The organism is Vreelandella sulfidaeris Esulfide1 (assembly GCF_054072535.1).
The window spans coordinates 1,434,123-1,490,631 of the sequence record NZ_CM133364.1; the positions used below are offsets into that span (position 1 = coordinate 1,434,123).

General features: G+C 54.5%; 53 protein-coding genes (1 of these 53 running past the window's edge). 23 read left to right on the plus strand and 30 right to left on the minus strand.

The window, feature by feature from the left end; translation table 11 throughout:
• A protein-coding gene (locus tag ACW44H_RS06565; protein WP_457507898.1) for a MurR/RpiR family transcriptional regulator crosses the window boundary here: on the minus strand, positions 1 to 707 show its 5' portion. Its footprint begins 157 nt before the window's first position; only the first 707 of its 864 coding nucleotides appear in the window; it begins with the start codon at positions 705 to 707; the stop codon falls past the left edge of the window.
• A 124-nt stretch (positions 708 to 831) separates the two neighbouring features.
• Between ACW44H_RS06565 and ACW44H_RS06570 the strand changes: the two genes are divergently transcribed.
• Complete coding sequence (locus ACW44H_RS06570) at positions 832 to 2,040, plus strand: amino acid deaminase (RefSeq protein ID WP_457507900.1); 1,209 nt, start codon at positions 832 to 834, stop codon at positions 2,038 to 2,040.
• Between the two features lie 52 nt (positions 2,041 to 2,092).
• On the opposite strand, the gene ACW44H_RS06575 is transcribed toward ACW44H_RS06570, so the two are convergent.
• The 10 genes from ACW44H_RS06575 to ACW44H_RS06620 all read right to left on the minus strand — a co-directional run bounded on the left by ACW44H_RS06575 (position 2,093) and on the right by ACW44H_RS06620 (position 11,465).
• On the minus strand, positions 2,093 to 2,887 hold the full coding sequence (locus ACW44H_RS06575) for an IclR family transcriptional regulator (protein ID WP_457507902.1): 795 nt from the start codon (positions 2,885 to 2,887) through the stop codon (positions 2,093 to 2,095).
• A 61-nt stretch (positions 2,888 to 2,948) separates the two neighbouring features.
• Positions 2,949 to 3,701 carry a 2-dehydro-3-deoxy-D-gluconate 5-dehydrogenase KduD gene (gene kduD, locus ACW44H_RS06580; RefSeq protein ID WP_457507904.1) on the minus strand — a complete coding sequence of 251 codons (753 nt, stop codon included), beginning with the start codon at positions 3,699 to 3,701 and terminating at the stop codon, positions 2,949 to 2,951.
• Between the two features lie 24 nt (positions 3,702 to 3,725).
• On the minus strand, positions 3,726 to 4,556 hold the full coding sequence (gene kduI, locus ACW44H_RS06585) for a 5-dehydro-4-deoxy-D-glucuronate isomerase (protein WP_457507906.1): 831 nt from the start codon (positions 4,554 to 4,556) through the stop codon (positions 3,726 to 3,728).
• 33 nt (positions 4,557 to 4,589) lie between these two features.
• Complete coding sequence (locus ACW44H_RS06590) at positions 4,590 to 5,864, minus strand: TRAP transporter large permease (RefSeq protein ID WP_457507908.1); 1,275 nt, start codon at positions 5,862 to 5,864, stop codon at positions 4,590 to 4,592.
• Positions 5,861 to 6,403 (minus strand): TRAP transporter small permease, encoded by a 543-nt coding sequence (locus tag ACW44H_RS06595; protein WP_457507910.1) that lies wholly within the window; start codon positions 6,401 to 6,403, stop codon positions 5,861 to 5,863. The genes ACW44H_RS06590 and ACW44H_RS06595 overlap by 4 nt, the downstream gene beginning before the upstream one ends.
• Entirely contained in the window at positions 6,403 to 7,401 is a 999-nt protein-coding gene (locus tag ACW44H_RS06600; RefSeq protein ID WP_457507912.1) for a TRAP transporter substrate-binding protein, read from the minus strand. Before ACW44H_RS06600 ends, ACW44H_RS06595 begins: the two co-directional genes overlap by 1 nt.
• A 300-nt stretch (positions 7,402 to 7,701) precedes the next feature.
• Positions 7,702 to 8,382 (minus strand): HAD family hydrolase, encoded by a 681-nt coding sequence (locus tag ACW44H_RS06605; protein ID WP_457507914.1) that lies wholly within the window; start codon positions 8,380 to 8,382, stop codon positions 7,702 to 7,704.
• A complete protein-coding gene (locus ACW44H_RS06610) occupies positions 8,379 to 9,353 on the minus strand; it encodes a 2-hydroxyacid dehydrogenase (RefSeq protein WP_457507916.1) in 975 nt (324 codons plus the stop codon). Before ACW44H_RS06610 ends, ACW44H_RS06605 begins: the two co-directional genes overlap by 4 nt.
• Positions 9,354 to 9,430: 77 nt before the next feature.
• Positions 9,431 to 10,414, minus strand: coding sequence for a sugar kinase (locus ACW44H_RS06615; protein WP_457507918.1), 984 nt, complete (start codon positions 10,412 to 10,414; stop codon positions 9,431 to 9,433).
• A gap of 34 nt (positions 10,415 to 10,448) precedes the next feature.
• Complete coding sequence (locus tag ACW44H_RS06620; RefSeq protein ID WP_457507919.1) at positions 10,449 to 11,465, minus strand: LacI family DNA-binding transcriptional regulator; 1,017 nt, start codon at positions 11,463 to 11,465, stop codon at positions 10,449 to 10,451.
• A gap of 142 nt (positions 11,466 to 11,607) precedes the next feature.
• On the opposite strand from ACW44H_RS06620, the gene ACW44H_RS06625 reads away from it, so the two are divergent.
• Genes ACW44H_RS06625 through ACW44H_RS06635 form a run of 3 tightly spaced genes read left to right on the plus strand, consistent with a single transcriptional unit; the run spans position 11,608 to position 14,977 of the window.
• A complete protein-coding gene (locus tag ACW44H_RS06625; RefSeq protein WP_457507921.1) occupies positions 11,608 to 13,116 on the plus strand; it encodes an amidase in 1,509 nt (502 codons plus the stop codon).
• 44 nt (positions 13,117 to 13,160) lie between these two features.
• Positions 13,161 to 13,985, plus strand: a complete 825-nt coding sequence (locus ACW44H_RS06630; protein ID WP_457508953.1) for a methyltransferase domain-containing protein — start codon at positions 13,161 to 13,163, stop codon at positions 13,983 to 13,985.
• Entirely contained in the window at positions 13,982 to 14,977 is a 996-nt protein-coding gene (locus ACW44H_RS06635; protein WP_457507923.1) for a methyltransferase, read from the plus strand. Before ACW44H_RS06630 ends, ACW44H_RS06635 begins: the two co-directional genes overlap by 4 nt.
• Positions 14,978 to 15,008: 31 nt before the next feature.
• Here the strand turns inward: ACW44H_RS06635 and greB are convergent, their stop codons facing one another.
• Complete coding sequence (gene greB, locus ACW44H_RS06640) at positions 15,009 to 15,539, minus strand: transcription elongation factor GreB (RefSeq protein WP_457507925.1); 531 nt, start codon at positions 15,537 to 15,539, stop codon at positions 15,009 to 15,011.
• A 171-nt stretch (positions 15,540 to 15,710) separates the two neighbouring features.
• On the opposite strand from greB, the gene ACW44H_RS06645 reads away from it, so the two are divergent.
• The 6 genes from ACW44H_RS06645 (at position 15,711) to cysN (ending at position 20,951) form a co-directional block, all read left to right on the plus strand.
• A complete protein-coding gene (locus ACW44H_RS06645; RefSeq protein ID WP_457507926.1) occupies positions 15,711 to 16,370 on the plus strand; it encodes a hypothetical protein in 660 nt (219 codons plus the stop codon).
• A 71-nt stretch (positions 16,371 to 16,441) separates the two neighbouring features.
• Positions 16,442 to 17,161 carry an NUDIX domain-containing protein gene (locus ACW44H_RS06650; protein WP_457507928.1) on the plus strand — a complete coding sequence of 240 codons (720 nt, stop codon included), beginning with the start codon at positions 16,442 to 16,444 and terminating at the stop codon, positions 17,159 to 17,161.
• Positions 17,162 to 17,163: 2 nt separating this feature from the next.
• A complete protein-coding gene (locus tag ACW44H_RS06655) occupies positions 17,164 to 17,610 on the plus strand; it encodes a DUF1249 domain-containing protein (RefSeq protein ID WP_113268271.1) in 447 nt (148 codons plus the stop codon).
• Positions 17,610 to 18,356 carry a metallophosphoesterase gene (locus ACW44H_RS06660; protein WP_457507930.1) on the plus strand — a complete coding sequence of 249 codons (747 nt, stop codon included), beginning with the start codon at positions 17,610 to 17,612 and terminating at the stop codon, positions 18,354 to 18,356. The genes ACW44H_RS06655 and ACW44H_RS06660 overlap by 1 nt, the downstream gene beginning before the upstream one ends.
• Positions 18,357 to 18,531: 175 nt before the next feature.
• On the plus strand, positions 18,532 to 19,509 hold the full coding sequence (gene cysD, locus ACW44H_RS06665; RefSeq protein ID WP_457507932.1) for a sulfate adenylyltransferase subunit CysD: 978 nt from the start codon (positions 18,532 to 18,534) through the stop codon (positions 19,507 to 19,509).
• Entirely contained in the window at positions 19,509 to 20,951 is a 1,443-nt protein-coding gene (gene cysN / locus ACW44H_RS06670; protein WP_113268269.1) for a sulfate adenylyltransferase subunit CysN, read from the plus strand. Before cysD ends, cysN begins: the two co-directional genes overlap by 1 nt.
• Before the next feature lie 366 nt (positions 20,952 to 21,317).
• Here cysN and ACW44H_RS06675 read toward each other — a convergent pair whose 3' ends face one another.
• From ACW44H_RS06675 to ACW44H_RS06690, 4 genes are all read right to left on the minus strand, one after another.
• Positions 21,318 to 22,367, minus strand: a complete 1,050-nt coding sequence (locus ACW44H_RS06675) for an IS110 family RNA-guided transposase (protein ID WP_457506804.1) — start codon at positions 22,365 to 22,367, stop codon at positions 21,318 to 21,320.
• 173 nt (positions 22,368 to 22,540) lie between these two features.
• A complete protein-coding gene (locus tag ACW44H_RS06680) occupies positions 22,541 to 23,350 on the minus strand; it encodes a substrate-binding domain-containing protein (RefSeq protein ID WP_457507934.1) in 810 nt (269 codons plus the stop codon).
• A 53-nt stretch (positions 23,351 to 23,403) separates the two neighbouring features.
• Positions 23,404 to 24,135, minus strand: coding sequence for an ATP-binding cassette domain-containing protein (locus ACW44H_RS06685; RefSeq protein ID WP_457507936.1), 732 nt, complete (start codon positions 24,133 to 24,135; stop codon positions 23,404 to 23,406).
• Positions 24,132 to 24,836, minus strand: coding sequence for an ABC transporter permease (locus ACW44H_RS06690; protein WP_457508955.1), 705 nt, complete (start codon positions 24,834 to 24,836; stop codon positions 24,132 to 24,134). The genes ACW44H_RS06685 and ACW44H_RS06690 overlap by 4 nt, the downstream gene beginning before the upstream one ends.
• Before the next feature lie 134 nt (positions 24,837 to 24,970).
• On the opposite strand from ACW44H_RS06690, the gene ACW44H_RS06695 reads away from it, so the two are divergent.
• The 4 genes from ACW44H_RS06695 to ACW44H_RS06710 all read left to right on the plus strand — a co-directional run bounded on the left by ACW44H_RS06695 (position 24,971) and on the right by ACW44H_RS06710 (position 28,412).
• Entirely contained in the window at positions 24,971 to 25,858 is an 888-nt protein-coding gene (locus ACW44H_RS06695; RefSeq protein ID WP_457507938.1) for a substrate-binding domain-containing protein, read from the plus strand.
• 111 nt (positions 25,859 to 25,969) lie between these two features.
• Positions 25,970 to 26,533: a type 1 glutamine amidotransferase domain-containing protein gene (locus ACW44H_RS06700; protein WP_447045064.1), complete on the plus strand. Its 564-nt coding sequence runs from the start codon at positions 25,970 to 25,972 to the stop codon at positions 26,531 to 26,533.
• Positions 26,533 to 27,651, plus strand: a complete 1,119-nt coding sequence (locus ACW44H_RS06705) for an App1 family protein (RefSeq protein ID WP_457507940.1) — start codon at positions 26,533 to 26,535, stop codon at positions 27,649 to 27,651. The genes ACW44H_RS06700 and ACW44H_RS06705 overlap by 1 nt, the downstream gene beginning before the upstream one ends.
• An 86-nt stretch (positions 27,652 to 27,737) precedes the next feature.
• Positions 27,738 to 28,412, plus strand: a complete 675-nt coding sequence (locus tag ACW44H_RS06710; protein ID WP_457507942.1) for a zinc metallopeptidase — start codon at positions 27,738 to 27,740, stop codon at positions 28,410 to 28,412.
• A gap of 16 nt (positions 28,413 to 28,428) precedes the next feature.
• Here the strand turns inward: ACW44H_RS06710 and ACW44H_RS06715 are convergent, their stop codons facing one another.
• The 4 genes from ACW44H_RS06715 to cmoA all read right to left on the minus strand — a co-directional run bounded on the left by ACW44H_RS06715 (position 28,429) and on the right by cmoA (position 31,268).
• Complete coding sequence (locus ACW44H_RS06715; protein ID WP_457507944.1) at positions 28,429 to 29,088, minus strand: cyclodeaminase/cyclohydrolase family protein; 660 nt, start codon at positions 29,086 to 29,088, stop codon at positions 28,429 to 28,431.
• A gap of 29 nt (positions 29,089 to 29,117) precedes the next feature.
• Positions 29,118 to 29,432 (minus strand): thioredoxin family protein, encoded by a 315-nt coding sequence (locus ACW44H_RS06720; RefSeq protein WP_457507946.1) that lies wholly within the window; start codon positions 29,430 to 29,432, stop codon positions 29,118 to 29,120.
• Between the two features lie 64 nt (positions 29,433 to 29,496).
• Positions 29,497 to 30,522 (minus strand): tRNA 5-methoxyuridine(34)/uridine 5-oxyacetic acid(34) synthase CmoB, encoded by a 1,026-nt coding sequence (gene cmoB, locus ACW44H_RS06725; protein WP_457507948.1) that lies wholly within the window; start codon positions 30,520 to 30,522, stop codon positions 29,497 to 29,499.
• 2 nt (positions 30,523 to 30,524) lie between these two features.
• Positions 30,525 to 31,268 (minus strand): carboxy-S-adenosyl-L-methionine synthase CmoA, encoded by a 744-nt coding sequence (gene cmoA / locus ACW44H_RS06730; RefSeq protein ID WP_457507950.1) that lies wholly within the window; start codon positions 31,266 to 31,268, stop codon positions 30,525 to 30,527.
• Positions 31,269 to 31,397: 129 nt separating this feature from the next.
• Between cmoA and pgi the strand changes: the two genes are divergently transcribed.
• The 4 genes from pgi (at position 31,398) to serB (ending at position 38,372) form a co-directional block, all read left to right on the plus strand.
• A complete protein-coding gene (gene pgi, locus ACW44H_RS06735) occupies positions 31,398 to 33,083 on the plus strand; it encodes a glucose-6-phosphate isomerase (RefSeq protein WP_457507952.1) in 1,686 nt (561 codons plus the stop codon).
• A 184-nt stretch (positions 33,084 to 33,267) separates the two neighbouring features.
• Positions 33,268 to 35,163 carry a DNA topoisomerase IV subunit B gene (gene parE / locus ACW44H_RS06740; protein WP_447045072.1) on the plus strand — a complete coding sequence of 632 codons (1,896 nt, stop codon included), beginning with the start codon at positions 33,268 to 33,270 and terminating at the stop codon, positions 35,161 to 35,163.
• Positions 35,164 to 35,169: 6 nt separating this feature from the next.
• A complete protein-coding gene (parC, locus tag ACW44H_RS06745) occupies positions 35,170 to 37,422 on the plus strand; it encodes a DNA topoisomerase IV subunit A (protein WP_457507954.1) in 2,253 nt (750 codons plus the stop codon).
• A gap of 20 nt (positions 37,423 to 37,442) precedes the next feature.
• Positions 37,443 to 38,372, plus strand: coding sequence for a phosphoserine phosphatase SerB (gene serB / locus ACW44H_RS06750; RefSeq protein ID WP_457507956.1), 930 nt, complete (start codon positions 37,443 to 37,445; stop codon positions 38,370 to 38,372).
• Positions 38,373 to 38,502: 130 nt separating this feature from the next.
• Here serB and ACW44H_RS06755 read toward each other — a convergent pair whose 3' ends face one another.
• The 6 genes from ACW44H_RS06755 to ACW44H_RS06780 are packed head-to-tail and all read right to left on the minus strand — an operon-like array spanning position 38,503 to position 44,376.
• Positions 38,503 to 38,889: a Na+/H+ antiporter subunit G gene (locus ACW44H_RS06755; protein WP_457507957.1), complete on the minus strand. Its 387-nt coding sequence runs from the start codon at positions 38,887 to 38,889 to the stop codon at positions 38,503 to 38,505.
• A gap of 43 nt (positions 38,890 to 38,932) precedes the next feature.
• Positions 38,933 to 39,202, minus strand: a complete 270-nt coding sequence (locus tag ACW44H_RS06760) for a K+/H+ antiporter subunit F (RefSeq protein WP_113268253.1) — start codon at positions 39,200 to 39,202, stop codon at positions 38,933 to 38,935.
• Positions 39,196 to 39,693 carry a Na+/H+ antiporter subunit E gene (locus ACW44H_RS06765; RefSeq protein ID WP_457507960.1) on the minus strand — a complete coding sequence of 166 codons (498 nt, stop codon included), beginning with the start codon at positions 39,691 to 39,693 and terminating at the stop codon, positions 39,196 to 39,198. The genes ACW44H_RS06760 and ACW44H_RS06765 overlap by 7 nt, the downstream gene beginning before the upstream one ends.
• Positions 39,690 to 41,207 carry a monovalent cation/H+ antiporter subunit D gene (locus ACW44H_RS06770; RefSeq protein ID WP_457507961.1) on the minus strand — a complete coding sequence of 506 codons (1,518 nt, stop codon included), beginning with the start codon at positions 41,205 to 41,207 and terminating at the stop codon, positions 39,690 to 39,692. Before ACW44H_RS06770 ends, ACW44H_RS06765 begins: the two co-directional genes overlap by 4 nt.
• Positions 41,204 to 41,536: a Na+/H+ antiporter subunit C gene (locus ACW44H_RS06775; RefSeq protein ID WP_113268250.1), complete on the minus strand. Its 333-nt coding sequence runs from the start codon at positions 41,534 to 41,536 to the stop codon at positions 41,204 to 41,206. The genes ACW44H_RS06770 and ACW44H_RS06775 overlap by 4 nt, the downstream gene beginning before the upstream one ends.
• Positions 41,536 to 44,376: a monovalent cation/H+ antiporter subunit A gene (locus tag ACW44H_RS06780; RefSeq protein ID WP_457507963.1), complete on the minus strand. Its 2,841-nt coding sequence runs from the start codon at positions 44,374 to 44,376 to the stop codon at positions 41,536 to 41,538. Before ACW44H_RS06780 ends, ACW44H_RS06775 begins: the two co-directional genes overlap by 1 nt.
• 174 nt (positions 44,377 to 44,550) lie before the next feature.
• On the opposite strand from ACW44H_RS06780, the gene ACW44H_RS06785 reads away from it, so the two are divergent.
• From ACW44H_RS06785 to ACW44H_RS06795, 3 genes are read left to right on the plus strand one after another with little or no spacing between them, the layout of a single operon-like run.
• On the plus strand, positions 44,551 to 45,438 hold the full coding sequence (locus tag ACW44H_RS06785) for an ion transporter (protein ID WP_457507965.1): 888 nt from the start codon (positions 44,551 to 44,553) through the stop codon (positions 45,436 to 45,438).
• Positions 45,439 to 45,454: 16 nt separating this feature from the next.
• Positions 45,455 to 47,161: a 2-isopropylmalate synthase gene (leuA, locus tag ACW44H_RS06790; RefSeq protein ID WP_457507967.1), complete on the plus strand. Its 1,707-nt coding sequence runs from the start codon at positions 45,455 to 45,457 to the stop codon at positions 47,159 to 47,161.
• 34 nt (positions 47,162 to 47,195) lie between these two features.
• Positions 47,196 to 48,314, plus strand: a complete 1,119-nt coding sequence (locus ACW44H_RS06795; RefSeq protein ID WP_457507969.1) for a hypothetical protein — start codon at positions 47,196 to 47,198, stop codon at positions 48,312 to 48,314.
• An 84-nt stretch (positions 48,315 to 48,398) separates the two neighbouring features.
• Here the strand turns inward: ACW44H_RS06795 and ACW44H_RS06800 are convergent, their stop codons facing one another.
• The 3 genes from ACW44H_RS06800 to ACW44H_RS06810 all read right to left on the minus strand — a co-directional run bounded on the left by ACW44H_RS06800 (position 48,399) and on the right by ACW44H_RS06810 (position 52,100).
• Entirely contained in the window at positions 48,399 to 50,471 is a 2,073-nt protein-coding gene (locus ACW44H_RS06800; protein WP_457507971.1) for a pyrroloquinoline quinone-dependent dehydrogenase, read from the minus strand.
• 10 nt (positions 50,472 to 50,481) lie between these two features.
• On the minus strand, positions 50,482 to 50,814 hold the full coding sequence (locus tag ACW44H_RS06805) for a hypothetical protein (RefSeq protein WP_241524528.1): 333 nt from the start codon (positions 50,812 to 50,814) through the stop codon (positions 50,482 to 50,484).
• Between the two features lie 266 nt (positions 50,815 to 51,080).
• Entirely contained in the window at positions 51,081 to 52,100 is a 1,020-nt protein-coding gene (locus ACW44H_RS06810; RefSeq protein ID WP_457507973.1) for a helix-turn-helix domain-containing protein, read from the minus strand.
• A 201-nt stretch (positions 52,101 to 52,301) separates the two neighbouring features.
• Here ACW44H_RS06810 and ACW44H_RS06815 point away from each other — a divergent pair, with 201 nt between their 5' ends.
• Positions 52,302 to 54,461, plus strand: coding sequence for a TonB-dependent siderophore receptor (locus ACW44H_RS06815; protein ID WP_457507975.1), 2,160 nt, complete (start codon positions 52,302 to 52,304; stop codon positions 54,459 to 54,461).
• 106 nt (positions 54,462 to 54,567) lie between these two features.
• Positions 54,568 to 55,425 carry an alpha/beta hydrolase gene (locus ACW44H_RS06820; protein WP_457507977.1) on the plus strand — a complete coding sequence of 286 codons (858 nt, stop codon included), beginning with the start codon at positions 54,568 to 54,570 and terminating at the stop codon, positions 55,423 to 55,425.
• 6 nt (positions 55,426 to 55,431) lie between these two features.
• Here ACW44H_RS06820 and epmB read toward each other — a convergent pair whose 3' ends face one another.
• Positions 55,432 to 56,454, minus strand: a complete 1,023-nt coding sequence (gene epmB, locus ACW44H_RS06825; RefSeq protein WP_457507979.1) for an EF-P beta-lysylation protein EpmB — start codon at positions 56,452 to 56,454, stop codon at positions 55,432 to 55,434.
• Positions 56,455 to 56,509 lie beyond the last annotated feature (55 nt).

Sequence of the window (56,509 nt, forward strand, 5' to 3'; positions counted from 1 at the left end):
GGGTGATAGATGAAGTCGGTTTCCCGCGAGGTAATCGGGAGCACAATGTCGGATGTGTCGGCTAAAGGAGAGTTCATGGCGGTGATGGCAATTACTTTTGCGCCGTACTGCCTGGCAATTTGTGCAGACTCCACCATCTCTGGCGTATAGCCTGTGACTGATAGCACGACGACGACGTCATTCGGCTCAAGGGTTGACGCTACCATACGGGGCAAGAGTGCTTGCGGGTAAGCGCAGATCGCATAGCCAAGGCGCACTAAACGGAACTGAAACTCTTGGCAGAGAATGCTGGAACCGCCCCCCGCGCCAAATACCAATATCTGACGCGCTTTATCCAACTGTTCGACTGCGCCTGCCACATCGGCCTGGGCGAGTAGTTCACGGTTAAGCGCGAGGGTTTGCGTGGCAATGTCGTACACCACGCTTGAGCTGTCTTCGGGTGTTGCTTCTTGTATAAAACGGCGGCCTGCCGCTAAAGCGCGTGTTAAGCGCGTTTTTAAGTCGCGCACGTTAGTACAGCCGATAGCGCGTGCAAACCGGGTGACACTGGCATCACTCACCCCCGCGCGCTGGGCGATCTCACCGATACTCGCTTCGGTAACAAACTCGATGTCAGCAAATATCAGCTCGGCGACTTTCTTTTCAGCGTCGCGCAGAGCAGCAAAGTCAGTGGTAATACGTGACAAGATATCGATTTCTTGGCTCACCGAGGACTCCTATTGGTTGCCTTACCTAAAAAATATGTTAGTTTCTAACTTGAAGTCAATAGTTGTGAAAATAACTAACATTGATGCGTTTATTTAAACAGAGAACGAGAGAGGAAATGGGCGAATGCAAACGACGTCGTTAGCGGTGGATAAGGGGAGTGTCGAACTGGAGCCCAATGTGCTGTCCGGTGTTAGCCTACCTGCGGCGGTCGTGTTTGAAGGCCCGCTGACACATAACGTTGCGTGGATGCAGCGATTTGCGGAAGCTCACGGTGCCCACTTGGCGCCTCATGGCAAAACCACCATGACGCCCGCGCTTTTCCATCGACAGCTCCAGGCAGGGGCGTGGGGAATCACTCTTGCCACCGCGCCCCAGTGTCGTGCGGCTTTCGCTAATGGCATTACTCGCATATTGATGGCCAACCAACTGGTCGGCCAGGCCAATATGGCCATTATTGCTAGCCTGATTGAGCAGGGCGCTGCGTTTTACTGTGTGGTCGATAGCCATGAGAACGTGCGCCAGCTCGGGCGTTTTTTTGCGGAACGAGGATTGACGCTATCGGTACTTATTGAGGTAGGCGTGAAGGGTGGCCGCTGTGGCTGCCGCAATCAGCAGCAAATTCTTTCGCTGGCGGAGGTAATTGCTAATGAGCCAGCACTTTCTCTGGTGGGACTAGAGGGCTATGAGGGTGTGGTTCACGGGGATAATCCCGAAACCGGCATACGTGCCTATGCTAAATACCTGGTGGATATTGCCGTTGAGCTCGAGGCTGCTGAACGCTTTGCTGAAAAGAACCCAATTGTCACCGCGTCAGGTTCCGCCTGGTATGACGTGATTGCGGAGGCCTTTCAGGGCGCACCGCTGCAGGGAAGATTTACCCCCGTGCTACGCCCAGGTTGCTACATTGTCCACGATCATGGACTTTATCGTGAAGCGCAATCAGCGGTGTTAGACCGCCGGCCGGATTTGCAGCAGGGGCTCGAGCCTGCCCTGGAAGTCTTTGCCCAGGTGCAGTCGCTTCCCGAACCTGGGCTTGCCATTGTGGCGCTAGGTAAGCGTGATATCGGACATGATCAGCTACCTATTGCCCTGCGTCGTTTCCGGGAAGGAGGCGACTCCTCGCAGCCATTATCGGTGACTGGTTGGGAAGTGATGAAAATTATGGATCAGCACACGTTCCTGCGACTTCCCGACGAGGCCCAGGATGTCGAGGTCGGCGATATCGTCGCGTTTGGCGCTTCTCACCCCTGTTTAACCTTCGATAAATGGCGTCAGATGCTGTTAGTGGATGATCAACTTAACGTTAAAGAGCGTATGGCGACTTACTTTTAGCGCCCTGTTATTGAGAAAACCGTTATAGAGAGCGCCGTTATACAGAGCACATTTAGCTCGTTGTATCTGTTGGTAGGCGCCCGCCAATAGCCAGTGTCAGGGCGTCTGCCAGCTCCCCTAGCTGCTCACGGCAGCGATCGATGCTGGGAACTTCCCGGTGCATCGCTTCTGGAATAAGCGTGAGGTAAGGGATGGTGATAACGGCTTCGATAACGTCATGAACCCCGAAGACGGGGAAGCTGATATTCGTTAACCCCTGGACTTGAGGGCTTGGCCCCACGTGGTAGCCACGCTGGCGAATCGGATCAAATAGCGCCCGCGTTCGGTCAACTTCTTGTTGCGTCGCATCGCTGGCGCCGAGTATCCGCTCGCGGCGTTGCTCATCCAAGAACGCTAGCATGACTGCTCCCGAGCCAGAGCCGCATATATCGATCTTGGCTCCCAGACGCAGCCCAAAGCCCATCTTGTCGGGGTTTTCGTACTGGGCCACTACTAATAGATGGCCAGGACGAGCAACGCTAAGATGACACGACTGGGAGATTTCATGGCACAGCTCTTCCATGCGCGGTAGCGCAGCCTGTACTAACCGCTTGGTGGGCGGGAAGCGGTGGGCCATCTCAAACATCTTTAGCGTTAGCTGATAGCGGCTACCGCTATCATCCATGCTGACGTAGCCACGATCCCGCAGCACCATCAGCATGCGGTACATCTCATTGGTTTTACGGCCGATCTGCTCGGCAATCGCTGGGGTGCTTAGCGGCTGGGGAGATTGGGCAAGCAGCTCCAAAATATCCAACCCTTTCTCTAAGGCAGGGGCGTGGTACTGCGTTTCAGCCTTCTCCTTCATTCAAGCTCCCTTACTTGATTGCCTATCGCTCGTTGATCGTGGCGTTAACCAAAATGCTTGGTTAGCGTGCCAGCCAGCCGCCGTCTACCGCCAGGGTATGCCCATGCACGTAGCGGGCGGCATCGGAGCATAAGAATATCACAGCGCCGGCTAAGTCTTCCGGCGTGCCCCAACGTCCGGCGGGGATGCGGCCAAGAATTTCAGCATGGCGCTGGGGGTCGTCGCGCAACGCTTGGGTGTTGTCGGTGGCCATATAGCCAGGGGCGATGCCATTAACGTTGATGTCATGGCCCGCCCACTCATTGGCGAGCAGGCGCGTTAGACCGAGAATGCCGCTTTTGCTGGCAGTGTAGGAGGGCACACGAATGCCGCCCTGAAACGACAGTAATGAAGCGATATTGACGATCTTGCCCGGCGCTTTGCGCTCGATAAGGTGTTTGGCAACCTGCTGTGCGAGAAAGAAAGCGGCTTTCAAGTTAACGTCAATGACGTCATCCCAATCTTGCTCTGAAAATTCAACGGCTGCTGCCCGACGAATAATCCCCGCATTGTTGACCAGGATATCCACCTTGCCCGCTTGCGCAATCGCCTGTGAGACAATCTCGCTAGGTGCTTGGCTGCCTAGCTCAGCCGTAATGTCGTAAAACTGGCGCCCTAGGGCCTCCACCTGCTGGCGTGTGTCATCAGCGGGGCTGCGGTTGACCCCCACAATATCGGCACCCGCCTGAGCCAGTGCAATGGCAATCCCCTGGCCCAGCCCTTTGTTGCAACCAGTCACCATGGCAACTTGGCCGTTCAGCGAAAATAGTGTCATTGGTCACTCTCCCTGGGTAGTGGTTTAGCGCAACTCTTTGGAAGCGATAAAGTCCATATCATCGTAGGTCAGGTTTTCACCGCACATACCCCAAATAAAGGTGTAGCGGCGAGTGCCAAAGCCGCAGTGAATCGACCAACTGGGGTGAATCACGGCTTGTTCGTTGGCAACCACGATATGCCGGGTCTCTTGGGGTTCGCCACACAGGTGGAACACCACATCGTCTTCACTCAAGTCAAAGTAGAAATAAACTTCCATGCGCCGTTCGTGGGTATGGCAGGGCATGGTGTTCCACATACTGCCGGGCTCTAACTGGGTAAGTCCCATGGAGAGCTGGCAGGTATCCAGGACATCGGTGTGCAGGTACTTATTGATGGTACGCACATTACCGGTTTCAGGGTCGCCAAGGGTAGTGGGCGAGGCATCTTGCGGACGGATATGGCGAAGCTGGTAACGTACATGGGCTGGCGTTGAGTTGATATAAAAGCGCGCAGGCTTGGTCGCATCGAGGCTCTCAAAGCTGACATCACGGCTCTCTTTGGGAATATACAGGCCGTGGTGGGTGCCGAGTTCGACCGTTTCACCGTCGACAGTAATGCGTCCGGGCGCACCAATGTTAATAACGCCCATTTCACGCCGCTCTAGAAAATAATCAACGCCAAGTTCTTTGCCACCGCTCAGGGTAAGTGGTGAATCAGTGGGTACCGCGCCACCAACAATAATGCGGTCAACGTGGCTGTAGGTTAGCGACAGTTGGCCTGGCACCATAATCTTGGTGACCAGCATTTTGTCACGCAGGCCCTGGGTATCGAGGGTTTTAAAATGATCGCTATGAAGCGCTTGACGAATATCCATACGAATTTCCTTTAAGCGTAAAAGTAAATGAGCTCACGAGAACAACGTGAGCGGCCACAGGGTGATAGCCGGAAAGGCAATGACCAGCAGCATCACCAGGAGGTTTGCGAGTAAAAACGGCAGGGCGCCGCGGAAAATGCGCCCAATCGAAAGGCCGGTGATGGATGAACAGACGTTCAGACACATACCCACCGGCGGCGTGACCAAGCCAATAGCCAAGCCACTGATCAACAGGACACCAAACTGCACGGGTGAGATATCGGCCAAGGCAAGCACTGGCAGCACCACTGGGGTAATCAGCAAAATCGCGGGGGTCACATCAATAAAGGTGCCGATCAGTAACACGGCAGCAGCAACCACCAGCAGGAGCAATATCGGGGTAAGATCCAGCCCGCCTAAAAAGCCTGCCAATAATTGGGGTATCTGCTCTATCGAGAGGATCCACACGTACAGCTGACTCATGGCGATAATGATCATCACCGTTGCACTGGTCATGACGGCAGAGCGAAACAACGCGGGCAATTCACGCAGTTTGAGGCTTTTAAACACCACTAACGCTAGAAACAGCGCATAGCCTACGCCTAACGCGGCAGACTCAGTGGCCGTAGCGACACCGCCGACCACCGCACCTACGACAAACACGGGAATTAATAGCGCGAGGACCGCACGTTGTATCACCTGACGTCGCTGTTGAGGGGTTAATCCTGCATGGGCACGGGGATAGCCTTGACGACCGGCCATGAGCGCAATGATGCCCATCATCAGCAGGCCAATGAGTAGACCGGGCACAAGGCTCGCCATAAACATGGTGCCGATAGACTGCTGCGCAGTAACGGCGTAGATCACCATGGGCACACTGGGAGGAATGATCATGCCCATGGTGGAAGAGGCCACGGTAATGCCGCTGGCGGTCTCGACGCTGTATCCCTTGCGTGCCATCTCCGGAATCATGGCGGAACCCACCGAGGCCGTATCAGACACAGATGAGCCTGATATGCCGCCAAAGATCATCGAGGTGGAAATATTGACGTGCCCCAACCCACCAGGGAAACGGCCTACCAACATCAAGCAGAAGTCGATCAAACGAGCGGTAATGCCTGAGGCGTTCATTACCAGCCCCATCAAAATGAACAGCGGCAAGGCAATCATGGTGTACAGATCCATACCGGACAGTACCCGCTGAGGCAACACGCCAATTAAGCCTGGCTGCATAATCAAAAAATAGACCAACCCCGAAAGCCCTAGCGAATAGGCGATGGGTACTCCTATCAGCAGCAGCACCATTAGGCTAACTAGCAGTAAGATCATGCCTGACCCTCCTGCGCGTCGTCTCGTTGAGCGGAAGGCCGCTCGCCACCCACCAGCACCGCCAAGGAAAATAGAATGACCAGTAGCGCGCCAATAGGGACGCTGATTTGTACTACCCAATTAGGCACATCCAGCACGGCGGAGCGGAAACGACCTACTTGCCCAATCCAGCTGAGACTGAGCCATGCCAAATAGCCATTGAATAACATCACGAGGCAATGGCGTAAGCGATTCAGCCAGACGGCTATTGACTTAGGCAGTGCATCCACAAGCACGCTGATACGGATATGCTCGCCGCGCAAAATGGCGACCGACGCCCCCAGGGCGGTGGAATACACAAATAAAAAGCGCATCAACTCTTCAGCACCGGCAAAGCCAATGCTGAAGGCATAGCGTAATATCACCAGTGCCAAGCAGAGCAGGAAAACCGCCGCAATTAATGCGGCGATCAGATTTTCCAGCAGGCTAGCGAAGCGGCGCATTGCTCGCATCAAGGCGGTATCTTCTGCCATCCGCTGCGCCATTAGAGGAGGGTTCATTACTCCAATACCTCGGTTTGATCGGTCAGTGCGAGGATTTGCTCTAACTGCTCCTGGCTAAAGTCACCACGTTCAACAAAGTGCTCCCAAACAGGAACGACGGCATCTACAAAACCTTGGCGGTGTTCGTCAGCGATGTCATTAATGCTCATGTGCTCGCCCAGTGTGTCGAGGTAGTTGGCTTCGGAAGCTAGCCAAATTTCGTTGGAGCGCGTCATCGTTTCCTGAGCCACGTCGTCGACGATCATCTGCAACTCTTCAGGTAGCTGGTCATACCATTGGGCGCTGATAAAGAAAGGGTCAGGATGGATTTGCCAGTTCAGTAATGACATGTACTCCTGAGCTTCATGGAATTTCATATCGGCGATATTGGAGGGCGGGTTTTCTTGCCCATCGACCACGCCTGTGCGTAGCGCCATATAAGTCTCGGTGTAAGGCACTTGCTGGGGGGAGGCTCCCAACGCTTCAAATGCCCGCAGCGTGGGAGCCAGTGGCGGGGTGCGAATCTTCAAGCCACGGAGGTCATCCACTTGATTGACGGCGCGAACGTTATTGGTTAACTGGCGCATACCGCCTGCAACGCCGGTCACCGGTATATGCAGCTGGCTTTCACGTGCGCCGTCATTAATGGCTTGGCCAAGCTCGCCTTCCATAACATCAATGGCCTGTTCTGGCGTAGTGAACAGAAACGGCATGGTATAGATCAGATAGGCGGGGTTAGCTTGGGCAAACAAGCCACCGCGATAGCCCTGAATAAGCCCCATTTGGACTTGCTGGAGTACGTCCTCTTCCTTCCCCAGGGTGCCATTGAAATAGAGTTCGACGGCGATACGACCATCACTGCGCTCTTCGAGCGCTTCTTTGAAGTAGCGCATGGACTCAGAGCGCGGCGCCTCATCGGTTTGCGAATGAGCGTACTTGAAAGTGAAATCGGCAGCTTGGAGCGACGTGGTGAAGCCAATAGCGAGGCTGGCCATCATTAAGTGGGTTAGGCGCATGGAAGGCTCTCCGTTTTATTGTGATGTTCTTGTTGCGATGCGATGTTTGTGATGCGATGGTTGTTTTCTCAAATATAAAATCTGTTTTTATATTTGATATAAAGCCAAGCTTAACGTCATTACTGTGTAGGTCAATGCTTGGGCTATGCGACATTGGTCGCGATGCGTATTTTCGGTACAGAGAGAGGGGGTTATAAGCGCACAGGCAGTAGCGTCGGCAGGCACGGAAAACATGCCTGTCGAGGGCAGACGTTGGAGAGTTACTTAGCGGCAGTTGATCAGTTAATCAAGCAACTGCGATCAGAAGTTTAGGCGCGCAATGGCGGCGGGAAGCTCGCTGGCGTGGTGGATACCAATCGCTCCTTCGGGGGTGAGTTCTTCATTAGGGAAATGGTTGAGGTGAATCACGTGCATGCCCGCCGCCAAGCCTGCTTCGACACCTACTGCCGCGTCATCGATTACGACGCACTGCTGAGGAGCATGGCCCATAGCGGCGGCGGCTTTACGATACAGCTCGGGGTCGGGTTTCCAGACGTTGAGGGTATAGGCGCTAAAGAGCTTGTCGGCAAAGTGATGGCCTAGTTCGGTGCTTTCCAGCGCACAGCGAATTTTGCGCTCGGGGCCATTTGAGACCACGGCCTTGGGGTGACTGCTTAACTGCTCCAGCGCGGCGACCATACCAGGAATCGCCACCAGCTCGGCACGCATACGGGCTTCCATACGCGCCCGCATACCTGCCTCAAGTTGGGAATATTCGTCTTCTGCCAACGCCTGAAAACACTTTTCCAGGGTTTGCACGATGGTCTGGAAACGCACCCCGCGAAATTCATCCATATACTGACGCGCTGAAAAGGGTAAGCCGAACTCGGGAAGAATATCCCCCATCACCTCGGCAAGCATTATTTCGCTATCCACCAAGGTGCCATCGCAATCGAACAGTAAGCACAGAGGCATGGAAGGGGGCGTGGCGGTGAGCTTCATCGATAGGTTTCCTCATTGACTAAGCTAATTGGCCGCTCACCCTGGAGTGCTAGACGAATATTATCCACCGCTCGCTGGGCCATGGCGTCGCGGGTTTCATGGGTAGCAGAGCCGATATGGGGCAGGGCGACCACATTGCTCATTTTCGGTAGCGGTGATGAAGCGGCTAGCGGCTCCTGCGCAAATACATCTAACCCCGCCGCTTGAATAACGCCATTTTCCAGCGCCTGGATCAATGCGCTTTCATCGACCACTTTACCGCGGGCGATATTGATGAAAATGCCCGAAGGTTTCATCAGCGCAAACTGCTGGGCGCCGATCAAGTGCTCGGTCTCTGCGGTAAGCGGCACAGTGACGCAGACGAAATCAGCCTCAGCCAGCAGCTCGTTGAGTTCGCGGCGCTGCGCGCCAAGTTCACTCTCTAAATCGGGCTTGGGTGAAGCGTTGGAGTAGAGCACCTGCATGCCAAACCCTAGAGCACCGCGTCTGGCAACGGCTTGACCAATGCGCCCAAACCCCACCATGCCAAGTGTTTTTCCGTGCACATCGCTGCCAAACAGTGCGGGTCCAAGGCTTGCTTGCCAATGGCCTGCTTTGACCCACTCGGCTAGTTCAACCACCCGGCGCGCCGCTGTCATGATTAACGCAAAGCCGGTGTCGGCGGTGGTTTCGGTAAGCACATCAGGCGTATTGCACAGCATAATGCCGCGCTTGGTCAGTTCATCAACGGGGATGTTGTCATAGCCAACAGAGACGGTCGCGATGACTTCCAAGTTGGGCGCTGCGTCCAGCAACTGGGGGGTGATCGCCAAGCCCGAACCGATAATACCGTGCGTCTGCGCTAATAGAGCGAGATTTTCAGGGGCATCAAGCTTGGTGGTTTTCGGCAGCTCATCCACCTCAAACAGATCGCTAAGCTCAGCCAGATGGGCATCGCTGAGTCTTCCTTGAACTACTAAACGTTTTTTCATTGTTATCTCCTTGCTGAAAATCCTGTTACTGGAAGCCTGTCATTAAACGCCTGCTAATAAAAGCAAGGCGAGATGCGTCAGGCTGAGTAAAGCTCGGTTTCAAGCGCTTGTAGACGTTCGCGATTAGGTAGGCCTTCCATATCACCCACTACCTGGATGGCTTGGGCGCCAATAAGGTTGCCGCGTTGGGCTGCTTGGCGTGCCGTTCTTCCGTCAAGCAGGGCACTAATCACGCCTACGGCGAAGCCATCACCTGCACCGACGGTATCCACTACCTCGACGACGTGGCAACCGGCCACCGTGAAGCTCTCTTCTTGACCATCCAGGTTGCCACGGTAATAGCTGCCTTCCGGACCCAGCTTGATGATCACCGCCGAGGCACCTTGATCCAGATAGTAGCCTGCTATGTCGTGAGGCGTCTTCTGTCCGGTGAGAAGCTGACCCTCTGAAAGCCCAGGCAATACCCAATCGGCGCGGCCGACGAGTTCATTGAGGGTAGACCGCATAACGCTTTCGCTGGGCCAAAGTGACGGCCGCAAATTGGGATCAAAGGAAATAGTAGCGCCATGGGCGCGGGCCTGTTCCATCAAATGATGGCTAAGCTGGCAGGCGCTTTCGGAAAGAGCAGGCGTAATGCCTGTCGCGTGCAAATGGGTTAGCGATGAAAAATCGATAGCTGAGGCGTCGTCTAAAGAGAGAAAACTGGCCGCACTACCTCGTCTGAAGTATTCAACTCGCGGGTCGGCTCCTCCCTGCGCGCGCTCCTTAAACATCAGCCCCGTTGGATGTTGTTTATCGGTACTGATATAGCGATCGTCGATGCCTTCAGCTTTCAGCGCCTGGTGGATAAAGCGACCTAAACTATCGTTTCCCACTCGGCTTAACCAGCCCACATGAAAGCCTAGTCGGGAAAGTCCAATCGCGACATTGTTATCAGCTCCGGCAAGTCGGCGATGAAAACTCTCAATAGCCGATAAATCCCCTGGGTTATCAGCGACGAACATGGCCATCGCTTCTCCAAAGGTGAGTATTTTGGGGGCTAAAGAACACCTGTTATGCATTGTAATTCTCGCTAGCAAATTCGATAAATAAAGGTCAGGGAGCCGTACTGCCTCGGATGATTAGCCGGGGAGCGTGGCGGTTTTGATAAGGCGGGGTGGGCTTGTTCCGAGCAAGCTGGCTGATCAGGCAAGCAACCGAGTCACGACCGATGCCATCGGTGGGCTGGGCCAGCGTGGTGATGCCAGGTGTTAATAGCTCGCACCACTCCAGTTCATCGATACCCATTAAACCTACTGGTCCCATCGATAGGTTAAGTCGTTTAAAGCACTTCGCCATAGTAAGCAGGGTGGTGCCGTTGCTGCATAACACGGCGCATGGTGAGTCCGCCTGCTGTTCGACATACGTTGCTAATGCCGTTTCACAGGGGTGAAGTTCACTATGACTGAGTATTAGCGTCTGATTTCCCAGACCCATGGCTTCTGCCTGCTCACCAAAGCGTTGCAGCCGCTCCTGTCGGGCGCTAGCCTGCTCCGGGGTTTCACTCACATAGAGTATTGAGCGATAACCCTGTCGGCTCAGGTGCGCTAGTGCCATATCGATAGCAAGGGCATTGTCTAGACCGATCACTTCAGCATTGAGTCGGCTGATGTCACGATCGAGCAGCACCAACGGCACGCCGCTTTCCATTAATGCCTGCAGCGCCTGCCCAGGCTGCCCTGCAGCATTGATGATCAGGCCTTCGACCTGATAAGTAGCCAATGTTGCCAGGTGTTGTTGTTCCAATGCCGGATCATTATCCGTATTACAGACGATCAACGCGTAGCCATAATCGCGGCATGCCAGCTCTACTCCGTGCATGACGGCAATCGAAAATGGGTTGCGTATATCGGCAACCAACATCCCAAGCAGGCGTGAACCGCCTCCTTTGAGCCCTCGCGCCATCTGGTTAGGGCGATAACCTAATGACTTTGCTGACTCGCCGATACGTTGCTGTAGCTCAGCAGAGAGCTTGTCGCGCTCAGTGCCGAAAAAGCGTGAAACGCTGGTTTTAGAAGCGCCTGCCATCTTGGCGACTTCAATCAAGGTGGCCCGACGTGGCGAGATTGGCATTGTACTCAAACACTCTGACACTAAAATGGGAACGTTCCCAACCTTAGGTGTTTTTGCTTTTTAAGACAATACCCGCACAGTAAAGAGAGCAGAGCTGTAGGCCTGCTCTCTGATAGGCTGGTGAAAAACAAGGATGACTGCGATGCATCTTGATGAATACCGGCAGTATGATGCCACCGGTTTGGCTGGGCTGATCCGCAACCGCGAAGTAAGCCGAGAAGAGGTTTTGGAAGCCGCTATAACGGCAATTGAGACTTATAACCCCAAACTAAACGCTGTGGTAAGAACGCGCTTCGAGCGCGCACGGCAAGAGAGCCGGAAGGTAACGGACGATACGCTGTTTGGCGGTGTGCCTACGTTAAGCAAGGATCTTTTAATGGGGCTGGCGGGAGAGCCTTTGTCATTCGGAAGTGCTTCTTTAGCTCACTGGTGTCCAAAGGAGGATGCGACGTTGATTCAGCGCTCTCGGTCAGCGGGCTTGGTGATGGTGGGACAGACTGCAACACCGGAACTGGGCCTGATGGGGATTACTGAGCCGAAAGCTTTTCCCCATCCGCATAATCCGTGGCGGGAAGGATACTCACCCGGCGGTTCCAGCGGTGGCGCTGCTGTCGCGGTAGCTAGTGGTATGGTGCCTATGGCCTTGGGCGGTGATGGAGGGGGATCAATACGTATTCCGGCTAGCTATTGTGGTCTGTTTGGTTTTAAACCGTCGCGTGGTCGGGTGCCATTGGCGCCTGCGCATGGAGAGGTGTGGCAGGGTGCGGTTATCGAACATGCCTTAACCCGCAGCGTTCGTGATAGTGCCGCTCTATTAGAGCATATCAACGGTATGGCGCCTTCCGGCCCCTACCCGGTGCCGCATGAACGAGGCTATGTGGCGGCGCTGTCGTCACCGCGAAAGCCGTTGCGTATTGCCGTATCGATGGGAGAGTCGCTAAGCCGAGGTCTGGGCACGCGTTTGAGTCCCGATATCATTGCCTCTATGAACAAAGCTGCAACGGCGCTGACAGACATAGGCCATCAGGTAGAGTGGTGCGAGCCACCTGTAGATGGTGAGGCCCTGGCCAATAGCTATCTCACTCTCTATTTGGGCCAACTTGCGGCAGATCTGGTATGGATTAGCCAGCAGACCGGGGTGGCCGTTCGTCGATTGGCAATTGAACCCTCAACACGTGCCATTGGCCGGCTGGGAGCGGTGCTTTCAGCGCGCGACTACGAGCTAGCCAAGCGCTACTGGCATACGGCTGCCGAGCAGATGAGTCGTTTTCACCAGCGTTACGACGCGGTGGTGATGCCGGTAGCAGCCGATACTGCCCCGAAAATTGGTGAGCTTTACCCGTCAGCAACAAGAGAGCGGTTAATGTCTCTACTCGCGCTACCCGGTGCTTCGAGCCTGGCGCTGAAAGCAGGACTGTTGCAGCGCTTGGCGGTGGATGCCCTAAGGCGTACGCCCTTTACTCAGTTGGCGAACCTCACAGGGCAACCTGCCATGTCAGTTCCGCTGCATATTGCTAACAATGGCCTGCCGGTGGGCGTTCAAGTACTGGGCCGCATGGGCGAGGACCAACGGCTATTTCAATTAGCGGCTGCTTTGGAGCAACACGATGTTTGGCAACGCCCTTTACCCCGGCAGGCGTTCTGCGCTTAAGCAGGGTAAACTACGCGGCTCTGATGCAACGCTTGGCCTTATGCATGCACCCCAACGATAAATTAACACACTACGAATTAACCCAGGCGGGCGATCGTTATTTTGATGGCCTGGCCGATAAGTTTTCCCGCTCGCTCTACCAGGCGCCCCGTGGAGAGCTGCGTTTGACCATGCTTGATTATTTACTGCCGCAAATGCTGCAGTTAAGTAAACAAAAAGTACTCGATGTGGGGGGTGGTTTGGGCCAACAAGCGGCGTGGTTTGCCGGTCGTGGTCATGCCGTGACCATGACGGAGCCATCAAGCGATATGTTGACGTATGCTCAACAGTGGCATTGTGACGAGAAAACACTGCCCCAAGAAGTGATCACTTACCTACAGGCGCCTTTGCAAGAGCTCCCCCTGCAAGTGCCAGGGCCGTGGTCATTAATTACCTGTCATGCGGTATTGGAGTGGCTGGGCGATCCCCAGGCAGCACTGGCTATTTTAAGCCGTTTATTAGCCCCGGGCGGGCAGCTTAGCTTGATGGTGTTCAACCGAGATGCGCTGCGCTTTTCTAATGTGGTGAAAGGTAATCTCGAAAAAGCCTTGAGCGACCGCCTAGCCGGAAAGGGTAAACGTCAGCGTTTAACGCCTATTTCGCCTGTGTCGCACGAAGAAATTACTCAGTGGAGCGTGGAGAGTGGTCTGCAGATAGTCTCCGTCGCGGGTATTCGCGTCTTTCAAGACTATCTACGCCAACCGCCTGCCACGCCAGCCGAAAATGAAACCCTATTAGCGCTAGAAAAACAGTACTGTCGCCAAGACCCCCATTGGCGGTTGGGCCGTTACTTGCTCTATACCCTGATCAAACCGGAGACCCCTGAATGAGTGCTCAAGATCCTGCTTGCCAACTGTTGGCCCGCCAACGGGATGATTATACGGCCCTCTGGGTTGTTGGCCCGCCATTAGATAGCTGGCTTGTGGACCAGTCAGCGGGTGTTGTGAGCGGTGATTTTGAGGCACTGAATGAATGGAGTGCTAAAAACAAACAAGCCCGAACGCCTTTTGACTTGGCTGAGGGCGAATTAATGGGCAAAGAAATAGTATTGTTTTGGCCTAAAGCACACCAATTGGGCATTTGGTGGTTAAAGTGGTTATGTGAACAGTTACCCAGCGGGACGCCATTTGAAGTTGTCGGTGAACATCAAGGAGGCATTAAACGGGTGCCTAAGATGCTTGAAGAGCTGGGTATGCCTTGCGACAAGCGCGATAATGCCCGGCGCTGTTCGCTGTTTGCCACCCATACCATTGCACCGGAGTCAGCAAGCGAGAGTGCTTGGCAAAACTTTGAGGCGCTAGGGTTAACCCTTGTTAGTCACCCCGGTGTATTTGGCCACGGCAAAGTTGATGAAGGTACATTATTAATGTTGGAAAGCATCGAAAGCAGCTTGCCTAAAAAGCCGCTTAAGGTGCTGGATATGGGCTGTGGCGACGGCATTATTAGCGCCTGGTTGGCCCAACGTGGTCATCATATTACTGCTGTGGATGTTAGCGCCTTTGCCGTCGAAGCCTGCAAACGCACATTAGCCGCGAATGGGCTAAAAGGCCGTGTGTTGAGCAGTGATGTGTTCCGCGCGTTGGAAAACGAGCGATTTGATTGGATTATTAGCAATCCACCTTTCCATAAAGAGCGCGATATCAGCTATGGCCCAAGCCAGCGCTTGATTAGCGAGGCGCCCGAGCATCTAAGTGCAGGTGGCCGCCTCATCATTGTAGCGAATGGTTTTCTGCCTTACCCAGACCACTTGCAGCGCGCGTTTCAGGATTTTGAAACACTGGCGGACAATCGCCGTTTCAAGGTGTATGCAGCGGATAAATAATCGCTGCACACATCATGCATTGGTGCGCATGTCACGAAGAGTAATCAAGGGCGGTAATCGTATAAAACGTATCGCCATTAGGTGTGAGCACTTTTGCCTCATCCCCAATCTGTTTGCCTAATAGGGCTTTAGCCATGGGAGCATCGATACTGATCCAACGCTTTTTGGTATCGATTTCATCGTGACCAACAATCCGTAGATGTACCTGGTCGCCGTTTTCGTCTTCCAGGCTTACATAGGCGCCGAAAAAAACTTTGCTGGTGTCGGCAGGCAGCCGATCAACAATTTGTAATTCGTCTAAACGCTTTGTCAGGTAGGTAATGCGTGCAATGACGCGGTTAAGTTCTTTCTTGTTATAAGTATAATCGGCGTTTTCACTGCGGTCGCCCTGGGCAGCCGCTTCGCCTACCTTCTCTGAAATAGCCGGGCGTTTAACGCGTGATAGATGATCCAGAATCGCGCGCAAGCGGGCCGCCCCCTCTGCGGTAATCAGGTTACTCTTAGGGGCTTGACGCGGATCTTTTGCTGGGTCGCGCCAGCGGGTCATGTTGCGGCCTTTCATTACCTTTTCCCTATCGTGTTTCGAGCTACCTACCTTACGTCAATTACAGGAAGCTTACCAAGCAACATGCATTGATGAGTCATTCAAACGTTCGTTATATTTTTTGCTATATTAGGCAACAGGCCCACCATTCGTAGGCCTACACTGGAAAACAATAATTCAGGAGCATGCATGCGAACTCTCTCTTTTCCACGGATGTCTTTATCACGTTCATTAATTGCCGCCGCCATGGGCAGCGCGTTGGCGCTTATGCCATTAAGTGCAACAGCCTTTGAGGGCGAGCTATTCTCGCTGAAGAACCGTTGGGAACACACCGTGACGGAAATGCCTGCCAATGAGCGGGAAAGCACCCTCAAGTCTTTGGCTGGCGAAGCGGAGCAATTAGCTGAGCAGCACAGCGACGAGGCTGACGTACTGGTATGGCAAGGCATTATTTTGGCGTCATATGCCCGTGAGCGCGGTGGTCTAGGGGCGTTGGGAACCGCAGGTGATGCACGTGATGCATTGGAGAAAGCGGTAGACATAGATCCGCAAGGGCTGAATGGTTCAGCGTACGTGACGCTAGGCGCGCTTTACGACCGCGCACCGGGGCGCCCACTTGGTTTTGGAAATAGCGATACCGCTGAACGCATGTTCCAGCGTGCCCTGGAAATCCGCCCTGACGGTATTGATGTTAACTACTACTATGCAGCTTTTTTAAAAGAAGAGGGCAATGAGCAGGCTGCACGCGAGCACGCTCAGCGGGCGGTAAACGGTACCGCTCGCGACAACCGCCAAGTTTCAGATGAAGCGCTACGTCGCGATGCCGAGGCACTGCTCAACCAACTGTGATCCGTCACTGAATTGGCATTCCCGGTAGCTAGCACTGATAATAGAGCGATTATCAATACCGGGAGTGCCCCATGGCGTCCAGCTCCAAGAACACTTCTTCTCCAAACTCTCCATTGCGAGATGCCCCTTTTCGGAACACGTCGCTTAGCGTGCCGCATTTTAAGCGCGACGATGTTGACCTGCTCAAGCGTGAAACTTTGCATCAAGGGTTTTTTCGCCTCGAAGCCTTAGAGCTTCGCCATCAACTATTTGAAGGTGGCTGGAGCGAGCCCATGCGTCGAGAAGTTCACAGCCGCTTTGATGCGGTAGGCGTGCTGCTTTACGACCCTGCGCGCGATTTAGTGGTTTTGATCGAGCAGTTTCGCGCAGGTGCCGTTGATGATTCGGTTTCGCCCTGGAAACTCGAACTTGTGGCAGGCTTGGTAGAGGATGGCGAGTCGCTGGAAGATGTGGCTCGCCGTGAAGCGTGGGAGGAGGCCGGTTGTAAAGTGGCCGAACTGACCAAACTTCATACGTATTATCCCAGCCCTGGCGCCTGTAACGAGCAAGTGACACTATTTTGTGGTTTGGTGGATTGCCAGGGGCTAGGCGGCATTCATGGCTTAGACGAAGAGCACGAGGACATTCGGGTTCATGTCATGCCTTTTGCCAATGCTTGGGAACTCTTAACGCTAGGGCGGCTCGATAACGCCATGTGCTTGATTGGGCTACAGTGGTTGAATAGCCAGCGAGCCTCTTTACGCGCCGCCTCTCAGCGAGCATTGTCACAAAGTGAAACAAACGAGGAGTGAACATGGCGAGAACGGCCTATGTCACCGATTTAAAATCGCTCCAAGGGGAGTGCAGCGCCAATTATTTACGTTTGGTGCGCCTGGTGGGCGATATGGAGGCCGGCCAGCGTCGTGATATTGCCCTGCGCGGCAATAAACAGTATTTCGGTGATCTCCACCTTTTTATTCAAGAGCAGGCGCCTTACACCACCATGGTGGATGTTTCCCAGACTGGCCCGCTAGATAATGTTATGGAAGGACCGCGTATGCGCGTGCACCTTTATCACGATGTACGCATGGCGGAAGTGACCGACTTTCAGCGTGAGCGACACTTCAGCGGCCGCTACCGTTATCCAAATGCGCGTATGCACCAACCGGACGAAAAGCTGCAACTCAATCGATTCTTAGGCGAGTGGTTAGCGCATGGACTCGCCCACGGCCATACTGTTGATGTGCCGGAGTTGCCCTGATGCGATTGGTACAGGTTACCGATGCGCATCTCCATGCGGATACCGAGGCGCGTTCCCGTGCGGGTATTCCTTGGCGGCAGTTTCAGCAGGTGTTAAGAGCAGTGACCGCCGAACACCCCGACATCGTGATTTTTACCGGGGATATCAGCCAGGATGAATCTGCTGATTCCTACGCATTGGCGGCGCAAGCAATGGCAGCATTGCCTTGTCCCTGGTATTGGCTGCCAGGTAATCACGACCAACTCGCTTTGATGGCCGCGGAGCGCCCGCTGGTGGATGAAGTGGATTTAGGCGCTTGGCGCATGCTGCTGATCAATACCCAAGTGGAGGGCAAACCCCACGGCGAACTGGGAAGCGAGCGGCTAGCTAAGCTCGCTGAACAATTAGAGAACGACGATCGGCCCACGCTGATAGCCATGCATCACCCGCCGGTTGATGTGGGCGCAGTGTGGATGGATGCTATTGGCCTACAAGATCGCGAAGCGTTTTGGGAACTGTTAAGTAACCATTCTCACGTCAAGATCATCCTGTTTGGTCATGCGCACCAAGCCTATGCCGAACACCATCGCAGCGGTGACGCCACCATTGACGTTTATGGTTGCCCAGCCATGGCGGACCAGTTCCTGCCTGGTGCAGAGCACTTCGCGATTGATGAAGCATCACGGCCTGGCTATCGGGTTATCGATTTGGCGTATAGCGATGCCCAGGGAAGCGAGTGGCAGAGCTGGATTGAGCGCATTGATTAGTAGGCTCATCGCACTATCAATCTTAGATAGGTGATTTAGGAATAAAAAGATAGTTATTAATTCTTTTGGGTTATTATCGGCTCGGCGTTACCCTACCTTCATTCGAACGTACATTTTTATAACTTACACTGCTTTTAGCTTGTGTAATGAGCTTGTTCTTATGAGGTAAGGGGCCATGACCCAATTGTCTACGTTGTCTTTAAAAGAGCGGTCTTCAGAGACGCAAGGGGAGGCTTTTAACGCCCCTAATGCCGCGCGCTTGACCCACCTCAAGCAGTTAGAAGCCGAATCTATCCACATCATTCGTGAAGTCGCCGCCGAGTTCGCCAACCCAGTGATGATGTACTCCATCGGCAAAGATTCGTCAGTCATGTTGCACTTGGCGCGTAAAGCCTTTTACCCCGGTACACCGCCATTCCCGTTGATGCATGTAGACACCACGTGGAAGTTTCGCGAGATGATTGAGTTTCGCAATCGCATGGCGGCAGAAGCGGGTATGGAACTGATCGTGCATACCAATGAAGAAGGTCGTGCGGCCAATATCAACCCCTTCGATCATGGCAGTGCCAAATACACCGATATCATGAAAACCCAGGCGCTTAAGCAGGCGCTGGACAAATACGGATTCGATGCTGCTTTTGGCGGCGCGCGCCGAGACGAAGAGGCATCGCGTGCGAAAGAGCGTGTTTACTCGTTCCGTGATAAATATCATCGCTGGGACCCTAAGAACCAGCGCCCTGAGCTGTGGAATGTGTATAACGCCAAGGTTAATAAAGGCGAATCAATCCGTGTGTTTCCGCTCTCCAATTGGACCGAGCTAGATATCTGGCAATATATTTACTTAGAGTCGATCCCCATCGTGCCTCTCTATTATTCAGCCAAGCGTCCTGTTGTTGAACGCGACGGCATGCAAATTATGGTGGATGACGATCGCCTGCCGTTAGCGCCCGGTGAAGTGCCCGAACAGAAATCGGTGCGATTCAGAACACTGGGCTGCTATCCGCTGACCGGCGCCGTGGAGTCCGAGGCCGCGACGCTTCCGGAAATTATTCAGGAAATGCTGCTAACCCGCACCAGTGAGCGCAGTGGTCGTGCTATTGACCGTGATCAAGTGGGTTCGATGGAGAAGAAAAAGCGCGAGGGCTACTTCTAATGTCTCACCAATCTAATTTAATTGCCGACAATATCGAGCAGTACCTGCACGAGCACGAAAACAAAGACCTGCTGCGCTTTATCACTTGCGGCAGTGTGGACGATGGTAAATCGACGCTGATTGGCCGGTTGTTGCACGACTCTAAAATGATCTTTGAAGATCAGTTGGCGGCGATCACCCAGGCCTCTAAAACCAGCGGCACCACCGGTGATACCGTTGACCTCGCCCTGTTAGTGGATGGCTTGCAGTCTGAGCGCGAGCAGGGCATTACCATTGATGTGGCTTACCGCTTTTTCTCCACGGATAAGCGCAAATTTATTATCGCCGATACACCAGGGCACGAGCAGTACACGCGCAATATGGCGACAGGTGCTTCCACGGCGAGCCTGGCAATTATTCTTATTGATGCTCGCTATGGGGTGCAGACCCAAACCCGGCGCCACAGCTTTATTGCGGACCTGCTAGGTATCCAACACTTGGTGATTGCGGTCAATAAGATGGATTTGGTGGGTTTCTCAGAGCAGCGCTTTAACGAGATAGTCGATGAGTATCGTGCCTTTGCTGAGAACCTTCAGGCACCGGACATTCGCTTTGTGCCCATGTCGGCACTGAATGGCGACAACGTAGTGAATCGCAGTGAACAAACCCCCTGGTATTTTACCGCCGGTTATCAAGCGAAAACGCTGATTGAGTTGTTGGAAAGCGTTGAAATCAGTCGCGATCAGAATCTTAGCGATCTGCGTTTACCGGTGCAGTACGTCAACCGGCCAAATCTCGATTTTCGGGGCTACTGCGGTACCTTGGCTGCAGGGGTGCTGCGCCCAGGGCAGGCGGTCAAAGTGTTGCCCTCGGGCAAAACGTCTACCGTGGCGCGGGTTGTTACCTTTGATGGCGATCTTGACGCGGCTTATCCGGGCCAGGCGATCACCGTCACTCTGGTCGATGAGATCGATATCTCCCGTGGCGATTGGTTAGTGGCGGCGGATAGTGAACTGCCGCTCTCGAATACCTTTAAAGCAGATATTGTGTGGATGCACGAAGAGGTATTAACCCCAGGCAAGCTTTATGATTTTAAACTGGCAACGCGTGATCTGTCCGGCCAAGTCAGCGCGGTTGATTACCAAATCGATGTGAATACCCTGGAAAAGCATGCCACTCATTCACTGGGCTTAAACGCGATTGCTCGCTGTGACGTGGAATTAACCGCGGCTATTCCGGTGGATGATTACCGCACTAGCCCGGGTACCGGCAGCTTTATCATCGTTGACCGGCTGACCAATGTCACCGTAGGCGCAGGGATGATTCGCGGGACGGCGAGTGAATCAGCCTCTGCCACGCCATCCACCGATTGGGCTGCCTTTGAGCGTGACCTGAATGCGCTGGTGCGTAAGCACTTTCCACACTGGGAAGCCAAAGATATCAGCGGTTTGTTCAACCGCTAATTGGCGAAAGCTTTGGTCGTGCGCCAAAACATACCAGCGCGACGAATGTACCCTACGTCATTGCGGGGAGCGAAGCGACGCGGCAATCTCGCTTTTGTCATTGCGTATAGGGACTCCTCCCCGGTTGCAAGCGACGATGATGGAAAAACGTAAGCCGATGCGTGCGTATAGTCGGCCTCTCAAGGGGGACGCTATCCCCGGACCCTGATGAATGTCGCGCACCTTCTCTCCTCAACGAGCGGTAGGCTTCTTCAGCCATCGCAATGACCAGGTTTTGAGAAGGTCGGTCTGACCTGTTTTTCATCCATCGTTGCTCGGCAACAAGGTAGTCGCCTCTCGGCGCTTAAACGCTGATGGTATTAACGTTTAGCTCGCCATCAGCGCTGAACTCTCATGAAACTCCTGGCGGTAGGCCTGACCACGGTGTAGGACAGCCCAGGCGGTTCGCACCGTCTTGTTCGCTAGCGCGACTGCCGCCTTGTTCTTGCCAACGCGTGCGACCAGCGCGCGTAGCCAACGGCTTTTAGCATCCTGCTTGTCACCCACGGTGTTGATGGCCGAGTGTGCGCCGCGTATCAGAGCGGCTTTCAGCGAGACTTGACCCGTTCGGCCAATGCCCTTGATCTTCGCGATGCCACCGCTGCTGTGTTGTGTCGGGGTTAATCCCAGATACGCTGATGCTTGGCGACCTTTCTTGAACGCGTTGCCGTTACCGAGGGCGCTATAGAGCTGGGTGGCGACCACCGGCCCCACTCCCTCAATCGCCAACAGTTGGCGACAAGGCATCACCGCACGGCTCATCTGCTCCACGCGTTTATCCAGTGACTGAATACGCTCGTTGAGTCGATCCAGCTCCGCCATTTGCTCGGCAATCAAGTCACGCATCAACATCGAAAGCTCGTTGTCGGCATCTTCCAGGGCGAGCCAGACACGTTGCTTTAACGCTTTCTGCCCCCGACCGCTGATCACTCCATATTCCTGCAATAGTCCATGAACCTGGTTGATCAACTGGGTGCGTTGATGAATATACCTTTCCCGAATGCGGTGCAGGCTCTGAATATCCTGTTGCTCGACGCTTTTGAGTGGGACAAAGCGCATATCAGGGCGCAATCCAGCCTCGACGATCGCGAGCGCGTCATTGGCATCGGTCTTGTGCCCCTTGCGGAAGGGCGTCACAAACTGGGGCGAAATGAGGGCAACGGTATGGCCGAGGGCCTGCAGCTGTCGCGCCCAATAATGCGATCCGCCACACGCTTCCATGAACACCCGACAGGCCGGCTGACGGCGCATAAAATCCAACACCTGATGCCGTTTAAGCTCTTTGTTGACCTGAACACGCGAGGAGCGTGTGTCGACAACACACACTTGAAAAACGCGCTTTGCCAGATCAATACCTATTGTCTTATGCTTGTTCATGACTCTTCCCCTCCGCATTGAAGTGGTTCAGCTATCAATGTAGCTCTCTGAAGCTTCGAGAGGGGAGGAGTCCCTTTCATTGAGCGCAGCGCGGCAATCTCAGAGTTAGTGCCATAGCCGGTATGAGATTGCTTCGTCGCAAGCTCCTCGCAATGACTATGAGTAATTAGGGGTTACTCAGCGTTAGGAAAAAATAGCTGCTGGCCATCTACCTCAAAATCCGCAATAGCTTGCTGACCTTCTTCTGAAACGAGCCACTCGTGCCACTGGGCAGCGAGATCATGCTTCAGGTCTGGGTGTCGCTCTTCAGAGAGCAGCAGGCTACCGTACTGATTGAACAGCGCTTCATCGCCTTCAAACAGCAGCGTTAAATCCTGTGGATTTTCAAACGCAACCCAAGTGGCGCGGTCGGTAAAGGTGTAGGCATCCATACCTGCTGCGGTGTTCAATGTCGGCCCCATGCCGCTACCCAGCTCACGGTACCACTCACCCTGTGGTGTCACCCCGGCATCTTCCCATAAACGTAGTTCAGCGCGGTTGGTGCCACTGTCGTCACCTCGTGAAGCGAACGGGGAACCGCTCTCCGCGATACGCTGCATGGCATCAGTAACGGTTTTGCTGTCACGAATGCCTGCAGGGTCATCACTCGGTCCAACGATGACGAAATCGTTGTACATCACATTGAGGCGTTCAGTGGCATAGCCGTCGGCCACGAATTTTTCTTCACCGGCGGTGTCATGTACCAACAGGCTATCGGCATCACCCCGGCGACCGATTTCAAACGCCTGGCCGGTACCTACAGCCACCACACGAACCTCAATGCCCGTCTCTTCGGTGAAGGTGGGGATGATAGCGTCGAACAAACCTGAATTTTCAGTCGAGGTGGTGGAGGCCAGCGTGATGTAATCATCGGCCGCCATCAGCGCGCCGCTAAAGCTTACTCCCAGGGCGCCGGCGGTAATAAATGCGGTGGCTTTCTTCATTTTATTGCTCCTTCATCATTATTGATTAGTCACAGAGTTCAAGCGCTTCAGGGTTACCAAACCAGCTCGCCCCGAATAAACGCTCCCGCCTCGGAGGAGGTGGGAGCAGTAAAAAAGTCATCGGCAGAGGTATGTTCTATTAATTCGCCGTTATGCAAAAAAAGCACATCGTCGGCTAAGCGGCGCGCTTGATGTAAGTCATGAGTGGTCATAACGATACGTGTACCGCTTCGGTGAAATTCAAGCACCGCATCCTCAACAGCTTTGATAGCGGCGGGGTCTAACGCAGAGGTCGGCTCATCGAGAAACAATACTTGTGGATTTAGCAGCCAAGCCCGTGCCAGTGCTAAGCGCTGCTGCTCACCGCCGGAAAGTACCCGCGCTGGCCGTTTGGCCAAGTGCGTTAAGCCAAACTTTTCAAGTGCGCTCATTGCCTGTGTTTTTCGTACTACCCCCTTAAGTTCGGGGCGTGGCGTTTTGTTAATCGCGAGTACATAGGTTAGGTTTTCGAGCGCAGAACGACGTAACAGCACCGGCCGCTGGAAGACCATGGCTTGTGCAGGTGGCGCGCCTTGCCAGCGCACCTGGCCGCTAGTGGGCGTTAACAACCCATGGGCCAGACGCATTAACAGGCTTTTGCCAGCACCATTCGGCCCCATGATCAGCGTTTTCTGGCAACCGGTAAGGCGTAGTGAGATAGGTTTAAGCAGCGTTTGACCGCGATGGTTAAAAGCCACGCTATCTAATTCAAGGGTGGGGACCGGGAGAGAGTGATGTACGTTCATCCCATCCGCCTTTTTGCTGTCTCGCCAATGGTGTGAGCGATCGCATTAATCATGGTGACCAGGGACAGCAGGATTATCCCCAAGCCTAACGCCATGGGCAGGTTGCCCTTGCTGGTTTCCAACACAATACTGGTAGTCATCACGCGGGTGACGCCATCAATATTGCCGCCGACAATCATCACCGCACCCACTTCCGCACTGGCACGGCCAAAACCCGCAAGTATTACCGTCAGCAGCGCAAAGCGGGCATCCCAGAGTAAGGTTGGAATCATACGGCTGCGAGTTAACCCCAGGGAGTTCAACTGCTCGGCGTACTCGCCGTGGAGTGCTTCAACTTGTTGGCGGGTGAGGGCAGCGATAATTGGTAATACCAGAATCACTTGAGCGATGACCATCGCTGTGGGCGTAAATAGCAGCCCCCATTCACCCAATGGGCCCGCACGTGACAGCAGTAGGTAAACGCAGAGCCCAGCCACCACAGGTGGTAACCCCATGAGTGCATTCAGGGCGATAATCACCACGTTACGCCCTGGAAAGCGCCATAGCGCAAGGGCGGCGCCTAAGGGCAGTGCCAGCAGGCTAGCCACAAATACCGCCATTAGCGATACCTGTAGTGAGAGCACCACAATTGAGATTAACGCACTATCCATGCTCAGGATAAGCGCGAGGGCGGTGCTAAAGGCGTTGTCACTGGTCAGCATTGAATGTGGCGTCATTATTAGGTTCGGTTTGGCATCATCTACCGAATCATGATTGACTGCACCTACGGCTGAAATTAATGCAGTTTTATGCAGTTGAATATTTTCTGTACACATGGCCGCGAGGTGTTATCTCGATGACAGAACGACATACTTATTTAACGACCGCCGAAGTCGCCGACTACCTGCGCTTAAAAGAGCGTAAGGTATATGATCTGGTCAGCCAGGGACTGATCCCCTGTAGCCGGGCAACGGGAAAGTTGCTTTTCCCCCGCCAGCAGATCGACTTATGGGTGCTGAGTCACTTGGATGGGGAACAGGCGCAGCGGTTATCCGTGCCACTCGTGGTTGCTGGCAGCCAGGACCCGTTACTCGAGTGGGCGATTCGGGAAAGCGGCTCTGATTTAGCGATGCTTTGCCAGGGTAGCGGGGATGGTGTGCGCCGCTTGCTTGATGGCAAGGCCATGCTGGCCGGTATTCACCTGTTGGACCCTGACACCCAGCGCTATAACGAACCCAGCGCGATTGGTTTAAGCGGCATGCGTGATCTACTAATGGTGCATTGGGCTAAGCGACGTCAGGGATTGCTATTGCCCGGCAATAATCCTTTGAATATCATGGGCCTGAGTGACTTGCAGCGCCCCCATATCCGCGTTGCACATCGTCAGCCCGATGCTGGGGCGGCAAGATTACTTAGCTGTTTGTTGCAACAAGCGGGGATTGATAGCTCAGCGCTTAACTGGGCACCGCATGCTTCATTAAGTGAAGATGATTTGGCCCTTAGCATAAGCCAGGGGGAGGCGGATGTAGGGCTTGGCGTAGAAGCCGCTGCTCACCGCCAGCAGTTGGCATTTATCCCGCTACATAATGAACCGTTTGATTTGGTAATGCAGCGGCGCAGTTATTTCGAATCCCCCTTTCAGCGGCTGCTGGCATTCACACATAACGCACGCTTTGCTGAGCGCGCCACACAGCTGGGTGGTTACGATATCAGCGAGCTAGGCAAGATCAGTTACAATGCCTAGGCGCCTCTGGAGATCATTATTCCCACGGTAGAGGCTGGCTTGACGCTGTTACTAAATGCGCCACACTAGTGTGGTGTTGTAAACACACATCATCACGAAAAGGAGAGCATGATGAATCAAGCACTAAATGATAAACGTGTCGCTATTCTAGCCACCGATGGTTTTGAAGAATCCGAGCTGAGTTCGCCGCGCGATGCCCTTAAACAGGCAGGCGCAGAGGTTCATGTTGTCACGCCTAAGGGTGATGATATTCGTGCTTGGGCAAAAACCGATTGGGGCGATACCTACAAGTCAGATAAAGCCTTGGCCGATGTCAACGAGGCCGATTATCACGCACTGGTGGTGCCCGGCGGTGTGTTCAATCCCGATGAGCTGCGAACCAATGAGGACGCCTTAAGCTTTGTTAAAGCGTTCTTCGAGTCTGGAAAGCCGGTGGCGGCCATTTGTCACGGACCTTGGATCCTTATTAACGCCGGTGTAGTGGACGGTCGCCGTATGACGTCCGTGCCCAGCATTGCACAAGATCTACGTAATGCAGGCGCTGAATGGGTGGATGAGCAGGTCGTCGTAGACAGTGGTCTGGTGACCAGCCGTACGCCGAAAGACTTGGATGCCTTTAACGCCAAGTTAATCGAAGAGATTCAAGAAGGGCGTCATTCTGGTCAACACGCTTGATGAGCGTACTGCGTCAGTGGGCAAGCTTTGTCAAAAGGCTTGTCCACATTATTGCCAAGCCCATCAAAGGGGACAGTGGTCGTGGTGGAATGGTGGTTCACCCCTACCGTGGCTACGGTTCTCAGCGTGAAGTATTTATTATGGGCAGGGTTTTTCGCCAAGCCGCACTTGGCAGGGCAATCCCTCGGCGCGGAATGCTGCGCGATACGGCTGATGTGGCGCGACGTATTTTGCGCCGAGGTTTAGCCAATGCGCAGGTAGAAGTACGGATTGGCAACAATAAGCTCTGCGTCGGCACAGATCGAGATGGTTATTTTGATGTACATTTGCCCATTACTCACTCTCTGCCTATTGATGTCTCCTGGCATCGAGCCGACATCTTAGTCCACTGCCCAGACCAGTCGCCGGTGCGTACCCACGTAGAAGTTTACGTGCCGCCGCCAGAGGCTGATTTGCTGGTCATCAGTGATATCGATGACACCGTCATGTTCACTGGCGTGGCAGAAAAGCTTAAAATGCTTTATCGATTATTCGTTAAAAAACCCCACCGCCGCACCGCTTTTCCCGGTGTCGCATCGCTCTACCAAGCGTTGCATAGGGGCGTTAGTGAACGTGCTGAGCGGCCAATTTTGTACGTCTCGCGGGGGCCCTGGGCGATATATGAAATGCTCGAAACGTTTTTCCAGATCAATCGCATCCCCGTCGGTCCTATCCTGTTTCTACGCGAGTGGGGAATCTCTTGGCGCCGGCCTTGGCCGCGTCGTGCGGAAGAACATAAGCGCGACTTGATCGACCGCATGCTTACTCTCTATAACGACATGCCATGCATATTAATTGGCGACAGCGGTCAGCACGATCCTGAAGTGTATATCGAGATCGTCAAAGCCTATCCGAATCGCATCAAAGCTATCTACATACGGCGAGTAGACAAAGACCCTAAGCGGGAAGAGGCGATCCAACGGCTGCGTGAAGAATTAACCGACACTCACTGCAATTTGGTGCTGGCCGTCGATAGCGTGCTGATTGCCGAGCATGCCTACGCCCATGGTGATATCTCTAGCCATGGCTTACAGGCAGTGCGCCGTGACGTTGAAGAGCACCGTAACAATCCCGTCTAATAATGCCCGCCTAAGCTGTTGCCAATCCGGGCCACATGGTAAAACGCTACTCTTTGAAGAAACGTGTTTAGCGACTGGGGGCTGCCATGGTTGTTGTGCTGATCATTCTTGCGTTGGCCATTTTTGTGCTCCCCAATATCTGGGCCAAGTGGGTACTCAAGCGCCATACCCGTGGCCGTGATGATTATCCCGGCACGGGGGCCGAGCTTGCCGATCATTTGTTGCGTCGTCTAGGCATTGACGGTGCTAGCGTAGAGCGCACCGAATACGGGGATCACTACGATCCTGAAACGCGCTGTGTGCGGCTTTCTCCGGATAATTACGATGGCCGTTCGCTAACCGCCGTCACAGTGGCTGCCCATGAGGTTGGGCACGCCATTCAGCATTACCAGGGCTATGCGCCATTAATAGCGCGCAGCCGCATGGTGGGGGTTGCTCAAAAAGCTGAAAAGCTCGGTGCAGTATTGATGATGGCGGCACCTTTTTTGTTTCTATTGACGCGCCTGCCGGGTGGTTTAGCGATAGTCATTGCCATGGCGGTGATTAGCTTTGGCACAGCGGCAGTGGTGCACCTGGTAACGCTGCCGGTAGAGTTTGATGCCAGCTTTAATCGGGCGCTGCCACTGCTGAAAGAGTATGTACCGCCCTCCGATATGGCGGGAGCCCGGCATGTGCTCACCGCCTGTGCGTTTACCTACGTAGCGGCCTCGCTGGCCAGCGTGATGAACCTGGGCCGCTGGCTGGTGATTTTGAGAAGGTAGGTAGCGATACCTTTCATTACCCCCGTGACGCTGATTCAGACCCTGACACGCGACCGGGCCCGCCGGCGCTGTCAGTGATGGCCGTCAGCAGCGCATCTGCGCGCTGTGCGAGGCCATCGCGGGAAAGCCTGGCCCGGTCACGGGCGGTCACACTGCCAAGCTGTCCGGCATTGGCATCAATGTTGAGCAGCGCGCTATGCAGCGCGGCGTGAATCAGCCGCGCCCCGGCGAGTGCGTCGCTAACAAACTGGTGTTCGATGTGCTCCCCCGCCTGCTGCGTCATTGCCAGGGCCGCCTCACACAGCTGCGCTGTTTGCAGCGGTACCTCGACAGCAGTTTCGGCCGCTGCATGAATGGCGCTGTTACGCCCTTCATCCTCTTTATCGCGGCCGACGGCTGCCATGAACGCCTCAAAGGCAGCCACGTCCTCCTGCGCCAGCGGCGCCAGCCGCTGTTTAAGCGATGCGCCCTTATCGATCAGCACCTGGCGCGGCGCTGTGGCAGCATGATCCTGGCTCAGATGCAGCCCCTTTAGCACGAGCGCCAGACCCAGATCGGCACTAACCACAGCCACGGCGCCGCAGCCGGGCATTGGCTCGCGTGCCACGGTGTCACGAAAATCGCCCAGGCTGTGCTCCCAGAGCGAGACTGGGTTATTCAACATGCTATCCGACATGGCGTCCTTCCCCGTTTACGGTTCATGCCTTAAAGAATCCGCTCAAGTGCAGCTTCCAACGCCTGGCGCGTCGCGGGACGCACGCAGCGCGCCTGTTCCTGACCGTTCTTCAAAAAGATCAACGTCGGCCAGAGCTTGACCTGATATGTCCGCCCCAAGCGCTTGCCCTTGCCGTCCTCGACACTGATATGGCGCACGCCGAGGTTCCGATCAATCACCTCACGGATCATTGGCTGCGCCGCACGGCAAAAGCCGCACCAGGGCGTGCCAAACTCCACCACTACCGGCCCCTGGCTGGCGTCTAGTTCGCTTCGCTTCGGTACGATGCTATCGGGTATGGTCATGTGTTCTCTCCTGAGGTGATGACAGACCCCGCTTCCATGGAGGCCTGGTTTGTTTCGCGACTGATTAATATAAACGAGATAAACCCGGTTTATTCGCCAATATCACCGCGCGACGCGGTGCGGGGTAGCCTTCAATGGTGCGGCTGCGATCTTCCGGATCAAGAAAATCGGCCAGCGATTGGTAGGTCATCCATTCGGTCGAGCGCTGTTCTTCAAGTGTAGTAAGCGCTTCATCGACCACGCGAATGTTGATAAAGCCGCAGCGCTCTAGCCAGTGGCACAGCGCTTTGGAAGAGGGCAGGAAGTAGACATTGGGCATCGCCGCATAGCGCTCGCCGGGCACAAACACCGTCTGTTCGTCGCCTTCCACTACCAGCGTTTCCAAGACCAGTTCGCCGCCCGGTGCCAGCGCGGCTTTTAGCTGCTGAAGGTGTTCCAGTGGGGCAGGGCGATGATAGAGCACGCCCATGGAAAAGACGGTATCGAAAAAGCCCAGGTTCTCCGGCACATCTTCAATGCCCACTGGTAAAAACTGTGTTCTTCCTCCATCAGCACCGCCGACAAAGTGGCGCACCGCCTGAAACTGCCAGTAAAAGCGCGGTGATGGGTCAATCACCAGCACGAAAGCAGCGCCTGCCCCGGCCATCCGCCAGGCGTGGTAACCGCTGCCACCGCCGACATCAAGCACCTTGCGGTACTTTAAAGGAGCAAGGTGCGGAGCCACTCGTTGCCATTTCCAGTCCGAGCGCCATTCGGTGTCGATATGAATACCGCCCAGTTGGAAAGGCCCTTTACGCCAGGGGGCGAGCTTTCTCAGCAGGTTAAAGCACTGGCGCTGTTGGCTATCGCTAAGTTCGAGATCAACAGTAACTGTGTCGCTGCTTAAGTCGACGCGCCGCTCAGTGGGTAGTGTGGGCAGTTTGGCGACGGCTTTTTCCCAGGCGGAGAGGTCGCCGTGGCGTTGTCGGTCAAGCCCTTGGGCTAGCTGCTCAGGCAGCTTGGCGAGCCAAGCGGTGAGCGAGGAGTCAAGCGCTGCTTGATCTAAAAACGCTTGATAAATTGCGCGATGATCATCGGATAACGGCGCCACCTTTAACCCTCCTTAAACGCAATCAGCGAGGCAAAGTTAAGGTACTGGAACCAGGTCATCGAACGTGGAAAGCCAGCCTGCTTCAAGCGACCATGGAGGGCGTCGAGGGTATCCGGTACAAGTACATTTTCAAGGGCAGTGCGCTTCTGACTGATTTCCAGGTCGCTGTAGCCGTTAGCACGCTTGAAATCATGGTAGCGCTCAACCCGCCAGGCGTTGTCGCGCTCGTCGGCATCCACGGTTTTCTCTGAAAGAATCAATACGCTACCCGGCTCCAGCGCCGCAAAAAGCCGTGCCAATAGCGCATCGCGATCAGCAGCGGGCAGAAACTGCAGGGTAAAGTTGAGTATGATCATGCCCGAAGGCGCATACTCCAATTTGCGAATATCGGCCTCTTCCACCTGCATGGCATGCTCAGGGCACTCCTGCTGGAAGGTCTGCCGCGCCTGAGCCACCATGGCGGGAGATAGGTCAACGCCTGTATAGCGAAAGGCGTCAGGTGATAGTGCACCTGCGAGTGCCAGTCCAGAGGCGCCCAGTGAGCAGCCCAGGTCATAAACATGGGCGCCATGGCGAAGGTGGCGCTGGGCAATTAGGCTCAGCATGCCCAGAATTTGTCCGTAGCCTGGCACCGAGCGGCGGATCATATCAGGAAAGCAGGCGACTACTTTTTCATCGAAAGAGAAGCGCGCTACGCGATCAAGGGGTGTTGAAAAGATAGCGTCACGGTAAGATGCATCACTCATGGGCAAGCCGGGATGGTAAATGAGGCTGAGTAGTTTACGCGCCCTTGTTTACGCAGAACAGAGTTAACGCAGAACAGACCTGTCTATCAAACACCAGGCTACAAGGATCGACGCCACAGGAGAGGGCATATGGCTTCAGCATCAAGCGCTACCCCCGATACGCTACCCGCATGGCAGACGTTAAAGCATCACGCTGAAACGCTGCAGCATGTTCACTTGAAAACGCTGTTTGGTACCGAACCTTCGCGCTGGGAAAGCTTTACTCGCCAAGTGGCAGGCTTGACGCTGGACCTTTCCAAACAGCGCTGGGATGACGATACGCTTGAGCATCTATTTACGCTTGCCAGCGAAGCGGGCGTGCCCTCTGCCATTGAGTCTCTTTTAAGCGGTAAACGCGTAAACGTAAGCGAAAATCGCCCAGCGTTACACACCGCGCTGCGCCTACCTGCCGATGCGACTCTTGAGGTTGAGGGTGAAGATATCGTTGCGGCGGTACACGAAAGCCTTGGCCAGATGGAGCGCTTGGTTCGTCGGCTACATGCTGGTCAGTGGCGCGGAGCCACCGGCAAGCCCATTCGTCATGTGGTCAATCTGGGCGTCGGCGGTTCTGATCTTGGCCCGCTGATGGTGACTCATGCCTTGGCAGACTTTCGTCCCAAGGGTATTCATCCTGTTGAGGTACACTTTGCTTCCACCATGGATGGCTCTCAGTTAGCCGATTACCTAAGCCGTTTAAATCCTGAAACCACTATTTTTGTACTGTCGTCCAAGTCGTTTACCACCATTGATACACTCTCTAACGCCAATACGGCCCGTGAATGGCTGCTGGGCCGTTTAGCCCAGCACGGCGCGACACCGATTAGCGCTGAGTTGGTGATACGCCAACACTTCATTGGCGTTTCGGCGAGCCCTGACAAAATGAGCGAATGGGGAATCACGCCTGAGCATCAGTTAACCTTCTGGGAGTGGGTAGGCGGTCGTTACTCGTTGTGGGGAACCATCGGCTTGCCCATTGCCCTTGTGGTAGGGATGGACAATTTTCGGGAATTCCTTGCTGGCGCTCACGCCATGGACCGGCATTTCTCCGAAGCACCCATGGAAGACAATTTGCCGGTACTGCTAGGGTTGGCAGGCATCTGGAACGTCAATTTTCTGGATATCCGGGCGCACTCTATTTTGCCCTATGACGGTCGTTTGGAGTATTTCGCCGCCTACCTTGAACAGTTGGAAATGGAGTCCAATGGTAAATCGGTCACCCGCCAGGGCCAGCCGGTCAACTACTCGACCTGCCCGGTGCTCTGGGGGCAGCTTGGCCCCAATGCCCAGCACGCTTTTTATCAGTTGCTGCACCAGGGCACCCAGCCAGTAGTGTGTGATTTTATTGCGCCGCTCAAGCGTTACGATGAGGTGGAAGACCCGGATACCCGACGCCACCTTAAAACCCAGCACCGCTTAGCGTTGGCCAACTGCTTTGCCCAGTCGCGCGTATTGATGCTGGGCGACGATGCGATAGACGATGATGGCCCTCGCCCCGAACATAAGCGCTACCGTGGCAACCAGCCTTCAACCACGGTGCTGCTCGATCAATTGACGCCCGCTACCCTGGGGTCGCTTATTGCCCTTTACGAACATAAAGTGTTTGTGCAGGCGGTGATTTGGGATATCAACCCGTTTGATCAGTGGGGCGTTGAGCTGGGTAAACAGATAGCCACGGACACTCAGAAAATCATCGACCACCAGGGGGATCTATCGCGTATGGATGCCTCCAGCCGTGGATTGATTGAGGCGTTTTGGGCCGCTGAGCAAGAGTCATAACTTACCCGCTTTAGGTCGGGGACGCCCCGGCCTACCTGTAACTAATATGGCTAGATATACAGCTTTTTGCTTTTCCGCTATCCTGTGCCCACTTTGCTAGTGACTATTTGTTTAGTCAGGATGTGTTCTGCGCCGGTGACTGCCAGTGCGACGACACGTATTACCCTTCAGGAATCGACGTTACATGACCCAGTTTGATGCCTCTCAGTACGGCGCGAGTTCCATCGAAGTCCTGTCCGGGCTCGAGCCGGTACGTAAGCGTCCCGGTATGTATACCGACACCACACGCCCCAACCACCTTGCTCAGGAAGTGATCGATAACAGCGTCGATGAAGCGCTGGCAGGCCACGCCACCATGATCAACGTCGTGCTGCATAGCGACGGCGGGATCGAAGTGCAGGATAACGGTCGCGGTATGCCGATCGACCTGCATCCCGAGCATGGTGTGTCGGGTGTTGAGCTTATCTTTACCAAGCTTCACTCCGGCGGGAAATTCTCTTCCACCAGTTATCGCTTCTCAGGCGGCCTGCATGGCGTAGGGGTGTCGGTGGTTAACGCACTCTCGCGTAGGTTGGATGTCGAAGTCACCCGCGACGGCGCGCGTCATGCCATGGCCTTCGAGTTCGGCGAAAAAGTCGAAGAGCTGCATGAAATTGGCAAAGCACCCAAGCGGGCGAGTGGCACCCTGGTGCGCTTCTGGCCGGATGAGAGCTACTTCGATAGTCCCAAGTTAGCGCTCACGCGACTAAAACACTTATTGCGTGCCAAAGCGGTGCTCTGCCCAGGGCTAAAAGTCACGCTGGTAGAACCTGACGGTACCTCCACCGAGTGGGAATTTGCCGATGGCCTGCGCGACTACTTGGTCGAGGCCACCGACGGCTACGAAGTGCTCCCCCGCGAACCTTTCGTCGGCCACTTCAATGACGACGAGCACGGCGTCGATTGGGCGGTTCAATGGCTACCGGAAGGCGGCGAAGCGCTGCTGGAGAGCTATGTTAACTTGATTCCTACCCCCCAGGGCGGCACCCACGTAAACGGCTTTCGTTCGGGGCTGCTGGACGCGCTGCGCGAGTTCTGTGAATACCGCAGCCTGCTGCCACGTGGGATCAAATTGACCGCCGATGACCTTTGGGAACGCGCCTCATTTGTGCTCTCGGTGAAGATGCTTGATCCCCAGTTTGCCGGGCAAACCAAAGAGCGGCTTTCGTCGCGAACGATTGCTGGCTTTGTGTCTGGGGTCGTCAAGGACGCTTTCTCGCTGTGGCTCAACCATCACGTGGATCAAGCCGAAGCGATTGCCGAATTGGTCATCAGCGCGGCACAAAACCGCCAGAAAAAAGCTAAAAAAGTCGCCCGTAAAAAGGTGACTTCCGGCCCGGCACTGCCTGGCAAACTGGCGGACTGCTCCGGCCAAGACCCTGCCCAGAGTGAGTTGTTTCTAGTGGAAGGGGACTCGGCAGGCGGCAGTGCCAAACAGGCGCGCAATAGGGAAACCCAGGCGATTCTGCCGCTGCGCGGTAAAATTTTGAATACTTGGGAAGTCGAAACCCACGATATCTATGGTTCCCAGGAAGTCCACGATATCGCCGTGGCCATTGGCGCCGACCCCGGCAGTGCCGATCTGGAAAAGCTGCGCTACCACAAGATCTGCATTCTCGCCGACGCCGACTCCGACGGCCTGCATATCGCGACGCTGCTGTGTGCACTATTTGTGCGCCACTTCCCAAGCTTGGTGGATGCAGGCCATGTTTATGTCGCGATGCCGCCGCTTTACCGTATCGATCTCGGTAAAGAAGTGCACTACGCCCTGGATGAGAGCGAAAAGGCCGCCATTCTCAAGCAACTCGCTAACAAGCGTGGCACGCCCAATGTTCAGCGTTTTAAAGGCTTGGGTGAGATGAGCCCGCTGCAGCTGCGTGAAACCACCATGTCTACGGAAACCCGACGGTTGGTGCAACTGACGTTAACCGATGGCGACGGCACCATGGAAATGATGGATATGCTGCTGGCCAAAAAGCGCGCCAGTGACCGCAAAAAGTGGCTGGAAGATTACGGCAACCTCGCAGACATTGAGGTATAACCCCCGATGACCATGGATATTCAAGTAGCCGAGGGCGACGTCGAACGTCTCTCCCTGCGCGACTACACCGAAAAAGCGTACCTCGACTACTCGATGTACGTCATTCTCGACCGTGCGCTGCCCAATATCGGCGATGGCATGAAGCCCGTTCAGCGCCGCATTATTTACGCCATGCGCGAGCTGGCGCTGCATGCCAACGCCAAGTACAAAAAGTCGGCGCGTACCGTCGGTGACGTACTGGGTAAGTTCCATCCTCATGGCGACAGCGCCTGTTATGAAGCCATGGTGCTGATGGCACAGCCGTTTAGCTATCGTTATCCGCTGGTAGACGGTCAGGGCAACTGGGGAAGTCCCGACGATCCTAAATCCTTCGCTGCCATGCGCTACACCGAGGCCAAGCTTTCCAAGTTTGCCGAAGTGCTGCTTGGCGAGCTGGGCCAAGGCACCGTCGATTGGGCGCCTAACTTTGACGGCACCATGCAGGAGCCGCTGGTACTGCCCGCCAAGTTGCCCCATGTGCTGCTCAACGGCGGTACCGGGATCGCGGTGGGCATGGCGACCGATATTCCGCCGCATAATGTGACGGAAGTGGTCGAAGCCACCTGCCATCTGCTGCGTAACCCGAAGGCCACCACCGCGGATTTGATGGAATTCGTACCTGCGCCGGATTTCCCCACCGATGCGGAAATTATTACTCCGCCGGCGGACTTGCGAAAGCTCTACGAATCTGGCCGAGGTTCGGTCAGACTACGCGCCCGCTACATCCGCGAAGAAGCCAATATCGTGATTACCTCGGTGCCTTACCAAGTTAGCGGTGCCAAGGTGCTGGAGCAGATTGCCGCCCAAATGCAGGCTAAAAAGCTGCCCATGGTGGCCGACCTGCGCGATGAGTCGACCCACGAGGAGCCAACGCGGCTGGTGATTGAACCGCGTTCTAGCCGTATCGACGTTGAGTCATTGATGGCGCACCTGTTCGCCACCACCGACTTGGAAAAGAACGTGCGGGTGAACATGAACGTGATCGGCCTGGACGGCCGCCCACGGGTGATGCCGCTGCCCGAAATGCTGGGCGAGTGGTTGCAGTTCCGGCGCAGCACGGTACGCCGCCGTCTAGAGCATCGCTTAGGTAAAGTCGAAGATCGCCTGCATATTCTGGAAGGCCTGTTGATCGCCTACCTCGATCTTGACGAAGTGATCCGCATTATCCGTGAAGAGGATGACCCTAAAGCCTCGCTGATTGCGACGTTTAGCCTCTCTGAGCGTCAAGCTGAGGCCATTCTAGAACTACGCCTACGTCATCTTGCCAAGCTCGAAGAGATGAAAATTCGTGGCGAGCAGGACGAGCTGGAAAAAGAGCGCAAGTATCTACAAGGTTTGCTGGGTAGCGAAGCCAAGCTCACCACGCTGATCGAAAAAGAGATTCGTGCCGCGGGCAAAGAGCACGGCGACGAACGCCGTTCCCCGCTGGTCGAGCGCGAAGAGTCCAAGGCGCTTTCTGAAGTCGAGCTGCTCGGAGCCGACCCGATTACCGTGGTGCTCTCTGATAAAGGCTGGATTCGCGCGGCCAAGGGGCACGATATCGACCCCGAGGGGCTCTCCTATAAAGCGGGCGATAGCTTCCAACTAGCAGCGAAGGGTAAAACCAATCAGCCGCTGGTGCTGCTCGATGACACCGGGCGCGCCTATACGCTCTCGGCGCACAACTTACCCAGTGCGCGGGGCCAGGGTGAGCCGGTGACCGGGCGTGCTAACGTTGCCGCCGGAGCGAAAATGGCAGGGCTGATGTTGGCGCCGCCCGAGCACCGCTTCGTGCTCGCCACTGACGGCGGCTATGGCTTTGTCGCGCGGCTTGACACATTGACCGGTAAAAACAAAGCCGGTAAAGCAGTGCTTAGCCTGCCCAAGGGCTGCAACGTCATGGCGCCGGTTGAAGTGCCAGCAGGCGACGAGTTATGGGTTGCATCAGTCTCTAACGAAGGTCGACTGCTGCTGTTCCCGTTAGACCAACTCCCCGAAATGGCCAAAGGTAAAGGCAATAAAATGCTTGATATACCCGGCCCACGAGCAGCGCGCCGGGAAGAGTTTGTCAGCGATATAACGATACTCAATGCGAACGATGCGCTAATAATTCATGCCGGTAAGCGCAAGCTAACGTTAAAAGCCGATGATCTCGCTTATTATCGCGGTGAGCGCGGTCGTCGTGGCAGCAAGTTGCCACGCGGTTTCCAAAAAGTGGACCGATTAGAGGCAGGGGAGTAACTAATGGCAGGAGCTAATTGATGGCACGCGGTGATTTAATCCTAACCGTATTAGCGCCGCGGTTAACAGCGGATATCCAGTCCCAACTAGACGCTCTGTTGGTGCAATTCAGCCTTCAGGAAAAGAGCACAAAGCGGCTTGCTGAAAGCTCGTTGCCGGATGGCAAACACGTTGACTGTATTGAGCAGCGCTTGGTCGGTGACGATATAGACATCGAAGAAGTACGCCATGCCGCTCTGGTGCTAAGCGAAACCCTGGGTGTGGATATCGTTATCCAGGATGATGTCCGTGATCAGGTTCGTCATCGTTTGATCTGTTTCGATATGGACTCAACGCTCATTAAAGCCGAAGTCATCGATGAATTGGCGCGCCGTCATGGGGTCGGTGACGAAGTCGCTGAAGTCACTGAGCGCGCGATGCGCGGTGAACTGGATTTCAAGGCGAGTTTTCGCGAACGGATGAGTAAGTTGGCCGGTTTGGATGAGTCCGTGCTGGCTGAGATCGCTGACGAGTTGCCGTTGATGGATGGCGTCGAACGCCTGATGGCTAACCTTAAGCGTTTAGGGTATCGCACAGTGATTCTTTCCGGCGGCTTTACCTACTTTGCGTATTACTTACAGGACAAGCTTGGCTTTGATGAGGTCCATGCAAACGAACTGGTGATCGAAAATGGCAAGGTCACCGGCGACGTGCGTGAACCGATTGTGGATGCTGAGCGCAAAGCCGAACTACTTGAGACGATTGCGCTGCGGGAAGGCTTTACGCTGGCGCAAACCATTGCAGTAGGCGATGGGGCGAACGATCTCAAGATGCTTGCCAAGGCGGGCATGGGGATTGCGTTTCGGGCAAAGCCGATGGTGCGTGCGCAAGCGCGCCAGGCAATTTCTACCGCAGGCCTTGACGGTGTGCTCTATCTGCTGGGCCACAGCCAGCAGGACTTAACTCCGTAAACTTGCTGTGGCACTGTCGGGCGAAATGTCATTGCGAGGAGCTTGCGACGCGGCAATCTCAACCTGCGGCGGTGCAGTTCAATCCGAGATTGCCGCGCTTCGCAATGACAAAAGCGAGATTGCTTCGCTTTCAGCCATGGCCTTTATCCGGGTGCAGTACCGGCTTGTCGCCTACTTCTTCAGGTCTCAGTTCAACAGGTTCACCCTGGGTTATATCGATATGCTTTAACCGAAGGTGCAAGCCAGACTTGGCCAGCAGGTGGGCGCTTACCGGCGCGGTAATAAACAGGAATAGCGTAATCAACATTTCCTGAATATCCGGTTTACTGTCCACGCTCCAAAAATAGAGCATTGAGGCGACCAGCATACAGCCGATACCCAACGTGGTCGCCTTGGTAGGACCGTGTAGGCGCATATAGAAATCACGCAGGTGGGCCATCCCCAGCGAGCCGATAAATACAAAAATACCGCCAGCAATCAATAACAGTGAAATAATCGCTTCAACAATTACGGACATAAGTCCTCCTGACGCATGTTCGTCACTCGATAGCGCATGTTTATCATTCGATGATGTCTCCGCGCAGAATATATTTGCATACCGCTACCGTGCTGATGAAACCTAGCATCGCAATGAGTAGTGCCGACTCAAAATAGGTTTTGCTGTTCAGCCACAGCCCTAACAGCACGATCAGAGCAATCGAGTTTACGTACATGGTATCCAGAGCAAGCACGCGGTCGGGCAGGCTGGGGCCGATGGTGAGCCGATAGAGATTCATCATCAAGGCCATCACGACCAGGGCTAAGGTGATAAAGAGTGCAATGCTTAACATTCGTAGATCTCCTTAAGCGGACGTTCGTAGCGCTCGCGAATCTGGTTAATTAGCGCCTCCTCATCGTCCACGTTCAAGGCGTGAATGAGCAGTGACTTACCATCCATGCGCAAATTGGCCGACACGGTTCCCGGCGTGAGACTGATCGTGCTGGCTAACAGCGTAATGGTGAATCGCTCTTCGAGCATTAACGGGTATTCAATAAAATGGGGCTTAAGTTTGCGCCATGGATTGATGATCAGGTATGCCACTTCAAAGTTGGCGGTGATGATGTCGCCAAGTACCCGGAAGATAAATCGCAGCAAGGCAAAAGGCTTGGCGATACGTGGGCGGGCATCCCAAAAGCGGTGGGTCAGAAGGGGGATCAAAATAGCTAATGACCCGCCAAGTACAAACTGACCAAAAGCATAACTACGCACCAATAACAGCCAAACCAATAGCAGTAAGATGGATAAAACAGGCGTTGGTAGCCAGGAGCGCGGAGCGATCATGGGGCATCTCCAGCAGTATTGGGAAGTAGCGTGCGAATCAGCACCTGTGGGTTGGCTAATTGGTCAGCTGTGGCTTGGGTGTAACTGCTCACCGGCCCGGCCAGTGCGACTAACAGCGGTGCTGCACTAAGTAGCCAGATAACCCCAAACCACTGGTAATGGGATAACGGACTACCGCTAATGTTACCGCGTTGGCTGCGCCAAAACAGCGTGGAACCTGCTCTAGACAGGGCAATTAGCGAGGCCAAACTGGTAAGCAGCAGTAGCGGCCAGAGCCATAGCCGCTGCGTGCCTTCGGCGGCATTGAGCATCAATGCCTTGCCGATAGCACCGGAAAGCGGCGGGATACCGGCGACGGCGATCGCTCCGATAAAAAACACCATCGCCAGCGCGGCGCCTTGAACCATTGGACGGCCTTTTACCAAGCGGGTACCCGCTTTACCGCGCTGCAAACCGATCATCTCCGCAAGCAGGAACAGCCCCCCGGTGATTAGCGTCGTGTGGATTAGGTAGTAAAGTAGTGCAGAAACCGCCTGGGGCGAGCGTATACCGATACCTGCCAGTAGCGTGCCCACCGACACCAGCACCAGATAGGCGACCAACAGGCGCAAATCCCGCGCGGCCATTACGCCAACGCTTGCGGCGGCCAGTGTGCCAAGTGACAGCCACCACACCCAGGGTTGCTCGAGTGCTTCAAAACTACTACCAGCGCTATCGCTAAAAATAAGCGTGTAGACACGCAGAATAGCGTAGATGCCTACTTTGGTCATAATGGCAAACAGTGCCGCTACTGGCGCGGGGGCCGAGGCGTAGGCTTTGGGTAACCAAAAATAAAGTGGCAGAATGGCGGCTTTTAGACCGAAAACCACGAGCAGCATCAGTGCGCCTGCGGTGACTAATCCTTCGCGCTCGGCCGGTAGTTCAGCCACTCGGATCGCCATGTCGGCCATGTTGAGCGTGCCCGTAGCACCATAGAGTATCCCCACCGCAATCAGGAACAACGAAGAGCCCGCTAGATTGAGTACCACATAATGGACACTGGCTTGGATGCGCGCTTTGCCGCCTCCGTGTAACAGCAGGGCGTAAGAGGCCAGCAGCAGCACTTCAAAAAAGACGAACAGGTTAAACAAATCGCCGGTTAAAAAGGCGCCGTTAATGCCCAGTAACTGCCACTGAAAAAGACCATGGAAGTTGCTGCCTTTTTCATCATCACCCGCGCAGGCAAACACGACTGCACCAACAGCCAATACCGCGGTAAGCAGTAGCATTAACGCCGAGAGGCGATCAAGCACCAGTACGATGCCAAACGGGGCTTGCCAATCACCCAATGCGTAATAGGAGATTTCACCATTAGTAGCTTGGCGTAACAGGCCTACCGTTACTAAAAGCAGTAGCACCGTCGCGACAACGCTGACTGCACGCTTATAGCGCACTAATCCTTGCCGTTGATAGAGCAGTAAGATGCCCGCAACTAACGGTAGAACAACAGGTAAAACAATTAGGTGCTGCATCATTCTCGGTCTTCCTTTTTACCGTCGACGTGGTCGTTCCCCACTTCACTACGCGCTCGCATCGCCAGAATTACGACAAACGCGGTCATCGCAAAGCCGATCACAATCGCAGTCAGCACCAGCGCTTGAGGGAGCGGGTCGGCATAGTCAGCGCCCTCTGACACAATGGCAGCACCGTCAGTGGTTAAACCGCCCATCGAAAATAAAAACAGGTTCACTGCGTAAGAGAGCAGCGTAAGGCCTACCACCACTGGAAAGGTGCGGCCTCGTAATGTCAGGTAGAGGCCACAGGCGGTTAAAACACCAGTGGTCATCGCATACAGTAGTTCCATTAGCGAGGCTCCTTGGCAGGTGGCGTGGTATCGCTGTGGTCAGCGTCTTTTTCCGTCGCTTCGGTCACCGGGCGGTGTGCCGTGGTAACTTTACCCAGGTTGGCCAGAATCATTAGCGTGGCGCCCACCACTGCTAAGTAAACACCCAGGTCGAAGAGCAGCGCCGTCGCCAGTTCAAATGTTCCGATGAGCGGCAGGCTAAAGTAACCAAAAGCAGAGGTTAAGAACGGATGGCCAAACAGCCAGCTACCCAGCCCCGTTAGTGTGGCAACTGCCACCCCGATGACGGCCACCGGTTGGAAAGGAAAGTCCAGTCGCTCTTGTGCCCACGCCACGCCGCGGGCCATATACAACAGGATCAGGGCTACCGCGGTAATCAGCCCGGCAATAAAGCCCCCGCCCGGCTGATTATGGCCACGCAAGAAGATAAATGCAGAGACTAACAACGCCAGCGGAAGCAGGGTCATTGAAATTGACGTTAGCACCGCTGGGTAGCGGTCAGGTGACCATACCCGTCCCTCACCGTCACTGTGCGGCATAAACAGACGTAAGCGGTTTAGCAACTTAAAGATCGCCAACCCTGCGATAGCCAGCACGGTAATTTCACCCAGGGTGTCGAAACCACGAAAGTCGACCAAAATTACGTTGACGACATTGTAGCCGCCACCGCCAGGTTTGCTGTTTTCCACAAAGAAGCTGGAAATCGCCAGGGTGTCGCGGGTCATCACCGCGTAGTTAAGGCTGGCAATAATTAGGCCCAGCGAACCTGCTAGCAGCATATCGCGGACATTGCGCAAAGGGCTCGATTCACGCGGCGTCTTTTGCGGTAGGAAGAACAGCGCCAGCATCAGTAGGATCATGGTCACCACTTCCACAGAGAGCTGTGTCAGGGCGAGGTCGGGCGCAGAGAAGCGGGCAAAGGTCAGGGCGACGAATAGACCTACTACTGACAGCATCAAAAGAGAAATCAACCGGTAGCGGTGGGTGGCGGCGGTGGCGATACCCCCAAATATCAGCATACCGGCCCCTAAGATAACAATCCCATCCAGCGGCTGGTTTCCCGCTGCACCGGTTAAGTCGGTGATTTGAACCAGGCCAATACCGCCCATTAGTAGCGCAGCCAGCCATAGCCAGCCCACATAGCGTTGAAGTGAATTCCCATCCAGCGCAGCGATAAGCTGCTCGGCGCGATAGCCAACAGAAATAAGAATACGCTCAAACACACGCCGGGCGTCAACGCCCTTAAATTGCTGAGTAAATCGGCGTACATCGCCATGACGCCAATAAATCGCAATGCCGATTACGAAGGCAAGCAGGCTCATCATCAGTGGCAGGTTAACGCCATGCCAGATAGCCAGATAGAAATCGAGCGGGCTACCGATCACTGTTTCGCTCGCGAGTTCTAACAAGCCCGTCGCCAGTAACCCAGGAAATAAGCCTACCACCACGCAGAGCACTACCAGTATTTCAACCGGTAGGCGCATCAGGTGTGGCGGCTCATGGGGTGATTTAGGCGGCTCTTCGCGAGCCGGTTTGAAGAATACGGCGTGTACCAAACGTAGTGAGTAGGCGACCGACAGTATGCCCCCTAGCGCCGCTAAGGCGGGCAGTAGCCAACTTATTCCTCCCAATACCGGCGTTGCCAGCGTTTCGGTGAAGAACATTTCTTTAGACAAGAAACCATTAAAAAATGGGACACCTGCCATAGCGGCCGCTGCTAGCGTAGTTAATAGCGCCGTAACAGGCATGGCCTTTTTAAGGCCACCAAGCTGCTTCAGCTCCCGCGTTCCGGCTTCATGATCGATAATGCCCGCGCTCATAAACAGCGCTGCTTTAAAGGTAGCGTGATTGAGAATATGAAACAGCGCGGCCAAAATAGCCATCGGGCTTCCAATGCCTAGCAGTACCGTGATTAACCCTAAGTGGCTAACGGTGGAGAACGCCAGAATACCCTTAAGGTCAGTCTTCATCAGCGCAAACCAAGCGCCGTATAGCATGGTAACGATGCCTACTAGGGATACGACCACACTCCACAGCTCGCTACCGGCGATAGCCGGGTGCAGCCGCGCCATTAGGAAAATACCTGCTTTCACCATGGTGGCAGAGTGCAAGTAGGCTGAAACAGGGGTGGGCGCCGCCATGGCATGGGGTAGCCAAAAATGGAACGGAAACTGCGCTGATTTAGTAAAGGCCCCCAGTAAAACCAAGCCAAGCATAAGCGGGTAGCGGGAGTCGGCAAGAATGGCCTCGCTGCTGCCCAGTACTTCACTCATATTGAAGCTACCGGCCATGTCACCGAGCAGTAGTAAGCCTGCCAATAATGCAAGACCGCCTGCACCCGTCACCGTTAGCGCCATACGTGCGCCTTTACGAGCGTCCGATTGATGTGACCAATAACCGATCAGCAAGAAGGAGGAAATGCTGGTTAACTCCCAGAAAAGCCAGAGCAGAATCAGGTTGTCTGACATTGAAATGCCCACCATTGACGCCATAAAAAGCATCAGGAAGGCGTAGAATCTGCCAAAGGGTTCGTCATTTGCTAAGTAGTAGTGGGCATAAAGAATAATTAACAGGCCGATGCCCAGTATCAGCAGGTTGAACAGCAGCGATAGCCCATCCAGGCGAAACGCTAAATTCAGTGCCAGCTCGGGTAACCAGGTGACCGAAAAGCGTAATTGCTCGCCATCTTGCAGAGCCGGTACGTTGAGTAGCGTCATTACTAAGGCGATAGCCGGCAGCACAGCCGTCGCAAGTGAACAGAAATTGCGGCCGCGTCGTGCGGTAAGTGCCGGCACCAGTACGCCTAGCAGAGGCAATAAGGCTATCCAAAGCAGTGTCATGGGGATCATCCAGCGGCTAAAGTAAAAAAAGTCAAAAGGGCACCAACAGGTCCCTAAACGGGCATTCTGTTAGCGCAGGATACATCAGGTGAAACAAGAGGATATCACTTGTGTAGTAGACGTGTAATTTTAGTATAAAGTGTGGCGGTCAACTGTTGAGAGATTTTTTGTTCCATGAGTGAACCCTTTAATACTTGGCAAGCCCGCTTTGAAAAGCTGAGATCCAATAAGTTTTTTGAAGCGATGGTAATCGCCATTATCGTTGTATCCGCCCTGGTAATAGGGGCAAAGACGTACGACGAAACCAGCCAAATTGAGCAGTGGCTGCTTTATCTGGATATTGCGGTAACGATATTTTTCCTGATTGAAATTTTAATCAGAATGGCCGCCGAGCGCACCCTTCGTGATTTCTTCAAAAAGGGCTGGAACGTATTTGACTTCTTGATCGTAACCGCCAGCCTAATTCCTATGGATGATTCGGAAATGGTGCTGCTGGCGCGGCTGTTGCGCATTTTCCGTGTGCTGCGCTTAGTGTCGATGATTCCCGAACTACAGATGTTACTGGGAGCGTTGGTGAAGTCAGTGCCTCGTATGGGCTACGTGGTACTGCTGATGTTTATCATATTTTATATCTATGCCGCCCTTGGTAGCTTCTTATTTCATAATGTCGATGATTTTTTGTGGGGCAATATTTCCGTCGCGATGCTGACGCTGTTTCGGATTGCCACTTTCGAAGATTGGACTGACGTCATGTACGCCACCCAAGAGGTCTATGCTTGGAGCTGGGTCTATTACTTAACGTTTATATTTCTTACCGCGTTTATTTTTCTCAATATGATGATTGGTATCGTGTTGGATGTGATGCAGAAAGAGAGTGCCTTACTCGATTTGGATAACGAAGAGGGGGATGCCGCCCAGATGCAGGGACTACGAAGAGATGTCCGTGATTTGCGCGCTCAGCTTGATCGCATGGAAAGCTCACTTGCCCAATCTCATTCGCCCCATGGCTCAGCACACAACGACGCCGGCGGTAAGCATACCGATAAGCCCACCACTGACTGATTTTAGGAGAGCCGCCATGATGTTGACCGATCCTGCCAAAAAGTACCGCCCCTTTGTGGCCGTTGATTTACCCGATCGCCAGTGGCCTAACCAGCGCATTGAAAAGGCCCCTATTTGGTGCAGCGTTGATCTTCGCGATGGCAATCAATCGCTGATCGATCCAATGGATCAGGAACGCAAGCAGCGCTTATTCGATATGCTGCTCAGCATTGGTTTTAAACAAATAGAAGTGGGGTTCCCCTCCGCCTCACAAACCGACTTCGATTTTGTACGCTCGCTGATTGAGCAGAATAAAATTCCTGAGGATGTGACTATTCAAGTGCTGACTCAGGCCCGCCCGCACTTGATTGACCGCACCTTTGAGGCGCTACAGGGCGCCAAGAATGCCATCGTTCACGTCTATAACGCCACTGACCCCATGTTCCGCCGTGTAGTATTTAACGTGGACAAAGCTGAGTGCGTACAAATCGCTGTGGAGGCTACCCAGCAGATTAGCACGCACATGGACGCTGCACCGGAAACCAACTGGACGTTTCAATACTCGCCGGAGCTTTTCACCACGACCGAAATGGATTTTGCCGTTGAAATCGTCGAAGCGGTAATGGATACCTACGGGGCCAGTGCCGATAAGCGTATGATCGTTAACTTGCCTGCCACGGTAGAAGTCGCCACGCCGAATAATTATGCCGATCAAATCGAGTGGTTCTGTCGGCATATTAAAAATCGCAACCACTTGATTGTCAGCGTGCATCCCCATAACGATCGCGGTACAGGTGTGGCGGCAGCAGAGCTGACCCTAATGGCTGGTGCTGACCGCGTCGAGGGCACCCTGTTTGGCAATGGCGAGCGCACCGGTAATGTCGATATCGTCACCCTGGCGATGAACATGTATACCCAGGGCGTTTATCCGCAGCTCGATTTTTCCAATATTACGCCGATCATGCGTGAAGTGGAGTACTGCAATCAGTTGCCTGTACATCCGCGTCACCCCTATGTGGGCGACTTGGTGTTTACCGCTTTCTCCGGCTCTCATCAGGACGCTATCAAAAAAGGCATCGCAGATCGTCGCGCTAATCCTGATGCCGTTTGGGATGTGCCCTATTTGCCAATCGATCCGCTGGATGTAGGCCGTAGCTATGAAGCGGTGATCCGCGTTAATAGCCAATCGGGTAAAGGCGGTGTTTCGTACCTGCTTGAACAGGAGCACGGCATCGAACTGCCGCGTCGGCTTTCCATTGAATTCAGTCAGGTCGTACAGGAAGTAGCTGAACGCACCGGTAAAGAGATCACCTCGCAGATGATTTATCAGGCATTCTCGGATGAGTATCTGGAGAAGCGCATGCCCTTTGGCTTGGTGAGTCATCGCCTTTCCTCGGAGCCTGAGAGCCCCAAGGTGACATTAGAGGCGATAGTCGAAACCGATGGCAGCCGACAAACGCTAAAAGGCGAGGGCAATGGCCCGCTAGCCGCTTTTATTAAATCACTCGCTGCCGCCGGGCACGATGTAGAAATTATCGATTACCACGAGCATTCCCGTGGGCAGGGGGCTGACGCCGAAGCAATCGCTTACGTGGAGGTACGTATTGATGGTAAAGCGGTCTTCGGTGTGGGGACTGATGAAAGCATCACCAGCGCCTCGATGAAGGGGGTGCTCAGCGCTATTAATCGTCATCACTCCATCCAGCCTGTCGCAGCGAACGTAACAGCGGAAACGCTGGGTTAAACAGACCAAGTACGATTTATCGAGGTGTATAGCGATGCGGCCCTGGCTGATTATAGTGGTGAGCGCGGTAGTCATCGCAGGGCTAGCGTCAGCCGTGGCCTCCCACGAGCCGTTTGAAACTAAGTTGGTTCGCCTTGAAGCGCAGCGGGCGCTTCCTGTATTGGCGTCATCACTCAAACAAGAGTCGCCTGAGCTCAACGCGCTCTTTCTCAGCTACGCTGAAAATGAGGCGCTATGGATGAGTGCATCACTGGCTATTTTGCGTTATGGCGATGTGGCCCGTGAGGTGTTGGTTGAGTATGGCTTATCACCTCAGTTTCAGAAGGTGTTAACGCGTTTTGGTGCAGATACCGTGCTACCCATCAGCTATTTTCGTACCCACGATGTAGCCACGCTGCGAGCGCAGCACTGGATTGGCGAGCACTATCAGCAGCTTAGCCGCTGGTGGAGCGATGCGGAGGGAGACGCTGACGGTGAGTTCACCCCGCACCGCCGCGGGCAGATGGGTATTGCCCTGCTTGACGCCAATGGTCACGCACTGCTTAACCAGTTTGTGGTAAATGACCAAAATGAGGTGGCGTGGTTACAAGGCGAGCGCGTGGTAGCGGGTGTCGGTGATTTTTTTACCAGCGGGCTACGCGATTTGGAAAGCCAATGGCGTCAGGGCGAAGAGATTGGCGCGGGGGATATAGGTTGGGCTGGTGTGGATATACTGGTCATGGCCAGCACCGTCAAAGTGCTGCGTGCGGGTAGGGCTGCTCGCGCCGCAAGGTTAAGCAGCATTGAAGCCCAGGGTGCTCGCACGAGTTTACGCCAAGGGGTACTGATAACGGGAGGCCGTTTTGCGGCGTTGCCCCGAATGGCCAAAGTCGCTGCGGTGGCAGGCACTGCCTATGTGGTTATTCGTCATCCCAGCTTGGTAAGCGCGCTTGGCGCTAATCTTTCAAGCTGGCTTGGTTGGCCAGTGTGGCTCAGTCAATTCCTTGTGTGGTTGATTGTGCTATTGCCAGCATTGATTCTGGTGCGGTTTGTCTACCGCTGGTTTTTAGTACCCCTGCTATGGCTGTTAGCACCGTTAATTCGGTTTGGCGTTAAGCGCACTAACGACATGCTTGCGAAACGTGCCAAGAGGCAGGCCAGCGAACTAAGTTAAGCACCTGGGTGATATGCGAGTTAGTCCAAACAATCAGGGCGGCCCTAAGGCCGCCCTGATTGTTGTCTATTGCCTCACCTTACTTTATTCAGGTAGAGCGTAAACCGCGATATGGTCACCCACCTCTTCCTTCAGGATGGTATTGCCGCCGCCAATAAAGGCGACGTACTGGCGACCCTCATACTTATAAACCGCCGGATTCGAGACAGACGGCGCTTCGACCTGATCCGACCAGAGTTCCTCACCGGTTTCAAGCGAGTAGGCACGGACCTTGGCATCCATGGATGCGCCGATAAAGATGATATTGCCCGCCGTTACCGCCGGACCACCAATGGTGGGTGAACCCCAGCTATCGGGCATAAAGAACCCATACTGCTGTGATGCACCCACCGGACGGCGCCATTTTACATCGCCAGTGGTCATATCAAGCGCTACAAGCTCGCCAAAAGGCGGCTCCCAGCAGGGCATGCCGAACCTGTTCAGGGCAACTTCAAGAAGAATACCGTAGGGAGCGCCTTCCTGGGAGGCAAAGCCACTCTCGTTACCCGAAGCTCTACTGGCTGAGTCATAAACCTCACGACTATAGAGTTTCAGGCTTTGGACAATATGCGAGGTATTGACGATGGCGGTTTGGCTTTCAGGATCAAAAGCCACACCACCCCACTGTACGCCGCCGGCAGTGATGGGGTAGCCCATGGTCCCTGCACCTTCGGTGGTGGGTGGGGTGTATAGGCCTCTATAGTCGAGATTTTCCCAAAGAGCGGAACACTCACCGAAACTGACAGCATCGGCTAACGCCCAAACCTCAGGTTTTTCTGACTGATCAAGCAGTGGTGCCGGCTTGGTTGGGAAAGGCTGGGTAGCGGCATAAACCTCACCTTCAATATTACCATCCCCTTGCGGTACCGGACGCTCCTCAATCGGCCACACGTCTTCGCCGGTTTCACGGTTAACGACAAACAAAAAGCCCATCTTAGTCGCCTGGATTAGTGCCGGTATTTCTTCGCCATCAACGGTAATGTCCATTAACGTTGGCGCGGCGTTAATATCGTAATCCCAGATGTCGTGATGAACCCATTGACGTGACCACACCACTTCGCCCGTCTCGATATCCAAGGCGGTAGTCGAGGTGGCTAACGGCACTTCTTCAGTACGGTTGCCGCCCCAGAAGTTCGGTGATGGAGAGGAAACCGGTAGGTAGACCAAGCCGAGTTCCTCGTCGGCGGACATATGTGTCCAGACATTGGCGGTACCGCTTTGCTCGCGCACCTCATCGCTAAGCGCCTGGAAGGTCCATTCACGTTCGCCGGTGCGGGCATTAATCGAGAAAACGGTACCGGGAGGGGTTTGTTCATAGGCCCAATCCATACCTGCCCAACCAAGAATCAAACGGTCACCGACCACCGTAGGGGGCTGCAATAGCGACAACGGCCACTTGTCGTTGGTGTCGTTCCACTGGTTGACGTCGAGCACGCCATTATTGGCAAAATTTTCACACAGTTCGCCGCTATCAGCATCCAGTGCGAAAAGTTGGGCGTCCATGGTGCCCATATAAATAATTTTTTGGCAGGACTCGCCCTCCACTGGCTCATCAGCCTGCCAGTAGGCGACCCCGCGATTCTTCAAAACAGGCTGGGTCAACGCTTCTAGAGCGGATTGTGTATCAAAACTCCACTTCTCTTCACCCGTGGCCGGATTGAGCGCCAGCACTCGATAAAAAGGAGTGCCGATATAGAGTGTGTCATTGGCAAATACCGGTGTGGCAGACCAAACGGTGGCTGGTAGTTCGCCCGAGCCATCGGAGACGTCACCAGTATGAATCTCCCAGACTTTCTCTAGTTCGCCTACATTGTCGGCATTGATCTGATCCAGTTGGCTATATTTCTGAGCATTAAGCTGACCGTGAAAGCTATCCCAGGTGGGCTCTTCAGGCACTAACGGTATGGGCGGAGCAGCGCTAACCTCTTCTTGCTGCTCTTGCTGCTCTTGCTGCTCTTGCTGCTCTTGCTGCTCTTGCTGCTCTTGCTGCTCTTGCTCAGCAGCCGGATTCTCCTGTTCCGCTGGTTGTTCTTGAGCCAGTAATGGTAATGGAGTAAGGCAGATTGCCAGGGCGGTGGCCGTGCCCAAGCGCTGTTTAGGGGTGGTCAATATTGGCATGGACGGCTCCTCAGGAATGGGTAACACGGGCTCGGTGAGACGGACGAGCCATATCGATAATCAGGCCGATCAGACCGACCACCATGGCAGCGCAGAGCCACCACTGGTGCAGCAACATGGCAGCGAAAAAAGTGCCCGCGAGCCCTACTAGAATGAGCACACGCAGTGCAATGGACGTGCCGCGCCCCGTTACTACGGCAAGAAGGAGCGCCAGAATAGCAAGCGCGATACAGGCCAACACGGCCACCAGCGCGCCGAGCGTCCCCGTAACGCCGGTAAGAGGGGTTAAATACGCATAGAGAGCGATGGCTAATCCCACCAGTGATGCTATTAAAAGCAACATAGCCCCTAATCTTGACGAAAGAGATGCAAACATAACGTGACGGCCTCCAGGTGAATGAAATATCTGACATTGAGGCTGATGCAACGTCAGAATAGTTAACTCTATAACGTTAGCAGAAATTGATACTTTTTCGACTTTAGTGCAATTTTATTTAAGTTTATGATATTTATTGATTTCGTCATGCGGATTTAATCTTTTCTAAGAACTGCTCACCTTGACTACGATCTTTTATAACGGGCTTTTATAGCAGGCTTTTATAACGATGTTTATAACGAGGCATCCAGTGCTTTATTGATCACTATTTTTTGGCAAGGAATAAAGGTAGATGCTTTTTGGTGATCGCTGGGCCGGGTGCCAAACTCGCGTTTGAAAGCGGTAGCAAAGTTGGTGGCGCTGGTATAGCCAGCCAGTGCCGCCGCCGTTTCGATACTCATCGCCTCGCGTGCCATGGCGTCTCGGGCCAGCGAAAGATGATGGCGGCGTAAAAAACTGCCTAAGGCCTCGCCATGTTGGTGGTGAAAGCGACGCTGAAGGTTGCTCAAACTCATGCCTAATTGGTGAGCCAGCTCTGCCTGTTTCACTCCTCTTGCTTGGCCGCTATCTACCATACTCATTAATCGAGCCAGACGGCGGTCGGGGCTAGGGGGAGAAGTGAGCATGGCGGGAGAAGGATACGCGCCAGCCAGCGCTTCACCGGCCAGCGCCATGGCAAATCCCACCAGCTGCAGCCGGTAAGCAGGGTGGCCAATATCGGTAGGTTGCAGCGTGAACAGCCGTGAGGCCAATGCTAATAAACCCGCTGAGGGCAACCAGTAGGCTGCCTGCGGGGCATCATGCGAGGCTGTCATGACTGCTTGATAGCCATGACGAGCAGCCCACGCTGGTGACAGGCTTAGCGTTAGCGTGCGTTCATAATCGCCTGCTTGTCCACGGCGCTCAAAATTAGTTGCCGAGGGGAGCGTAACCAATAAGCCAGTGTGGGTGGCCTGTGGTCCTAAGGAGGCCTCAAAATCGCCATAGCGCACGTGAGCATTGCCTGCGATCACGAGGGCGATCTTAATTCCTTCAGGAAGCACCGCCTGACTTGTTAGTCCAAATCGATCCTGAATATCCGCCAATCGTAGCTGCATCCCCGGCTCAAGTTCACTTACCCACATGCGGCCTGTCAGCAGCGCTGAGCGATGGTCCCAAGAGGGCGCGTCCAAGCGTTGTCGCTTGACGAGCGAAGCCGAAAGTTGCTGTAAGTCGGTAGCGCTGATTTCCGGCTGGTGTGAAGGTCCTCCCATCTAACCCTTCTATTATCAAGGTTTATTAAACATCTTGGCATGCTGGCTGTTATCGCGTTTTGCCGTATTTGCAAAGCAAATTGCGGTGTTTGCAAAGGCATGTCGTGAAACCGGATGCCATAATGCGCTGCCACTGATTTTATTGCAATGGATTCTCATTCGCAAACCGAGGTGGTTACAGAGACATTAAGGGGAAGCAGCATGGCATCAAGAGAGAAGCGTCATTATCGTTCAGCCGCAGCCATTGGCAGCACGGCCGTCATACTCAGTTTCGCTCCTAACGTATTGGCTCAGGCCGTCGAAGAAGCAACGCGACTGGACACCGTTACGGTCCAAGGCAATCGTCTTTATGAAATGCTGCCTTCTGAAGTAACGGGCGGGTACAGCGCCGATGCCGCCACCGTGGGCACTAAAACGCCTGCGTCACTGCGTGATATTCCTCAATCAGTGAGCGTGGTGACGCGTGAAGCCATTGAAGATCAAAACTTTACCACACTTGATCAACTGGGCCGTCGAACGCCGGGCATGCGTGTGCTTTCCAATGATAATGGCCGGTCTTCCATATACGCACGCGGCTATGAATATGACCAGGTCAGTATCGACGGTCTTCCCGCGCCCATGACCAGTATTACGGGCTCGGTGCCGACGTTATTTGCCTTCGACCGTGTTGAGATCATGCGCGGACCGTCGGGCCTGTTTGATAGCACCAGCGAGATGGGTGGCATCGTAAACCTGGTGCGTAAACGTCCCACTCGTGATTTTCAAGGCCATGTGACTGGCAGCCTGGGCAGCGATCACCAGCGCGCAGGCCAAGTGGATCTGTCTGGGCCTCTAGATGCAAACGGGCGTGTACGTGGGCGACTGGTGATTGACCATACAGAGCATGGGCAGTTTGTGGATAATAACGATAATGACCAGAACGACCTCTATGCTGCCGTGGATATAGACCTGGATGATGCCACCATGCTAGGGCTTGGTTATATTCACAATACCAAGGATATCACGGTAAATAACGGCCACCCGGTCGGCAGCCGGGGCGAACTGCTTTATGGGGCGCGCTCGGATTTCTACGGCGCTGACTGGAACGACTTCAACAGCCACTCTAACGACTGGATTGCGGAGCTAACCCATCGCTTTGATACCGCCGGATTTGGACGTGTGGCCGCGCGTTACTCGAACCGTAACGCCGATTATAACTACGCGTTTGGTGGCAGTGCGCTGAATGCCAACGATACGCTTGCCGTGGCGGGCACGGGCAGCGTGATCGATCAGCAATCCCTCGCGGTGGATGCAAGCTATAGTCAGCCGTTTTCGGCCTTTGGTAATGTCAGCGAGTTCGTCGTGGGCAGTGACTACAAGCGCTTTGATACCGAAATGGAAGCGGGGCGCTCGCGTAACGTTGCTGGCGGGCGCGTGACGCTTGATGAGCTCAACTCGCTCGCCTATGTCGATATTTTGGATACCGCGCGTAGCAGCGGCCGTGGCTACTCTTATGACGATACCACTCTTGAAGAGACGGGTATTTACGGCAAGCTGACCCTGCGTCCTCTTCAGCCACTGGCGCTGATCGCTGGTGGCCGGGTTAGCCATTACGACGTGGATTACAGCGATCTAGCGACAGAGACCCAACAAAACCGTAGCGACACCAAAGTGACGCCATACGCCGGTTTGGTCTTCGATCTGGACGATCACCACTCGCTCTATGCTAGCTACTCGCAGGTATTCAAGCCTCAGACTGCTTACGACGCTGACGGTGATTTACTTGATCCTCGGGAAGGGGATCAGTACGAAGCGGGCGTTAAGGGTAGTTATATGGGCGGTGATTTGAACGCGCGTATTAGCGCCTTCAGGCTCTACGATAAAAACCGCGCGGCCGCTCCTGCAGATACAGGTGCCAGCTACGTCGAAGCAGTCGGTAAAATGCGCATTCAAGGTGCTGAATTCGAGATTAACGGAAGCATCACCGATCAGTGGGATATTATTGCCGGCTACACCTATCTGGATACTAACGTGGAGCGCAGCTCATCGGATCGCGAAGACGGTATCTTTCTACTGATGCCCCATAACGTTGTTAATCTATGGACGCAGTACGACTTCGCTGGCGATACCTTGGGCGGCTTACGCATAGGCGGCGGCGTTACCGCCATGAGCGATTTCGAGTCCAGCAGCGGGGTCGAGGCGCCAGGCTATGCGGTGGTCGATGCCATGATCGGCTATGACTTTACGTCGCAGCTCAGTGGTCAGCTCAACATCAATAACCTGCTGGATCACGATTACTATAACCGGGTAGGCGGCGTGAATACCTTCAACATGCCGGGGGCCCCGGCCAATGTGGTGGCATCGCTACGCTATGACTTCTGAGGGTTTGATAAAGCGCCACGGGCAACCGTGGCGCGTTTTGCGTTTGCAAACGGCGTGTCGACAGCTGCAGTACTGGCTGCTTCTCCTCGTGTGCTGGGTGCCATCCATGGCTTATAGTTCGATACCCGGGGAGGTCAGCTTGCCTGGGACCCTGGAATTTTCGCTGGTATCGCCGACAACCGGTCAGGACTATTTAATACAGGTATCTATTCCCGATTCGCCACCGCCCGAAACTGGCTACTCGGTCATGTATCTATTGGATGGCAATGCCCGGTTTGCCCTTGTTCAGGCAGCCCGCGATACGCTGACCCGCCAAGGGCCGGACGGCGAAAGTGATGCGCTGATGATCGTGGCGGTTGGCTACCCGGACACCGAACGCTTCAACAAGGAGCGTCGTGTTGAAGACTTTACCCCTTTGCTGCCTACTGGCAATGTGGCGGAAAACGACTTTCAACAGCGTCCCCATGGTGGCGCTGATCGCTTTCTTAGCTTTATAGAAGGCCACCTAAAGCCGGAAATTAATCGACGCTTTGCTATCAATACTGAGCAAGAAGCGATCTTCGGACACTCGTTAGGTGGTTTGTTCGTACTGCACGCGTTACTCACCCAGCCATCAAGTTTTGATCGCTATATAGCCATCAGCCCATCGCTTTGGTGGTACGGTGAAAGGCCGCTAGCGTCGTTAGCCCAGCAAACCTCATCGCTAGCTGCCATACCCAGTGGCACTCGCCTACTGATAGGGGTGGGCGAGCTTGAGCAACCCGCCAGCGGCGATGTTGTGACGCCCCGCGATCGGCGGATGCAGGCCAGAGCCATGGTGGATAATGCCCAGAGCGTTGCCGAGTGGCTCAGCACTCAGCAACGTAACCTGGAGGTTGGTTTTACCCTCTTTCCTGGCGAAACCCACGGTAGCGTCATGTGGCCCGCCACCCGTCAGGCGATTGAATTTTTGGGCGCTGAGTAAGCAGTTTTAAAGCGGGGTTTTGCTCTCTTTGCCAGGAATTTCCCGCACCAAGCGGGGCATTAAGAACCCCGGTAAATGATCGCGCAGCTGGGCTACCAACGCGCGAGCTTCACTGTCGGGCACATCAAAATGGGCAGCGCCCTGAACGGGGTCTAGCACATGCAGGTAGTAGGGCAGAATACCCGCTTCAAATAGCCGTTCAGAAAGCGCGGCTAGGATCCCGGCACTGTCGTTCACATTGCGCAGCAACACACTCTGGTTGAGTAGCGTCGCGCCTGCTTGCTTTAGGCGTTGGCAAGCATCTATCACCGCCTGGTCAATTTCATTGGCGTGATTGATATGCAGTACAACGACTTTTTGTAAGCGGGTTTTGTTTAGCCAGCCGAGCAGCGCGTCATCCACCCGGTCAGGAATCACCACGGGTAAGCGAGTATGAATGCGTAGCCGTTTGAGGTGGGGGATGCTTTCCAGCTGATCGACCAGCCAGGCAAGCTGCCGATCGCTAGCCGCCAGCGGGTCCCCGCCGGAGAGAATCGCCTCGTGAATAGTTGTGTCGTTGCGTAAGTAATCGAGCGCTTCCTGCCACTGCGACCGGGAAGGTGAGTTATCGCTATACGGAAAATGACGACGAAAACAGTAGCGGCAGTTGATCGCGCAGGCGGGGCTTGCAATCAATAGCACGCGATTGGCGTATTTATGAATGAGCCCTTTAGCGGGACGATGGTCGGCCTCTTCCAACGGATCCGTTACATACCCAGGCGATGTTTGTGTTTCATCGCCGGTGGGCAGCACCTGGAGAAGCAGAGGATCCTGCGGGTCATTTGGTACAATGCGCGCTAAATAAGCGTCGGGCACGCAAATATCAAATAGCCGATGTCCAGCGTGAGCACCAGGCAGCCATTGGCTGCTTAAACCTAGACGCTTGCACAGGGTGACGGGGTCGCGGATCGCCTGGGAAAGCTGCTGCTGCCATGAGGTAGGTACCTGGGCAGAAACGTGCTTACCAGTGATAATAATGTTCTCCTGCAAAAAAGCCCTCCTTCGGGTTATCATGCGCGCACTTAGCAATGACGCTATCGATGGC

What these genes read in the sequence shown, in the direction of transcription:
- ACW44H_RS06700 (WP_447045064.1), top strand. Translation starts at nt 25,970, where the DNA reads ATGAATCAAGCACTAAATGATAAACGTGTCGCTATTCTAGCCACCGAT.
- pgi (WP_457507952.1), top strand. Translation starts at nt 31,398, where the DNA reads ATGGCTTCAGCATCAAGCGCTACCCCCGATACGCTACCCGCATGGCAG.
- ACW44H_RS06690 (WP_457508955.1), bottom strand. Translation starts at nt 24,836, where the DNA reads ATGCTGACCAGTGACAACGCCTTTAGCACCGCCCTCGCGCTTATCCTG.
- ACW44H_RS06655 (WP_113268271.1), top strand. Translation starts at nt 17,164, where the DNA reads ATGGCGAGAACGGCCTATGTCACCGATTTAAAATCGCTCCAAGGGGAG.
- ACW44H_RS06785 (WP_457507965.1), top strand. Translation starts at nt 44,551, where the DNA reads ATGAGTGAACCCTTTAATACTTGGCAAGCCCGCTTTGAAAAGCTGAGA.
- ACW44H_RS06695 (WP_457507938.1), top strand. Translation starts at nt 24,971, where the DNA reads ATGACAGAACGACATACTTATTTAACGACCGCCGAAGTCGCCGACTAC.
- ACW44H_RS06630 (WP_457508953.1), top strand. Translation starts at nt 13,161, where the DNA reads ATGCACCCCAACGATAAATTAACACACTACGAATTAACCCAGGCGGGC.
- cmoA (WP_457507950.1), bottom strand. Translation starts at nt 31,268, where the DNA reads ATGAGTGATGCATCTTACCGTGACGCTATCTTTTCAACACCCCTTGAT.
- ACW44H_RS06615 (WP_457507918.1), bottom strand. Translation starts at nt 10,414, where the DNA reads ATGCATAACAGGTGTTCTTTAGCCCCCAAAATACTCACCTTTGGAGAA.
- ACW44H_RS06625 (WP_457507921.1), top strand. Translation starts at nt 11,608, where the DNA reads ATGCATCTTGATGAATACCGGCAGTATGATGCCACCGGTTTGGCTGGG.
- serB (WP_457507956.1), top strand. Translation starts at nt 37,443, where the DNA reads ATGGCACGCGGTGATTTAATCCTAACCGTATTAGCGCCGCGGTTAACA.
- ACW44H_RS06600 (WP_457507912.1), bottom strand. Translation starts at nt 7,401, where the DNA reads ATGCGCCTAACCCACTTAATGATGGCCAGCCTCGCTATTGGCTTCACC.
- ACW44H_RS06680 (WP_457507934.1), bottom strand. Translation starts at nt 23,350, where the DNA reads ATGAAGAAAGCCACCGCATTTATTACCGCCGGCGCCCTGGGAGTAAGC.
- parC (WP_457507954.1), top strand. Translation starts at nt 35,170, where the DNA reads ATGACCATGGATATTCAAGTAGCCGAGGGCGACGTCGAACGTCTCTCC.
- cysD (WP_457507932.1), top strand. Translation starts at nt 18,532, where the DNA reads ATGACCCAATTGTCTACGTTGTCTTTAAAAGAGCGGTCTTCAGAGACG.
- ACW44H_RS06820 (WP_457507977.1), top strand. Translation starts at nt 54,568, where the DNA reads ATGGCTTATAGTTCGATACCCGGGGAGGTCAGCTTGCCTGGGACCCTG.
- ACW44H_RS06800 (WP_457507971.1), bottom strand. Translation starts at nt 50,471, where the DNA reads ATGCCAATATTGACCACCCCTAAACAGCGCTTGGGCACGGCCACCGCC.
- ACW44H_RS06620 (WP_457507919.1), bottom strand. Translation starts at nt 11,465, where the DNA reads ATGCCAATCTCGCCACGTCGGGCCACCTTGATTGAAGTCGCCAAGATG.
- ACW44H_RS06590 (WP_457507908.1), bottom strand. Translation starts at nt 5,864, where the DNA reads ATGATCTTACTGCTAGTTAGCCTAATGGTGCTGCTGCTGATAGGAGTA.
- ACW44H_RS06795 (WP_457507969.1), top strand. Translation starts at nt 47,196, where the DNA reads ATGCGGCCCTGGCTGATTATAGTGGTGAGCGCGGTAGTCATCGCAGGG.
- ACW44H_RS06815 (WP_457507975.1), top strand. Translation starts at nt 52,302, where the DNA reads ATGGCATCAAGAGAGAAGCGTCATTATCGTTCAGCCGCAGCCATTGGC.
- ACW44H_RS06705 (WP_457507940.1), top strand. Translation starts at nt 26,533, where the DNA reads ATGAGCGTACTGCGTCAGTGGGCAAGCTTTGTCAAAAGGCTTGTCCAC.
- greB (WP_457507925.1), bottom strand. Translation starts at nt 15,539, where the DNA reads ATGAAAGGCCGCAACATGACCCGCTGGCGCGACCCAGCAAAAGATCCG.
- ACW44H_RS06770 (WP_457507961.1), bottom strand. Translation starts at nt 41,207, where the DNA reads ATGATGCAGCACCTAATTGTTTTACCTGTTGTTCTACCGTTAGTTGCG.
- ACW44H_RS06720 (WP_457507946.1), bottom strand. Translation starts at nt 29,432, where the DNA reads ATGACCATACCCGATAGCATCGTACCGAAGCGAAGCGAACTAGACGCC.
- ACW44H_RS06635 (WP_457507923.1), top strand. Translation starts at nt 13,982, where the DNA reads ATGAGTGCTCAAGATCCTGCTTGCCAACTGTTGGCCCGCCAACGGGAT.
- leuA (WP_457507967.1), top strand. Translation starts at nt 45,455, where the DNA reads ATGATGTTGACCGATCCTGCCAAAAAGTACCGCCCCTTTGTGGCCGTT.
- cysN (WP_113268269.1), top strand. Translation starts at nt 19,509, where the DNA reads ATGTCTCACCAATCTAATTTAATTGCCGACAATATCGAGCAGTACCTG.
- ACW44H_RS06765 (WP_457507960.1), bottom strand. Translation starts at nt 39,693, where the DNA reads ATGATCGCTCCGCGCTCCTGGCTACCAACGCCTGTTTTATCCATCTTA.
- ACW44H_RS06605 (WP_457507914.1), bottom strand. Translation starts at nt 8,382, where the DNA reads ATGAAGCTCACCGCCACGCCCCCTTCCATGCCTCTGTGCTTACTGTTC.
- ACW44H_RS06755 (WP_457507957.1), bottom strand. Translation starts at nt 38,889, where the DNA reads ATGTCCGTAATTGTTGAAGCGATTATTTCACTGTTATTGATTGCTGGC.
- ACW44H_RS06650 (WP_457507928.1), top strand. Translation starts at nt 16,442, where the DNA reads ATGGCGTCCAGCTCCAAGAACACTTCTTCTCCAAACTCTCCATTGCGA.
- ACW44H_RS06775 (WP_113268250.1), bottom strand. Translation starts at nt 41,536, where the DNA reads ATGGAACTACTGTATGCGATGACCACTGGTGTTTTAACCGCCTGTGGC.
- ACW44H_RS06810 (WP_457507973.1), bottom strand. Translation starts at nt 52,100, where the DNA reads ATGGGAGGACCTTCACACCAGCCGGAAATCAGCGCTACCGACTTACAG.
- ACW44H_RS06570 (WP_457507900.1), top strand. Translation starts at nt 832, where the DNA reads ATGCAAACGACGTCGTTAGCGGTGGATAAGGGGAGTGTCGAACTGGAG.
- ACW44H_RS06610 (WP_457507916.1), bottom strand. Translation starts at nt 9,353, where the DNA reads ATGAAAAAACGTTTAGTAGTTCAAGGAAGACTCAGCGATGCCCATCTG.
- ACW44H_RS06710 (WP_457507942.1), top strand. Translation starts at nt 27,738, where the DNA reads ATGGTTGTTGTGCTGATCATTCTTGCGTTGGCCATTTTTGTGCTCCCC.
- ACW44H_RS06780 (WP_457507963.1), bottom strand. Translation starts at nt 44,376, where the DNA reads ATGACACTGCTTTGGATAGCCTTATTGCCTCTGCTAGGCGTACTGGTG.
- ACW44H_RS06675 (WP_457506804.1), bottom strand. Translation starts at nt 22,367, where the DNA reads ATGAACAAGCATAAGACAATAGGTATTGATCTGGCAAAGCGCGTTTTT.
- ACW44H_RS06660 (WP_457507930.1), top strand. Translation starts at nt 17,610, where the DNA reads ATGCGATTGGTACAGGTTACCGATGCGCATCTCCATGCGGATACCGAG.
- ACW44H_RS06645 (WP_457507926.1), top strand. Translation starts at nt 15,711, where the DNA reads ATGCGAACTCTCTCTTTTCCACGGATGTCTTTATCACGTTCATTAATT.
- ACW44H_RS06760 (WP_113268253.1), bottom strand. Translation starts at nt 39,202, where the DNA reads ATGTTAAGCATTGCACTCTTTATCACCTTAGCCCTGGTCGTGATGGCC.
- ACW44H_RS06715 (WP_457507944.1), bottom strand. Translation starts at nt 29,088, where the DNA reads ATGTCGGATAGCATGTTGAATAACCCAGTCTCGCTCTGGGAGCACAGC.
- parE (WP_447045072.1), top strand. Translation starts at nt 33,268, where the DNA reads ATGACCCAGTTTGATGCCTCTCAGTACGGCGCGAGTTCCATCGAAGTC.
- ACW44H_RS06575 (WP_457507902.1), bottom strand. Translation starts at nt 2,887, where the DNA reads ATGAAGGAGAAGGCTGAAACGCAGTACCACGCCCCTGCCTTAGAGAAA.
- ACW44H_RS06805 (WP_241524528.1), bottom strand. Translation starts at nt 50,814, where the DNA reads ATGTTGCTTTTAATAGCATCACTGGTGGGATTAGCCATCGCTCTCTAT.
- ACW44H_RS06595 (WP_457507910.1), bottom strand. Translation starts at nt 6,403, where the DNA reads ATGAACCCTCCTCTAATGGCGCAGCGGATGGCAGAAGATACCGCCTTG.
- ACW44H_RS06685 (WP_457507936.1), bottom strand. Translation starts at nt 24,135, where the DNA reads ATGAACGTACATCACTCTCTCCCGGTCCCCACCCTTGAATTAGATAGC.
- kduD (WP_457507904.1), bottom strand. Translation starts at nt 3,701, where the DNA reads ATGACACTATTTTCGCTGAACGGCCAAGTTGCCATGGTGACTGGTTGC.
- kduI (WP_457507906.1), bottom strand. Translation starts at nt 4,556, where the DNA reads ATGGATATTCGTCAAGCGCTTCATAGCGATCATTTTAAAACCCTCGAT.